The organism is Brevibacillus sp. AF8 (assembly GCF_021270385.1).
Taxonomy (GTDB): domain Bacteria; phylum Bacillota; class Bacilli; order Brevibacillales; family Brevibacillaceae; genus Brevibacillus.
This window is the reverse complement of the sequence record NZ_JAGQDN010000033.1, coordinates 1-45,956: the sequence shown is the minus strand read 5'-3', so window position 1 is coordinate 45,956 and position 45,956 is coordinate 1. Positions and strand designations below refer to the sequence as shown.

At 48.4% G+C, this 45,956-nt stretch carries 52 protein-coding genes; 43 read left to right on the top strand and 9 right to left on the bottom strand.

The window, feature by feature from the left end:
- Window positions 1-241: 241 nt before the first annotated feature.
- Window positions 242-445 (bottom strand): DUF378 domain-containing protein, encoded by a 204-nt coding sequence (locus KB186_RS27235; RefSeq protein ID WP_048036205.1) that lies wholly within the window; start codon window positions 443-445, stop codon window positions 242-244.
- A gap of 184 nt (window positions 446-629) precedes the next feature.
- On the opposite strand from KB186_RS27235, the gene KB186_RS27230 reads away from it, so the two are divergent.
- The 4 genes from KB186_RS27230 (at window position 630) to pstB (KB186_RS27215) (ending at window position 4,286) form a co-directional block, all read left to right on the top strand.
- Window positions 630-1,565 (top strand): phosphate ABC transporter substrate-binding protein, encoded by a 936-nt coding sequence (locus KB186_RS27230; RefSeq protein ID WP_232774754.1) that lies wholly within the window; start codon window positions 630-632, stop codon window positions 1,563-1,565.
- A gap of 89 nt (window positions 1,566-1,654) precedes the next feature.
- A complete protein-coding gene (gene pstC, locus KB186_RS27225) occupies window positions 1,655-2,602 on the top strand; it encodes a phosphate ABC transporter permease subunit PstC (protein ID WP_007721130.1) in 948 nt (315 codons plus the stop codon).
- Window positions 2,603-3,493 carry a phosphate ABC transporter permease PstA gene (gene pstA / locus KB186_RS27220; RefSeq protein WP_047073983.1) on the top strand — a complete coding sequence of 297 codons (891 nt, stop codon included), beginning with the start codon at window positions 2,603-2,605 and terminating at the stop codon, window positions 3,491-3,493.
- 19 nt (window positions 3,494-3,512) lie between these two features.
- Complete coding sequence (gene pstB / locus KB186_RS27215; protein ID WP_173611915.1) at window positions 3,513-4,286, top strand: phosphate ABC transporter ATP-binding protein PstB; 774 nt, start codon at window positions 3,513-3,515, stop codon at window positions 4,284-4,286.
- 72 nt (window positions 4,287-4,358) lie between these two features.
- Here the strand turns inward: pstB (KB186_RS27215) and KB186_RS27210 are convergent, their stop codons facing one another.
- On the bottom strand, window positions 4,359-4,742 hold the full coding sequence (locus KB186_RS27210; RefSeq protein ID WP_232774753.1) for a hypothetical protein: 384 nt from the start codon (window positions 4,740-4,742) through the stop codon (window positions 4,359-4,361).
- A gap of 60 nt (window positions 4,743-4,802) precedes the next feature.
- On the bottom strand, window positions 4,803-6,848 hold the full coding sequence (locus KB186_RS27205; RefSeq protein ID WP_173611917.1) for a methyl-accepting chemotaxis protein: 2,046 nt from the start codon (window positions 6,846-6,848) through the stop codon (window positions 4,803-4,805).
- 230 nt (window positions 6,849-7,078) lie between these two features.
- Here KB186_RS27205 and pstB (KB186_RS27200) point away from each other — a divergent pair, with 230 nt between their 5' ends.
- Window positions 7,079-7,831 (top strand): phosphate ABC transporter ATP-binding protein PstB, encoded by a 753-nt coding sequence (pstB, locus tag KB186_RS27200; RefSeq protein WP_012684227.1) that lies wholly within the window; start codon window positions 7,079-7,081, stop codon window positions 7,829-7,831.
- A gap of 64 nt (window positions 7,832-7,895) precedes the next feature.
- Here pstB (KB186_RS27200) and KB186_RS27195 read toward each other — a convergent pair whose 3' ends face one another.
- Window positions 7,896-8,234, bottom strand: coding sequence for a winged helix-turn-helix transcriptional regulator (locus KB186_RS27195; protein ID WP_007721121.1), 339 nt, complete (start codon window positions 8,232-8,234; stop codon window positions 7,896-7,898).
- 171 nt (window positions 8,235-8,405) lie between these two features.
- Between KB186_RS27195 and KB186_RS27190 the strand changes: the two genes are divergently transcribed.
- From KB186_RS27190 to KB186_RS27155, 8 genes are all read left to right on the top strand, one after another.
- Complete coding sequence (locus KB186_RS27190) at window positions 8,406-9,029, top strand: ester cyclase (RefSeq protein WP_173611918.1); 624 nt, start codon at window positions 8,406-8,408, stop codon at window positions 9,027-9,029.
- Window positions 9,030-9,057: 28 nt separating this feature from the next.
- The gene (locus KB186_RS27185; RefSeq protein WP_221869251.1) at window positions 9,058-9,609 is read left to right on the top strand and encodes an NAD(P)H-dependent oxidoreductase; all 552 of its coding nucleotides are present in this window, start codon (window positions 9,058-9,060) and stop codon (window positions 9,607-9,609) included.
- A gap of 34 nt (window positions 9,610-9,643) precedes the next feature.
- On the top strand, window positions 9,644-10,357 hold the full coding sequence (locus KB186_RS27180; RefSeq protein ID WP_232774752.1) for an SDR family oxidoreductase: 714 nt from the start codon (window positions 9,644-9,646) through the stop codon (window positions 10,355-10,357).
- A gap of 106 nt (window positions 10,358-10,463) precedes the next feature.
- Window positions 10,464-11,756 (top strand): arsenic transporter, encoded by a 1,293-nt coding sequence (locus KB186_RS27175; protein WP_173611921.1) that lies wholly within the window; start codon window positions 10,464-10,466, stop codon window positions 11,754-11,756.
- Window positions 11,757-11,888: 132 nt separating this feature from the next.
- The gene (locus KB186_RS27170; protein WP_007721110.1) at window positions 11,889-12,278 is read left to right on the top strand and encodes a hypothetical protein; all 390 of its coding nucleotides are present in this window, start codon (window positions 11,889-11,891) and stop codon (window positions 12,276-12,278) included.
- A gap of 27 nt (window positions 12,279-12,305) precedes the next feature.
- A complete protein-coding gene (locus KB186_RS27165) occupies window positions 12,306-12,908 on the top strand; it encodes a gluconate 2-dehydrogenase subunit 3 family protein (RefSeq protein WP_232774751.1) in 603 nt (200 codons plus the stop codon).
- Window positions 12,895-14,514, top strand: a complete 1,620-nt coding sequence (locus tag KB186_RS27160) for a GMC family oxidoreductase (RefSeq protein WP_232774750.1) — start codon at window positions 12,895-12,897, stop codon at window positions 14,512-14,514. The genes KB186_RS27165 and KB186_RS27160 overlap by 14 nt, the downstream gene beginning before the upstream one ends.
- A 96-nt stretch (window positions 14,515-14,610) precedes the next feature.
- A complete protein-coding gene (locus KB186_RS27155) occupies window positions 14,611-14,946 on the top strand; it encodes an ArsR/SmtB family transcription factor (RefSeq protein ID WP_047074001.1) in 336 nt (111 codons plus the stop codon).
- 21 nt (window positions 14,947-14,967) lie between these two features.
- On the opposite strand, the gene KB186_RS27150 is transcribed toward KB186_RS27155, so the two are convergent.
- Window positions 14,968-15,219 (bottom strand): glutaredoxin family protein, encoded by a 252-nt coding sequence (locus KB186_RS27150; RefSeq protein WP_173611924.1) that lies wholly within the window; start codon window positions 15,217-15,219, stop codon window positions 14,968-14,970.
- Between the two features lie 173 nt (window positions 15,220-15,392).
- Here KB186_RS27150 and KB186_RS27145 point away from each other — a divergent pair, with 173 nt between their 5' ends.
- The 14 genes from KB186_RS27145 to KB186_RS27080 all read left to right on the top strand — a co-directional run bounded on the left by KB186_RS27145 (window position 15,393) and on the right by KB186_RS27080 (window position 27,526).
- A complete protein-coding gene (locus KB186_RS27145; protein ID WP_173611925.1) occupies window positions 15,393-15,635 on the top strand; it encodes a gamma-type small acid-soluble spore protein in 243 nt (80 codons plus the stop codon).
- Window positions 15,636-15,787: 152 nt separating this feature from the next.
- Window positions 15,788-16,174 (top strand): holo-ACP synthase, encoded by a 387-nt coding sequence (gene acpS / locus KB186_RS27140; RefSeq protein ID WP_221869255.1) that lies wholly within the window; start codon window positions 15,788-15,790, stop codon window positions 16,172-16,174.
- A 264-nt stretch (window positions 16,175-16,438) separates the two neighbouring features.
- The gene (locus KB186_RS27135) at window positions 16,439-17,476 is read left to right on the top strand and encodes an outer membrane lipoprotein-sorting protein (RefSeq protein WP_173611927.1); all 1,038 of its coding nucleotides are present in this window, start codon (window positions 16,439-16,441) and stop codon (window positions 17,474-17,476) included.
- 747 nt (window positions 17,477-18,223) lie between these two features.
- Window positions 18,224-19,306: a hypothetical protein gene (locus KB186_RS27130; protein WP_232774749.1), complete on the top strand. Its 1,083-nt coding sequence runs from the start codon at window positions 18,224-18,226 to the stop codon at window positions 19,304-19,306.
- Window positions 19,307-19,490: 184 nt separating this feature from the next.
- Window positions 19,491-19,931 carry a hypothetical protein gene (locus KB186_RS27125; RefSeq protein ID WP_047074011.1) on the top strand — a complete coding sequence of 147 codons (441 nt, stop codon included), beginning with the start codon at window positions 19,491-19,493 and terminating at the stop codon, window positions 19,929-19,931.
- 2 nt (window positions 19,932-19,933) lie between these two features.
- Complete coding sequence (gene alr, locus KB186_RS27120) at window positions 19,934-21,121, top strand: alanine racemase (protein ID WP_173611929.1); 1,188 nt, start codon at window positions 19,934-19,936, stop codon at window positions 21,119-21,121.
- Between the two features lie 246 nt (window positions 21,122-21,367).
- A complete protein-coding gene (locus KB186_RS27115; RefSeq protein ID WP_007721089.1) occupies window positions 21,368-21,667 on the top strand; it encodes a CopG family ribbon-helix-helix protein in 300 nt (99 codons plus the stop codon).
- A gap of 3 nt (window positions 21,668-21,670) precedes the next feature.
- Window positions 21,671-22,021: a type II toxin-antitoxin system PemK/MazF family toxin gene (locus tag KB186_RS27110; RefSeq protein ID WP_005830205.1), complete on the top strand. Its 351-nt coding sequence runs from the start codon at window positions 21,671-21,673 to the stop codon at window positions 22,019-22,021.
- Window positions 22,022-22,229: 208 nt separating this feature from the next.
- Window positions 22,230-22,643 (top strand): anti-sigma regulatory factor, encoded by a 414-nt coding sequence (locus tag KB186_RS27105; RefSeq protein WP_173611930.1) that lies wholly within the window; start codon window positions 22,230-22,232, stop codon window positions 22,641-22,643.
- Between the two features lie 20 nt (window positions 22,644-22,663).
- Complete coding sequence (locus KB186_RS27100) at window positions 22,664-23,665, top strand: PP2C family protein-serine/threonine phosphatase (RefSeq protein WP_173611931.1); 1,002 nt, start codon at window positions 22,664-22,666, stop codon at window positions 23,663-23,665.
- Window positions 23,666-23,688: 23 nt separating this feature from the next.
- Window positions 23,689-24,015 carry an anti-sigma factor antagonist gene (locus KB186_RS27095; protein WP_173611932.1) on the top strand — a complete coding sequence of 109 codons (327 nt, stop codon included), beginning with the start codon at window positions 23,689-23,691 and terminating at the stop codon, window positions 24,013-24,015.
- A complete protein-coding gene (gene rsbW / locus KB186_RS27090) occupies window positions 24,015-24,509 on the top strand; it encodes an anti-sigma B factor RsbW (protein WP_232774748.1) in 495 nt (164 codons plus the stop codon). Before KB186_RS27095 ends, rsbW begins: the two co-directional genes overlap by 1 nt.
- The gene (sigB, locus tag KB186_RS27085) at window positions 24,478-25,266 is read left to right on the top strand and encodes an RNA polymerase sigma factor SigB (protein WP_088910503.1); all 789 of its coding nucleotides are present in this window, start codon (window positions 24,478-24,480) and stop codon (window positions 25,264-25,266) included. The genes rsbW and sigB overlap by 32 nt, the downstream gene beginning before the upstream one ends.
- Window positions 25,267-25,363: 97 nt before the next feature.
- The gene (locus tag KB186_RS27080) at window positions 25,364-27,526 is read left to right on the top strand and encodes a Tex family protein (RefSeq protein ID WP_221869307.1); all 2,163 of its coding nucleotides are present in this window, start codon (window positions 25,364-25,366) and stop codon (window positions 27,524-27,526) included.
- A 25-nt stretch (window positions 27,527-27,551) separates the two neighbouring features.
- Here KB186_RS27080 and cmpA read toward each other — a convergent pair whose 3' ends face one another.
- Window positions 27,552-27,674, bottom strand: a complete 123-nt coding sequence (gene cmpA, locus KB186_RS27075) for a cortex morphogenetic protein CmpA (protein WP_232774746.1) — start codon at window positions 27,672-27,674, stop codon at window positions 27,552-27,554.
- A gap of 76 nt (window positions 27,675-27,750) precedes the next feature.
- Window positions 27,751-28,089 carry a hydrolase/acyltransferase gene (locus KB186_RS27070; protein WP_232774744.1) on the bottom strand — a complete coding sequence of 113 codons (339 nt, stop codon included), beginning with the start codon at window positions 28,087-28,089 and terminating at the stop codon, window positions 27,751-27,753.
- Between the two features lie 116 nt (window positions 28,090-28,205).
- Between KB186_RS27070 and KB186_RS27065 the strand changes: the two genes are divergently transcribed.
- The 7 genes from KB186_RS27065 to KB186_RS27035 all read left to right on the top strand — a co-directional run bounded on the left by KB186_RS27065 (window position 28,206) and on the right by KB186_RS27035 (window position 35,057).
- Complete coding sequence (locus tag KB186_RS27065) at window positions 28,206-28,667, top strand: SprT family protein (protein WP_173611937.1); 462 nt, start codon at window positions 28,206-28,208, stop codon at window positions 28,665-28,667.
- 98 nt (window positions 28,668-28,765) lie between these two features.
- Window positions 28,766-29,782 carry a thiamine-phosphate kinase gene (gene thiL / locus KB186_RS27060; protein WP_173611938.1) on the top strand — a complete coding sequence of 339 codons (1,017 nt, stop codon included), beginning with the start codon at window positions 28,766-28,768 and terminating at the stop codon, window positions 29,780-29,782.
- A 5-nt stretch (window positions 29,783-29,787) separates the two neighbouring features.
- Complete coding sequence (tsaE, locus tag KB186_RS27055) at window positions 29,788-30,258, top strand: tRNA (adenosine(37)-N6)-threonylcarbamoyltransferase complex ATPase subunit type 1 TsaE (RefSeq protein ID WP_007721055.1); 471 nt, start codon at window positions 29,788-29,790, stop codon at window positions 30,256-30,258.
- Window positions 30,239-30,961: a tRNA (adenosine(37)-N6)-threonylcarbamoyltransferase complex dimerization subunit type 1 TsaB gene (tsaB, locus tag KB186_RS27050; RefSeq protein WP_173611939.1), complete on the top strand. Its 723-nt coding sequence runs from the start codon at window positions 30,239-30,241 to the stop codon at window positions 30,959-30,961. Before tsaE ends, tsaB begins: the two co-directional genes overlap by 20 nt.
- 4 nt (window positions 30,962-30,965) lie before the next feature.
- A complete protein-coding gene (gene rimI, locus KB186_RS27045; RefSeq protein ID WP_047074036.1) occupies window positions 30,966-31,421 on the top strand; it encodes a ribosomal protein S18-alanine N-acetyltransferase in 456 nt (151 codons plus the stop codon).
- On the top strand, window positions 31,421-32,503 hold the full coding sequence (tsaD, locus tag KB186_RS27040; RefSeq protein ID WP_173611940.1) for a tRNA (adenosine(37)-N6)-threonylcarbamoyltransferase complex transferase subunit TsaD: 1,083 nt from the start codon (window positions 31,421-31,423) through the stop codon (window positions 32,501-32,503). Before rimI ends, tsaD begins: the two co-directional genes overlap by 1 nt.
- 316 nt (window positions 32,504-32,819) lie before the next feature.
- Window positions 32,820-35,057, top strand: a complete 2,238-nt coding sequence (locus KB186_RS27035; RefSeq protein ID WP_173611941.1) for a hypothetical protein — start codon at window positions 32,820-32,822, stop codon at window positions 35,055-35,057.
- 8 nt (window positions 35,058-35,065) lie between these two features.
- On the opposite strand, the gene abc-f is transcribed toward KB186_RS27035, so the two are convergent.
- Entirely contained in the window at window positions 35,066-37,000 is a 1,935-nt protein-coding gene (abc-f, locus tag KB186_RS27030) for a ribosomal protection-like ABC-F family protein (protein ID WP_173611942.1), read from the bottom strand.
- Window positions 37,001-37,107: 107 nt separating this feature from the next.
- Between abc-f and KB186_RS27025 the strand changes: the two genes are divergently transcribed.
- The 6 genes from KB186_RS27025 to KB186_RS27000 all read left to right on the top strand — a co-directional run bounded on the left by KB186_RS27025 (window position 37,108) and on the right by KB186_RS27000 (window position 41,078).
- Complete coding sequence (locus KB186_RS27025) at window positions 37,108-37,686, top strand: 5-formyltetrahydrofolate cyclo-ligase (protein WP_173611943.1); 579 nt, start codon at window positions 37,108-37,110, stop codon at window positions 37,684-37,686.
- Between the two features lie 131 nt (window positions 37,687-37,817).
- A complete protein-coding gene (locus tag KB186_RS27020; protein WP_012684262.1) occupies window positions 37,818-38,333 on the top strand; it encodes a MogA/MoaB family molybdenum cofactor biosynthesis protein in 516 nt (171 codons plus the stop codon).
- Window positions 38,327-39,328 carry a molybdopterin-binding protein gene (locus KB186_RS27015; protein ID WP_173611944.1) on the top strand — a complete coding sequence of 334 codons (1,002 nt, stop codon included), beginning with the start codon at window positions 38,327-38,329 and terminating at the stop codon, window positions 39,326-39,328. The genes KB186_RS27020 and KB186_RS27015 overlap by 7 nt, the downstream gene beginning before the upstream one ends.
- Before the next feature lie 61 nt (window positions 39,329-39,389).
- On the top strand, window positions 39,390-39,755 hold the full coding sequence (gene tatA, locus KB186_RS27010; protein WP_173611945.1) for a twin-arginine translocase TatA/TatE family subunit: 366 nt from the start codon (window positions 39,390-39,392) through the stop codon (window positions 39,753-39,755).
- Window positions 39,756-39,776: 21 nt separating this feature from the next.
- On the top strand, window positions 39,777-40,553 hold the full coding sequence (gene tatC, locus KB186_RS27005; protein WP_173611946.1) for a twin-arginine translocase subunit TatC: 777 nt from the start codon (window positions 39,777-39,779) through the stop codon (window positions 40,551-40,553).
- A gap of 105 nt (window positions 40,554-40,658) precedes the next feature.
- Window positions 40,659-41,078, top strand: a complete 420-nt coding sequence (locus KB186_RS27000) for a hypothetical protein (protein ID WP_173611947.1) — start codon at window positions 40,659-40,661, stop codon at window positions 41,076-41,078.
- Between the two features lie 65 nt (window positions 41,079-41,143).
- On the opposite strand, the gene KB186_RS26995 is transcribed toward KB186_RS27000, so the two are convergent.
- A complete protein-coding gene (locus KB186_RS26995; protein ID WP_173611948.1) occupies window positions 41,144-42,463 on the bottom strand; it encodes a CAP-associated domain-containing protein in 1,320 nt (439 codons plus the stop codon).
- Between the two features lie 264 nt (window positions 42,464-42,727).
- On the opposite strand from KB186_RS26995, the gene groES reads away from it, so the two are divergent.
- The 3 genes from groES to KB186_RS26980 all read left to right on the top strand — a co-directional run bounded on the left by groES (window position 42,728) and on the right by KB186_RS26980 (window position 45,710).
- Window positions 42,728-43,012, top strand: coding sequence for a co-chaperone GroES (gene groES / locus KB186_RS26990; RefSeq protein WP_007721023.1), 285 nt, complete (start codon window positions 42,728-42,730; stop codon window positions 43,010-43,012).
- A 55-nt stretch (window positions 43,013-43,067) separates the two neighbouring features.
- On the top strand, window positions 43,068-44,699 hold the full coding sequence (groL, locus tag KB186_RS26985; protein ID WP_047074052.1) for a chaperonin GroEL: 1,632 nt from the start codon (window positions 43,068-43,070) through the stop codon (window positions 44,697-44,699).
- A 228-nt stretch (window positions 44,700-44,927) separates the two neighbouring features.
- A complete protein-coding gene (locus tag KB186_RS26980) occupies window positions 44,928-45,710 on the top strand; it encodes an HAD family hydrolase (RefSeq protein ID WP_173611949.1) in 783 nt (260 codons plus the stop codon).
- Window positions 45,711-45,956: the final 246 nt, after the last annotated feature.

Below are 45,956 nucleotides of genomic sequence, written 5' to 3'. Positions count from 1 at the left end.
AAGCTCGTAGAGGAAACAGGAGAAATAAGCGAAGATCTTTGGTACACCGACCGAGGCGTAATGAAAAAAAGAGAAACAAGCTTTTAGCGTCCACCTCTGAGACACCTCTTGAATGGACGACTTTGGACGCGGGTTTCGCTTTTTTTCATGGAGGCGGGCAGTGAATCCCACAGCTGGTGGGACAAGAAGCTGAGCGTTTTCTCCTGTTTCCTCCTCTCCCCAACAGCCGGACATAGTTTTCTTATGTTGTTGGCGTTTCTTCCCGATCCGTGAAGAGAAACTTGATGGCATATACCCCAAACAAGCCTACCAACGTATACACGATTCGACTTACGATAGACTCCGCTCCACCAAACAAGCTCGCGACCAAATCGAATTGAAACAACCCGATTAATCCCCAGTTCAGGGCACCGATGATAACAAAAAGCAAGGCCAAACGTTCCACATGGACACCCCCACCAAAAGAATAGGGACATTATTCCCATGTTTGCGCCGTTTTACAACAGGAATTCCGGGATCTTTAAGAAAGCTTTACATTCACAACATAATACGACAACATTCCCGCTGTATAGTTTGTACTTGTAAGAGAGAAAAAACAAACCGAACCTTTTAAGGAGGATTTTCATCCAATGAAAAAACTCAGCAAAATGTTTATTGCGCTGACATGTGTAGGGGCATTACTCGCGGGGTGCGGAAGCGGCAACACTGCGCAGACACAAACACCAGCACCAGCGCAACAACCAGCCCAGGAGCAAAGCAACTCTGGTTCGACAACAAAAACTTCCGGTGAACCTGTAACAGCAGTGGGTTCTACCGCTTTACAACCTCTGGTCGAGCAAGCGGCCAAGGACTTTATGGCAAAAAATGCAGGCGCACAAATCCAAGTACAAGGCGGAGGAAGCGGCACGGGCTTGAGCCAAGTAGCAAGCGGTGCAGCAACGATTGGTAACTCTGATATTTTTGCAGAAGAGAAAAAAGGCATTCCAGCAAACGAACTGGTAGACCATAAGGTAGCGGTTGTCGGTATGGCAGCAGCGGTAAGCCCGCAAGTAAAAGTGGACAACTTGTCCAAGCAACAATTGATCGACATCTTCACCGGAAAAATCACCAACTGGAAAGAAGTTGGCGGCGAAGATATGAAGATCACGCTGGTTAACCGTCCGAAATCTTCCGGAACTCGCGCGACATTCAGCAAATTCGCGTTGGATGGCAAAGAAGAAGCAGAAGGTATCACAGAGGATTCCTCCGGTACTGTTCGCAAAATCATTGCAGAAACACCAGGTGCAATTGGTTACTTGGCACTGTCCTACTTCAATGACACTGTAAAAGCTCTGAAATTGGATGGCGTGGAAGCAAACGCAGAAAACATTACAACGAACAAATATCCAGTATGGGCGTACGAGCATATGTACACCAAAGGTGAAGCAACTGGCGATGCAAAAGCATTCCTCGACTTCATCCTGACTGACGAAGTACAAAAGAAAACCGTTACAGAATTGGGCTTCCTGCCAATCACAGACATGAAAGTGGAACGTGATGCAGAAGGCAAAGTAACACAAAAATAAGCGTTATCGTCAACAGCAAAATAGAGGGGTAGGGGGGCCTTCCCCTCATTTTGCTTGCGTACAGTCGTTTTCTTTCCAGGAGGGAGAACATGAGCCATCGTACTGAAGGGGTAAATACAGAGCGTCAATCGATGATTGCGCAAAAAATGCTGACAACGAACAAGCGTCAAAAAACAGAGAATATTACTGGCAAAACCATCGCGATGATTTGTGCGGGTTTGCTCGTTATTGTCGTTCTATCGATCACCTATTTTATTGCTTCAAAAGGGCTGTCGACGTTCTTTGTCGATGGAGTAAGCTTCAAAGAATTTTTAACCCATGACAAATGGGACCCAGAAGGTGAACCCTCCGCGTATGGTGTGTTGCCCTTTATCCTCGGTTCGTTTTTCGTAACGGCATTGGCTGCTTTAATTGCCGCGCCACTCGGAATCGGCGCCGCTATTTTTATGACAGAAATCTTTCCTGGCTTCGGGAAAAAAGTATTGAAGCCGGTTATCGAGCTGTTGGTAGGTATTCCATCGGTGGTTTACGGTTATGTTGGACTAACTTTGCTTGTTCCATTTATTCGGGAACAATTTGATGTTCTTGGCTTCAGCTTATTGGCAGGGGGACTTGTTCTTGCCTTGATGATTTTGCCAACCATTACGAGTGTGGCAGCAGATGCTATCGAGGCTGTTCCGCAAGATTTGCGCAATGCTTCGCTCGCACTGGGTGCTACTCGCTGGCAAACCATTTGGAATGTCGTGTTGCATTCCGCGCTTCCTGGCTGTTTGACGGCCATTGTTTTGGGAATGTCCCGCGCTTTTGGAGAAGCTTTGGCTGTGCAGATGGTTATCGGTAACACAACGAAGCTGCCAGGCGGTTTGCTCGAACCGATCAGTACGCTCACTAGCGGTATCACATTGAACATGGGGAACACGATTCAAGGAACTCCGTATAACAATGCTCTCTGGTCAATGGCTTTGCTGCTCTTGGCGATGTCTTTCATCTTTATCGTGATTTTGCGCCTGTTGGGCAGAAAGAGGTTGGCAAAATAGATGAAAGCGAGACTGATGGACCGCGCTGCTACTGTTGTTTTGACACTGATTGCCGTACTGATTATCGGTACCTTGGTGGGACTATTGGGCTTCATTCTCTCGCAAGGTTGGCATAAGCTGAATCTCGACTTTTTGACCTCTCCGCCGGATATTGTCAATGCGGGTGGCGGGATTGGACCACAGCTTTTCAACTCGTTGTACTTGCTGGTCCTGACCATGCTGATCGCGTTGCCGCTCGGGATCGGAGCAGGCATTTATATGGCTGAATATGCGCCGGATAACAAGATTACACAGTTCATCCGCATGAGTATAGAAGTATTGTCTTCTCTTCCGTCTATCGTAGTTGGTTTGTTTGGATTGCTCGTGTTCGTAAATATGACTGGCTGGGGCTATACCCTGTTTGGTGGAGCACTTGCGCTGACGGTATTTAACCTGCCGCTCTTGGTTCGTGTAACAGAGGATGCACTGCGCAACGTACCACGCAGTCAAAAGGAAGCGAGTCTCGCGCTTGGTATTACCAAATGGCGTACCATCGTGTCAGTCATCCTTCCAGCAGCACTCCCAGGTATCATTACGGGTGCCATTTTGGCATCTGGTCGTGTATTTGGGGAAGCGGCTGCCTTGCTGTTTACGGCAGGGATGTCTTCACCGAATCTGGATTTCACCGACTTCTCGATGAACAGTACAACTTCACCTCTGAATCCGTTCCGTCCTGCCGAGACCTTGGCCGTGCATATTTGGAAGGTAAACAGCGAGGGGCTGACACCGGATGCACGTGATGTCGCAGATGGCGCGGCTGCTGTTCTGATTATTGCCGTCTTGCTCTTTAACCTTTCCGCTCGTTGGTTCGGGAATTGGGTTTACAAAAAGATGACGTCAGGATCAAACTAAGAAGAGGTAGGTGGCAGCCATGTCCGTACTGACCATGCAAGAAACGATCATTCAGACGAATAACGTGAATGTATACTACGGAGAGAAGCACGCCGTAAAAAATATATCAATGAATATTGAACGCAACTCCGTGACGGCCTTTATTGGCCCGTCCGGATGCGGGAAATCGACGCTTCTACGGAGCTTGAACCGGATGAATGATCTGGTTCCTTCTTGTCGAGTAGAGGGCTCCATTATTGTGGATGGTATCGACATTAACAACTCGCAAGTAAACATCGAGAGCCTGCGCCAAGTGGTAGGAATGGTTTTCCAACGAGCGAATCCATTTTTTAAATCGATTTATGAAAACATCGCATTTGCACCGCGTTTCCATGGGATGACCAATAAACGTGATTTGGACGAATTGGTTGAATCGAGCTTGCGAAAAGCAGCCCTTTGGGATGAGGTAAAAGATCGTCTTCGCGACTCAGCACTCTCCCTTTCTGGTGGACAGCAGCAAAGGCTTTGTATCGCGCGTGCAATTGCGATGCAGCCAACCATTTTGCTGTTGGACGAACCGGCTTCCGCTCTCGATCCGATCTCTACCATGAAAATCGAAGAGCTGGTCATGCAGCTAAAAGATGAGTATACGATCGTAATCGTTACCCATAACCTCCATCAGGCAGCGCGAATTTCTGAGAAAACCGCCTTCTTCCTGATGGGTGAGCTGATCGAGATGGATGAGACAGGGAAAATCTTCACATCACCTGAAAACGAAAAAACCGAGGATTATATTAGCGGACGTTTTGGCTAAGAGAGAATAGAAAAGCACAAGAAGCCCTCCCAAGCAAATCAGCTTGCAGGAGGGCTTCTTGTGCTTTTGGTTTCAGACTTTCCGCAAATATCGTGCATAAAAACCATAGTAGGAAATAAACAGACCCAAGAAAAAGAACGCGATGACAATGCCGTAGTCTTCGCTGGAAGCCTCATAACCTACAACAGCTTTTACACCATATTTGATAGCCATATAGATGAGGGCAAAAGCAAGTAAAAATCCATACCTGTACCATTTGCTTTGATGCTGCATGTTCTCGCTTTTGACCTTCATCCAGTATCGAACGTAACCGACTATCAAGCCAACAAAAAATATCGCCACAAACAAGTAACGCAGATAGTGGCTTTGATCAAAGACCTTGATAAAGGTTACGAGGGACATTGCTAGCAGTACAAATAGGGCAATGACATAAAAGTGAATGGAACGCTTATCCAAGGTCCAGACATCCCCTTTCGTAGGATAGGTTTGTGAAAAGTTCCCATTCACTTTATGATATCATGAATTTTTCAAAGAAGGGGTTGTTTCTCCCGCTCGGAAAAATTTGATAGTTTGCTCCAGATCCTCCACGATTTCTGTCAGGCGCAGGGAGTCATCGAGAAATTGTTCCGATAAGGATAGGCTTTCTTGATTGGCAGCTACGGCCTGCTGTGTGCCTGAAACTACTTGCTGTGCAGAGGCGGACAGATTGTCTACCCGCTGCGAAATGGCTTGGCTCTGTATCGAGATTGTTCCTGTGAGCATTCTGATCGATTCAAATTGAGCAGTCAACGCTTCACTGAGCTGGATCGTATTGTGGAAGATAGAAGCGGCCTGGTGCAAGGTTTGAATGCCATTTACAGTAGCATGATCGGTCGTTTGCAAGCAGGCAGCTACGTGCTCCATTCGTTCTTCCCCTGATTCAATTACCTTTTGAATACGGGCCGATGCCTCTTCCGTCTGGTCGGACAGCAAGCGAATTTCGTCTGCTACGACGCTGAAGCCGATCCCAGCTTGTCCAGCCCTGGAAGCTTCGATTCGAGCATTAAAGGACAAAAGCTTGGTTCGCTTGGAGATGGCAGAAATCAGACCGAGCATTTCGTTGATGTCACTCATGCTTTCTCTCATGGAGGACATGGCATGCATAGAAGCCTTCATATCCTCCGAGATATTGTGCATATTTTCTTTTAGCAAATCAATGGAGGTTGCTGCTCTGGCATTTTGCTGACGTGATTCCCGGCTCTGTACAATTGCTTTTTCCATGGAGTCAGTGATCCGAGACATTTCTTGCGTGATGTCGGCCATCGTGGCGTGAATATCATCGATCTGCTCCTGCTGGTTGTCCATTTCTTGGGCCAGCCGCTCTGTTACGGATACGACTTCTGACTGCATGGCGTGAGAATGGCGGGAGCCTTTTCCGACATGATCGGCTACTTGTTTGACGTCTGAGATGACGTACTGGATTTTACCGATGATCGTCCGGATTTGTTCACTCATTCGATTGAAGCTGTCAGCCAGCTGGCGAATTTCATCATTACTTTGAACGTGCATGGTTTGCAGCAGATCCCCCTCGCTAAAGGCGGACATTTTTTGTTGTGCTTCCTTAATCGGCTTGATGATTCGGCGAACATACACATACAACATGAGTGCGAGTGCAGCAAGTCCGACGAGTGAGACGGCCAAAATAGTTAACTGAAGGCGGCGAACCTCTTGCTTTACCTCGGATACCGACTGTGCGACGATCACTCCCCATTTTAGGGAGGGGTCAAATTGATAGGCGGCAAATGAGTCCACCTCATTGATCCTGCTCGGCTCGTACCCAGATTGACCAGCGATGACGTTTTGTACGATGGCCAGCTCGGAGAGAAGAGGGCGCTGCAACGCGTAGGATTGATCAGGATGAGCGACCAGCTTGCCTTGTTGATCAACGATCATGGCATACCCGGTTTCGCCCAGTTTAATCTGCCCGATTGATTCGCTCAGCTTCGGAACAGAGACGAATGCCACGACGACGCCTACTGGCTCCTCATCTTCATTGCGCAAAGGGAGTGAGACGGCAATTTTGGGAAACTCCGTCTTGGAAAACTGGAAGACATCTGAGACAAAAACCCCCTGCTGCGGTTGGTTCAATGCCCCCTCATACCAGTCCATTTTTCGCGGATCGTAGGAACTGTCGAGGGGTGATCCCGGAAAGGTCAAATACTTTCCGTCCGTGGTGACGATTTGTAATTCGGAAATCGTAGGATTGCTGGTAGACAAATCTGTAAAAATGCCAAAGATCTGACTGTTCGTGATCTTGCTGTTTTTATAAGTGGAAGCAAATGATTGCAAGGCGGTCACGATGTCATAGACCCTGCTATGTACCTTCTGTAGAGCTGCACCTGATGCTTCGTGTAATTGCTGCTTTGTTTTTTCATTGAGTGTGGCTTCGGATTGATAGCTGATGAAGAAAGCGGCAATTGCCATCATGCAGACAACCATGCCCATGATGCCTGCGAACAGCCTGGTGAAAATTGAACGATAATGAAACGACGAGTGACCCCATAGTTTTTTTATGTCTAGCATTAATTGTTCTCCCCTTATCAAAACGTTCAGCTTTATTGTAGGGGGTACCTAGAGGAGCGTATATGCTTTGCCAGCAAGATTTACCATAAATTAATGTAAGATGACCTATGTAAAAAGTCCTAAAACGAAATCTTTAACGAAACTTAATAAACTTCACACGGAAACCTAACATTGGTGCGCTATAGTGGGGAAGTAAAAAGACGTAACAACCACGAAGGAGCGAAGACCGTATGAGCGTTATTTCGGTGAGAGAGTTGAATCTCTTCTACGGTAATAAGCAAGCCCTCTATCATATAAATCTGGATGTAGAGTCTGATTCCATTACAGCCTTAATTGGTCCGTCTGGCTGTGGTAAATCTACATTTTTACGGACGTTGAACCGAATGAACGACTCTGTACCGAACACCAAAATTACGGGAACGGTAAAAGTCTTCGACGAGGATATTTATAGCTCCCGTGTAGAAGTTGAGCGACTTCGCAAAAATATCGGCATGGTGTTTCAGCATCCGAATCCATTTCCGAAAAGCATCTATGACAACATCACGTACGGGCCGAGACTACACGGCATGAATGATCGTAACAAGCTGGACGAGTTGGTAGAGACAAGCCTCAAGGCAGCAGCCCTTTGGGATGAAGTGAAGGATGTACTGAAAAAGCCCGCAACAGGGCTTTCCGGTGGACAGCAGCAACGCCTCTGTATCGCACGGGCACTCGCTGTTCAGCCACAGATCATTTTGATGGATGAGCCAACCTCTGCATTAGACCCGATTTCGACAGCCAAAATCGAAGAACTGTTGGAAGAGCTGAAGAACCGTTATACGATTGTAATCGTGACACACAACATGCAGCAGGCAGCACGTATTTCCGATAAGACTGCGTTTTTCTTGAATGGAGAGCTAGTCGAGTTTGACAGCACCCCGACGATCTTCCAAAATCCTCGTGACAAAAGAACAGAGGATTACATTACCGGACGTTTCGGATAATTCAATAGGCATGATGGTAAAAGAGCGGACTTTTCGAGGTCCGCTCTTTTTGATTTCCAAACGTTTATAAATGCAACCCAAACCTCTTTAACTCAATGAAAATACCTTCCAATCGTTTCCCTTTCTCCGTTAACGTATATTCCACACGCGGAGGGACTTCCGGAAACACCTTCCTTTCCAATATGCCGTGCTCTTCCAATTCCTTAAGTCTAAGCGACAGTGTTTTTGGACTAATCCCATCCATGGATTTCAGCAGGTCGCTGAAACGCAGCGTTCCTTCGATAAGCAGATCCCGAATGATTAAAAAGGTCCATTTGGTCCCGATTACGTCAAGCGTTTTGGCAATGGGGCAAGGTTGGCCTGGGGTTCCTTTGTTCAGTTCGATTGGTTCAAGAACGTTCATCGGAATATCCTCCAAAAAAATAGTAGGGTTTTTTGGCTATTATAGCGCAATAGTATCTTTTCGGAAACTATATGAATTTAATATCACTACTTCCATAAATGAAGTTACTGTCGTTACAATAGCAATGTGAACCGATACTTCCACTCTAAATAAGGAGTTGATTGGAACAATATGATTCCACGCACAAAAAGAATGAGTTCGATAGCTGGTATTGCTGTCATCTTCGGGACGATGCTGTTCACAACAGCATGCGCTACTGATTCGAAAACGTCTGCTTATGATAATCAAACGGCTGTGTTGTCCGCCAAGACAGACGTACAACTATTGAAGGATCTTCCACAACCCGTTTCGATGACGATTGATTCCTCGTTGGATTCAACGAAAGCTACTGAAATGGTACAGGCCGCTCAACGTTTCTACGGATTCTGGAACACGGGGAATGAGGAACTTATTTCACAAACCGTTTCTCCAAGTTTCATTGATAACACGTTGCCGAAAGGAAGACCTCAAGGTCCGGATGGCTTGTTATTTGCTTCTCGCAACTTCCGTAAAGCAGTTCCCGACTTGCAATGCAAAATTGAGGATTTACTGGTAGTGGGGGACAAGGTGACAGCTCGTCTTTCTTTTACGGGTACGAGCAAAGGCGAGTTTATGGGAAAATCTCTGACCGGGAAGCCCATTCAATTTATGGCAATCGATGTTTTGCGCATCAAGGATGGGAAGCTTGTTGAAGACTGGCACCTGGAAGACAATTTAACCTTTATGCAACAAATTGGTGTCGTAGCGGAAAATTGAACGAACTAACGTAAAGGAGATGTTAAAAATGAAAAAAATCCTTATCATCAATGGTCACCAAAAATATGGCTCATCGGAGGGGAAACTGAACCAAACCTTGATGGATCATATGGTGAGTTTGCTCGAAAAAGAGAACGATGTACGAACTACCATTATTCAAAACGGATACAAAGTCGAAGAAGAGCACCAGAAATTTCTCTGGGCAGATATGGTCATTTATCAAACACCCATCTACTGGTTCAGTGTCCCTGGGTTAATGAAAACATATATGGATGAAGTATATGCGTACGGTTTGTTTTTCAAGGGGGCTAATCAATACGGTAGAGGCGGTTTATTAACCGACAAAAAATATATGTTCTCCACGACTTGGAATGCCCCAGAAAAAGCATTTAACGATCCAACCCAATTTTTTAAAGGGGAAAGCCTTGAGGATGCAATTAGTCATTTGCACCGCGTACAGGAATTTTTAGGCATGCAACCTGTAAAGAGCTTTGCTTGCTATGATGTTATCAAAAATCCGCAGATCGACCGATTTGTATCCGAACTCGAGGCGCATCTCAAACAGGTATTGAGCTTCTAATGAAAATCTCACAGTAAAGGGGAAAGATCCTATCATGTTGCACAATCAAAAGATAGTCATCATCGGCGGAAGCTCCGGAATTGGTTTGGAGACAGCCAAACAGGCAGTAGCGCTAGGAGCAGAAGTGATCATTGCCAGCCGCTCCGAAGATAAATTGCAGAAGGCAAAAGAGAGTCTTGGCTCCAAAGCCTCGGCGTATACGTTAGATACCACCGATGAGGAGCAGGTTCAGGCCTTTTTTGAAAAAGTAGGTACGTTTGATCATCTGGTCGTCAGCGCAGCGGAAACATCAGGTGGTTCATTCCTTCAAACGGATACAGCCCAAGCGCGGAAGCTGTTCGACAACAAATTTTGGGGTCAATACTTCGCGGCGAAGTACGGAGCGCCGAAGATTTCAACAAACGGTTCCATCACCTTATTCTCCGGGGTTGTCGCCTACAAAGCGATGATTGGTTCTTCTGCCCTTGGCGCAGTCAATGCGGCGGTTTCGAATCTGGGGCAAACCCTCGCCTTGGAACTGGCACCAATCCGAGTGAATATCGTTTCACCTGGCATTATTGATACGCCATCACGGAGTAAAATGCCTGAAGATGTGCGCGAAAATTTCTATGCAACATTGGCAGACAAACTCCCTGTGAAGAGAGTTGGACAAGCGAAAGACGTCGCACAAAGCGTACTATACCTGCTCCAAAATAGTTTTGTTACCGGAACTGTACTTCATGTAGAAGGTGGCCACATTTTACTTTAAAGGATTCCATTACTTGACGTTTCAGATCATTTCAATTTGTAGTATGGTAGGAGAGCGGACTTTTTGAGGTCCGTTCTTTTTTGCTTTAGGAAAGGAGATACATGCGGTGGTTTGGATTTCATTCTTCCTTTTTCTGATTACGTTGACATTGGTTATCTGGCAACCGCGGGGGTTGTCGATTGGTTATCCGGCTGTCGGTGGAGCACTGTTGGCCTTGGCGATTGGGGTAGTCACGATCGGTGATGTTGCAGAGGTAACCTCCATTGTTTGGAATGCGACGCTCGCGCTAATTGGGATTATCATCATCTCGCTCGTATTGGACGAAGTCGGTTTTTTTGAATGGGCTGCGCTTCATATGGCCCGTTTTGCCAAAGGGAATGGGCGGTTGATGTTCGTTTATGTGATCCTGCTTGGTTCACTCGTATCCGCTTTGTTTACGAATGATGGGGCAGCCCTAATCCTGACGCCGATTGTGTTGGCACAGGTGAGGGCACTAAAGCTGGATGGGAAAACAGTTTTGGCATTTGTCATGGCGAGCGGGTTCATTGCAGATACGAGCTCTTTGCCCTTTGTGATTAGCAATCTGGTGAATATTGTTTCTGCTGACTATTTTGATATTGGCTTTGCTGCGTATGCGGCCAAAATGATCATTCCGACTTTGTTTTCGATTGGTGGAAGCCTGCTGGTTTTGTACCTATATTTTCGCAAAAGCATCCCAGCGCAGATTGACCTTTCCCATCTGAAAAATCCGGAGGAAGCGATTCGCGACCACAGAATGTTTCGCCTGGCGTGGCCGATTCTTGCGGTCTTGTTGATTGGTTTTTTTATTAGCGAGTCCATCCATACGCCCGTTTCTATCATCATTGCAGGGGCAGCCATCATTTTTTGTCTGGCTGCAAGAAAAAGTGAAGCGATCGCCATGCGGCGGATTATGAAAGAAGCACCGTGGGTAGTCGTTGTTTTTTCGATTGGCATGTACGTCGTGGTGTGGGGGCTGCACAACGCGAAATTGACTGACTTGGTCAAAGACGCCTTGGATTGGTTCATGGCGCATGGTTTATTGGCAACGACATTGGGAACAGGCTTTCTGGCTGCTGCTATTTCCTCTGTCATGAACAACCTACCGACAGTCATCTTCAACGCGTTGGCAATTGCAGGGACACAAGCAGATGGGGTGTTGCGGGAAGCAATGATCTACGCGAATGTGATCGGAAGCGATTTGGGGCCGAAAATGACGCCGATCGGATCGCTTGCGACCTTGCTCTGGTTGCACGTCTTGAGACGCAAAGACGTGACGATTACGTGGGGGCAGTATTTTCGGACGGGGGTTATTTTGACCGTACCGACATTGTTGTTCACCTTGCTCGGATTGTATTTGACATTGGTTTATTTTTCATAGGGATTGAAAAGCCTGCTGGCTAGTAGCAGGCTTTTTTCTATTCATCATGCTACTTGTAGTGAAATAGGCAGAATAGGACCTGACAAGGACGGAAAAAATAGGCGCAATGTACGTAAAAAGGAGGATGTTTCCATGTGGCATGGCTGGCCGATCGAACGCGTACTGATACTTTTTGCTGGGTTGGCGTTCGCCCTGATTGCGGTTCAGGTCACACTTTTTCACTCTAGACAAAACTTCCGCCATTGGGCAATGTGGATTCCCGTGCTTGAGCTCCCTGTATTTGCGGTTACTGCTATTGTTTTATCGTTTGTGAATGCGGGGTGGCTGCGTTGGGTGTTTGCCTTGATGATGGTAGTCGGCATGGTTGGTGGTTTGTACGGGGCCTATTTGCATACGGTCGGGGTTGGGCAGCGTGTGGGAGGTTATTCTCAAGGTCAAAATTTTCTCGTCGGTCCTCCTGTGATTCTTCCTTTACTGATCACGGCCATGTCTGCATTGGGGCTTCTTGCGCTGTTTTGGTAAAAATCGTTTTCAAAGGGGTGAGAGGACATGGAAAAGCCTAAACGTTACCCATCCTATGATGTTTGGGACCAGCATACAGAGTGGGATGCTCACACCAGGAAAGTGGTAGGCGCCAGACGAATGCCCGCGATTGCCAATCAATTTTTTACGAAGCCTGAATCCTTGCTCTTGCAGACAGTCGTAGGCGTATTGGTCAATGATCACCGTTTGGAAGTGCTGACCTATGTGGTGGAGCATCTGGATAATACGACGGCTAGTAATATCGGCGAATCACAGCGAAAGGTCGGAATTCCCCCCAAAAAAGAGTTCTATCGCTCGGGCTTGAAAGGGATTGATGCGGAGAGTCATGCCGCTTATGGAACTGATTTTGTTGCGTTGAAGCTAGACCAGCAAGAAGCCGTTCTTCAGCGCGTTGCGAATGGGGGCATTCAAAACCTGGAGGCGTGGAAAGGCTTTGCTCCAGCAGATTTTTTCAAGCGGTTGCTGCATGACACAGTCAGTGCTTACTATTCACATCCGTTAGTTTGGTCGGATATCGGCTATGGCGGACCCGCTTATCCGCGTGGCTATGTACGGGTGGAAAAAGGATTGACGGACCCATGGGAGGCGAAAACAAATGACGAGTCATGACCATCATACGATTACTCATCGCCCCACTCCTGTGGATCAAAGAAAATACGCCAATGACGCAGATGTATGCATCGTAGGTGCTGGAGCGGCAGGTGGCGTGCTGGCTTATGAGCTGGCAAAGGCCGGGTTGCGCGTTGTCGTACTGGAAGCAGGGCCGTTTTGGGACCCGCAACACGATTTTGCCAGTGATGAGCTGTCGATGCGGAGATTGGCCTGGCAGGAAACGAGGCTGGTAGCAGGCAAAGACCCACTGCGTTTGGGACATAACAACTCAGGACGGGGAATTGGGGGAGGCACCGTGCATTTTACGGGGGTGTTCCTGCGTTTCCACGAGAGTGATTTTAAGACAAAGACCGTAGACGGCGTAGGGGAGGACTGGCCGATTACGTATCAGGATCTTGCCCCGTATTACGACAAGATCGAACGGGAGATTGCGGTCTCAGGTCCCAATCATTTTCCATGGGGTTCCTTTCAAGGCCCGTATCCTTACCCCGTTCGGGAGCCAATCAGTGCCAATGCCCAACTGTTCCGGGAAGGGTGCGAGAAGCTGGGGATCGAGAGTGTGGTTGCGCCTCTGGCGATTTTATCGGGTCCTTTTGATGGACGTCCTCCCTGTATCAATCGTGGCTTTTGCAATCAAGGGTGCATGCCGAATGCCAAGTACAGCGGATTGATTCATCATATCCCCAAAGCGATAGCGGAAGGGGCAGAGGTACTGTCCGACTGCATGGTGACGGAAATTTTGATGGCAGGCGACCGGGTCAGCGGTGTGTTGTTTAACCATAATGGCTTGACGCACAAGCAGATGGCTCGTGTCGTCATTTTGGCCGGGTTTGTGGTGGAGACTCCCCGATTGTTGCTCAGTTCAGCGAATGCACAGTTTCCGCAAGGGCTGGCGAATTCGAGCGGATGGGTAGGAAAAGCAATTATGCCCCACTCCAGCCATGATGTATACGGACGGCTTCCGGAGGAGGTGCGGTTGTATAAGGGAACACCTGTCCTTGCCTTGACCCAGCATTTTTACGAGACAGACCGGGAACGAGGATTTGCCCGCGGATATACATTGAGTGCACACGGGTCACGTCCGGTCGCGATGGCGACTGCCATTGCTGCCGAGAGGGAAGATGGCTCGTATTTATGGGGAAAACAGCTTCGTGAGACCATGCTGGATTACAATATGTATGCGCGGATCACCTTGGTAGGGGAAGTGCTGCCTTATCCTGATAACAGAGTGACGCTTTCAGGTGAAAAAGATGAATACGGAATGCCGATTCCTACGGTGACGTTCAGTTATCAGGAGAACGACAAGCAGCTATACAAGCATGCCATTGGGCAAATGAACCGGATTATACAAGCGATGGGGGGGCAGCCAGAGCATGTGGTATCTGATACCGCTCATCTCATGGGGGGATGCCGGATGGGGAATGACAAGGAAACTTCTGTTGTGAATGAATACGGGCAGTCACATGACATACCCAATCTTTTCATAGCAGGCGCTTCTACTTTTGTTACCTCGAGTGGAAGCAACCCGACAAATACAGTCATGGCGCTGGCTGCGCGCACTGCAGACAAGATCATTGAGGCGATGAAAAAGCAGGATGTATAAGCAGGGTTCACATAACTTTTGCGTTCTATCTTCCCCATCATATAAGCCATATAGTATACTGATAAACAGATATGTAAGGCAAAGGTGGGTATCCTTATGGAAATGGATTTGATGCAGGTACTGTTTTTGTCAGAGACTTATAAGCTACTTGGTGACAAGACGCGCTTGACGATCATGGCTCTCCTGCAAGTACAGTCCTTATGTGTCCGTGATCTCGTGGAAATTTTGCAAACTTCCCAGCCTTCTGTTTCCCAGCACTTGGCTAAGTTGAAAACGCATGGTTTGGTCAAAGAGCGTAGGAAAGGACCATGGGTTTATTACTCCGTTAATACGGAATGCAGTCCTGAAGTGAAGCAAATTTTGTCTAACTTGCCGGACATGTCGCCAGTAGTCAAACAAAAATCAGTTGCAAGTGAACCTTCATTTGGCTGATCAGTCGTAAAAAGCGTTGGATCAATTGAGATCCAACGCTTTTTTTAGTTCTTCCTTGTCAAATCCATGGATGACAATTTGCTCGCCGTTTTCCTTTTCAATGTGGGTTACAGGTGTCATGCTGGCGCCTAACTGAATAGCTTCCTGGAAAAACGCCTCGTTTTGACGAATGTCTCTGTCTTCGAAAGCAATGTTGTTGGAAGTCAGCCACATTTTTTCTTCCTGACAAGGACCGCAAGTGACTTGGGTATAGATAATAACCTTGTGAGCCATACAGAATTGCCCCTTTCAAAAGCAGAGAGTAAAAGCCTTGCTCCTTCCAATATGAATGATCGGTCGAGACAAAGCAAGTAAACAACAGCATGATTTGGAAAAATGAGGATGGATACGCACATAGGGGGCTGTACAAATTATATTCAGTGACGTCGAGGAGGTGAATGTTAACGATGCCTAAACAAAACAGAGGTATGGGCCAAGCGAACCAAGCTAGCCAAGCAGCAAACACTGCGACTGAATTCGCAAGTGAAACAAACGCAGCAGAGGTTCGTCGTCAGAACCAACAATCTGCACAGCGCGCTGCTTCCCAAGGTACTGCGACTGAATTCGCAAGTGAGACAAATGTTGCAGAAGTTCGCCGTCAAAACCAACAATCGGCTGCACAACAATCTTCTGGCCAAGTTACTGAGTAGGAGCCAGCGGACAGAGCCCTCGCAATTTGCGGGGGTTTTATTTTTTACGTAAAGTCTATGCATGGAATGTGGTTTCTATCCTCGCACTTGCAAAAGCGTGGAAGTGGATGATACTGTGATTCGTAAATCAGCCCACTAGGAGGCAAGTGCTCATGATCATTGGAACAGGTGTAGACATTGTGGAAATAGAGCGCATCGCTACTTTGATAAAAAGACAAGAGAGTGCAATCAAACGCTTTTTAACCACAGATGAACAACAGCTCCTACAGGGAAAAGCAGAGACGAGACAGGCGGAAATGGTTGCAGGCAGATTTGCTGCCAAGGAAGCGGGAGCAAAGGCTCTGGGCACAGGCATTGGTGCTGTGCTCAGTTTTTTGGATATGGAAATCCTCCCGAATGATTCGGGAAAGCCCGTCATGACCATCAAGAACGAGGTGTACAGCAAGCTTGATCTTGACCCCGCTCGCGTTCATATTCATGTGAGCATTTCGCATAGCCAGACGCATGCGATTGCCCAAGTCATTGTAGAAGAACGATAGATGTTTGAAAAAACCGATTAACTTGTCTGCATATTGGGACGAGGATGGACATACATTTATATCGCGTAGATCAGGAGGGACTACCTGCTCTTACACAGGAAGGCTAAGTCTGTAGCCGATCCAAGCGATATATCGCCAACTTCGTAACCATTCGCAACTATTGACACGATGTGCGCTGCATGGGCGAGAGACTGACAGATTTCCCAGGAAATAGACAGGGATGCCCTTCTTTGTCGAAAATATTGACAAGGAGGAGTTCATTGAATGAAACGGGTAGCTTTACCACTGGTGTTATTGTTGGTTTTCACCCTGTTCCTCGGCGGTTGTTTCGGTCAGAAAACACCAGAAGATGTGGTGAGCGACCTGAACGGTGCACTGGGAAAAATGACTGGGTACAAGTCTCAGGCAGTTTTGACCATGCAGACAGGCTCTACCCCCATGGAGTACGATGTTCAGGTCTGGTATGAAAAGCCAACCAATTATCGGGTAGCTCTTACCTCAAAACAGCGTGGCATTACACAAATCATCTTGCGAAACAATGAAGGAGTCTTTGTACTGACCCCGCATCTGAACAAGAGCTTCCGCTTCCAAAGTGGCTGGCCTGAGAACAACGGACCGTTATATTTATACGAAACGCTGGCCAAGAGCATTATCGATGACACGGAGCGCCAAATGAAGATGGAAGAAAAACAGTATGTATTCGAAGTGAAAGCGAACTACAGCGGCAATCGTTCTTTGACCAAGCAAAAAATTTGGCTGACAGAAGATTTCAAACCGACGCACGCCGAAATTATGGATGCTAGCATGAATCCGCTCGTACGAATTGATTTCACTGATTTTTCGTTCAACCCTATGTTTGACAAAGACGCCTTTGACAAAGAGCGCAACATGACAACAAGCTCGTTGACAACAATCCCAACAATGGCACCAACAAATGGACAGGTCGTGAAACAACCGAACAGCCAATTCGGTGTCATCGTCCCTACGTATATGCCAGAAGGGGTTACGCAAGGAGATATCGAGCCCGTCACCCGTGATGGAGAGAGAAAGGTTATCCTGACCTACAAAGGAACCTACAACTACAAAGTAATCGAAGGGCGCCCGACGGCAGCATCTGTGTCGTATGAGCAAGGTATGCCTGTGAACCTCGGTTTTACGGTTGGTGTGCTTGCGCAGACAGGTGAAAATCAGCGACTTCTGACGTGGGAGCTCGACGGCATCGAATATACAATCGCTGGGGATCTCCCTGAGGAAGAAATGGTGAATGTCGCACAGTCGACATATGGTCTCAGCGCGAAATAAAAGCATGGGAGAGGGGACGGTGAATACCGTCCTCTTTTGTTTTTGCTTTAGAATGTAGCTGCTGTGGAGGGGAAGAAGCGCATTTCCAGTCTACGCTTCGGCCTACGCCCTGCAAGGGGTTAGACTGTCCGCTCCGGATTGAATGTCGGGAGCGCTTCAAACGTAGAAGTTTCGATGAAGTAGTTCATAAGTGAAGCTGAAATTCCCCGACATTCAATCCTACGCTCAGGTGGGCTCCAGAGGCGCTTGGACTGGAAATGCACTTCTTCCCAAGCAACTTTGTTCTACTATTTTAGAAACTCCCCCTGTTGATACATAAAGGAGAATCTTCCTAAGTTTTAAAGAAGCGATGAATCCAAAAAGCTGGCGAAAAGAAAAAGCACAGGGCTCGCAGACCTTGACAACGCCTACCCAGTCGGAACTTCAAAAAGAGGACCACGCTTGTCGAACACTTCTTCCTTGAGAAGCTTCCGCCCGTAGGGTGGCTTTGGCTCGACGGTCCTCTTTTTTGGAAGTGGAGACGGACAGTCAATCACCCTCGCTGGCGTGTCAGAGTCGAAGAGAACTGTGCTTTTTCTTTTCCTCCACCATGTTGACTCAAACCAAAATGCCCTTCATAGTTTTCTACGATTTTCCCTCAAGTTTTCCTTTTTTCTCAAACGGGAATCTAAAAATACCCATGTACACTTGGTCTTGTACCAAAGAACAAGCACACTACACGAGCAAAGACGAAAGGGTTGAGTGTACATGTTTAGCAAAACGAAAATGGGAATGCTGATGGGAACGATGGCAGTGGTTCTGAGTTTGGGTAGCATAGGCGGAGCAATGGCAGCCGATTCAGCAAAACCAACTTCATTGAATAAACCTGCAGAAGTAAAATTCAAAACGGGCAAGATGGGCCACCACGGTGGTGTGGGCCTCAAAGAAAATACAGAGCTTCTCTCTCTGTTGAAGCTGGATGCCGACAATCTGAAAGAAGAGCTTCAAGCAGGGAAAACACTCGCAGCAATTGCACAAGCCCAAGGAGTTGACTCCGCTGATGTCGTGGCACTTCTGGTTGACCAGCAAGAGGCCAAACTGAAGGAAGCAGTAGCAGCAGGCAAGCTGACTCAGGAGCAGGCAGATAAGCTGTCTGAAAATCTGAGCGATCGCGTAAAAGAGCAAGTAGAAAACGCGAAACCGGATAAAGGCTTTGGCAGAGGAGGCTTCATCGGTGGCTTCGAGAAAAACGAAGAACTGCTGACCCTCTTGAAGCTGGATGCCGATAAACTCCAAGAAGAGCTGAAAACGGACAAATCGCTGGCTGCCATCGCAGAGGCGCAAGGCGTATCCGTGGATGATCTGGTGGCTCTGTTGGTGAAACAACAGGAAACCAAGCTGAAAGAGGCGGTAACCGCCGGGAAGCTGACGCAGGAACAGGCCGACAAAATGAATGAGAATGCGAGCGAACGGGTAAAAGAAATGGTGCAAAACACGCATCACGGACGCGGACCGGGTAAAGGAATGGGCATTGAAAAAAATGAAGAACTGCTGTCCCTCCTCAAGCTGGATGCAGACAAGCTGAAGGAAGAGCAAAAAGCAGGAAAATCGTTGGCGACCATTGCCAAGGAGCAGGGCGTAGAAGTGGATGACGTCATCGAGCTCTTGGTAGGTCAGCACGAAGCCAAGCTAAAAGAAGCAGTAGAGGCAGGCAAGCTCACACAGGAGCAAGCAGATAAGCGCAGCGAGGAATTGACAGCGATCGTGCAAAAAATGGTGGATGGCAGCTTTGAAAAAGTCGTTTTCCCCAGACATGAAAAAGAGGAAAAAGACCAGGAGAAAACCATGTAGAAAAGTCAGCAGGTGGGAGCGAATCCCATCTGCTTTTCTATTTTCCTGGGATTGGTCGATGAGGGCCGATTTGTACACAAAAACCAACGTGTGAATGAGGTGAAAGGACAATCCGCGAATTGACACACAGCGGGAAAACACGATACATTCAGAGTAACTTATTGAATGAGGTGGCATGCTTTACATGAAGAAACCGTCTAACGAAGTTTTGTACCAGGAAGCATCGACCTACAAAGACATGCTCCTGCGAAAAAGCTGGAAAATGCGCATTAACGAGACTGTCATGTTTGTGCTGGGGATGATGATTCTCTCTCAATTTTTCCCGACCAATGACACGAGATTCAAAGTGCTTGTTTTTGCCATTGCCATTGCTGTTGTTGGATTATCTCCGTTTCTGTACAAATCGGTATTGCGTCCGGTGTACAAGCTGACCAAGACCCACCTGATTATCTCTATGTCAGGACAGGAAAAGAGCTACCCGCTGTCTGAAGTCGAGCAAATTTATGAAGGCCGTCATTTTTATCGTGTAGGCGGCAAAAAGGAATCACTGATGGTTTCCAGGCAATTTCTCAGTCATTTAAATGAACGCTTGTTTTACTATAAAAAAGGGAACAAGAGGAGATAGGAATGAAATCGTTTTGTCGTGACACTTGGGTAGAGGTTGATTTGGATGCCATCCGGGCGAACCTCGAGACATTCAAACGTCATTTGCCAGAAAAAACGGGTATTATGGCTGTTGTGAAAGCAGACGGGTATGGTCATGGTGCTGTCCATGTTGGAAAAGAAGCGTTGGCGAGCGGTGCAGATTCACTTGCAGTCGCATTGCTCGATGAAGCGCTTATTTTGCGGAGGGCAGGGATCACAGCGCCGATTTTAGTGTTGGGATACACACCTGTTGAATCCATTGTCACTGCAAGCGAGCTGGAAGTGGAGTTAACTGCTTACAGCGTCGAATGGATCACGGAAGCGAACGACATTCTTCAGAAAAATGATGACAAGCCGGTCGGGATTCATGTGAAGACCGATACAGGCATGGGACGTTTGGGCGTCCGGACAAAAGAAGATTTGCTTGCGGTTGTAGATGCCCTTGAAGAATGCTCAAAGCTTGAGTGGACAGGCATTTTTACGCATTTTGCCTGCGCGGATGAACCAGATACAACCCATGTGCGACGACAACACGACTTGTTTCAATCCTTTTTGCAAGTACTGCGTGAAGCAAATAAAACATTGCCGACCGTTCATTGCTGCAATACGGCTGCGGCTATCGCATTTCCCGATTGGGGGTATGATACGATTCGTTTAGGCATAGGTTTATACGGATTGTATCCTTCTTTGTACATGAAAGAACGTGCGGATGTCATTCTTGCCCCCGCCCTGGCACTCAAGACCAGAATTGCCCACGTCAAGAAGGCAGATGAGCCATTCACGGTCAGCTATGGTGCTACGTATGCAGCAAAGCCTGACGAGTGGATCGCAACGCTGCCGATCGGATACGCAGATGGCTATTCTCGCCTTTTGTCCAACCGCGGTGAGGTGTTGTACAATGGATCGCGCTACCCGATTGCAGGCAGAGTTTGCATGGACCAAATGATGGTCAGCCTGAATTCGACAGAAGCAGCGGTCAATGATGAGGTCGTCTTGTATGGTAAGCAGGGGGACGAGGAAATCTCCTTGGATGAAATTGCCGATTTGCTGGGAACAATCAATTACGAGGTGCCTTGTATGCTGAATTATCGAATTCCGCGCCTCTATTTACGCGACCAGAAAGTAACGGACGTCTTTCACCCATTGACGATGAAGCACTCGTCTTCGTGAAAATGTAAATAACTAGCAAGGAAATTCAGCAGGAATTTTCCCGTGGAACACGAATACTAGTTAAGCGAAAAAGCTGGCTTTTTTGGGTAAACGAAGTCTTCACCTGCACCTTTGGATTGTTTACACTCACGTTTTTTCACCGAAAAAGCGCACAGTAGGTATATTTTTGCAATGGATTCGACATAATGGTATTGTTCATATTGGCTGTTCTTTCAAGAACCAGCATAGCGGATGGAAGTTACGGTCATGGTTGGAGGTGGATTTGTCTTGTCGAAGTCAAACACGAAACGCATCATGATCAGCTTGCCACAACACTTGCTTCAGGAAGTGGATGGCGTTATTCAAAAGGAAAAATCCAATCGCAGCGAGTTTATTCGCCAAGCGATGCATTTGTATTTGAAAGAGCGAAAAAAACGCACAATCCGTGAGACCATGCAAAAAGGGTACATGGAGATGGCGAAGATCAATCTGAATATGGCATCGGAGGCTTTTGGCGCTGAAGAAGAGGCTGACCATACTCTTGTCCGCTTAGTTAGCGGGGTGTGACTGGTGATTGTCAAACGTGGCGATGTGTTTTTCGCGGACCTGTCCCCGGTCGTTGGCTCTGAGCAAGGAGGCGTACGGCCTGTTTTAGTCATTCAAAACGACATTGGAAATCGATTTAGTCCGACGGTCATCGTCGCTGCCATTACGGCGCAGATTCAAAAGGCGAAGCTGCCTACGCATGTGGAAATTGACGCAAAAACTTATGGATTTGATCGTGACTCCGTTATTCTGTTGGAACAAATACGAACCATTGACAAACAACGTCTCACTGATAAAATTACGCATCTCGATGACGAGATGATGGATCGGGTTAATGAATCCTTGCAAATCAGTTTAGGACTCATTGATTTTTAACGTGTGAAAAAAGATCAGACCATTTGATAGGAAAAGCCACTTGAGTGAAGCAAGTGGTTTTTTGCTGTCAAATTTGCAGGGATTTCGCAGGTACACATCGAACTGTTCGAAAAGAGAATATCAGACAAAATGTGACACAATATGATTTATTTTTCGAGGTAGAGAAAAAACTCATTTCTACCTACCAAGCGAGGCGGAAGGGGTTTTTTTGGTTGTGGCAGACTATTCTCCTGAGACAATCAATATAGAACAAGAATCAGACATCGTGACGGCGCGACAAGTGGGGCGAAATATGTCGAAGTCGTTTGGCTTTGGCACGATCACGCAGTCCCGCATCGCCACGTCAATCTCTGAATTAGCTCGCAACATTTATTTGTATGCGGGTACGGGGACGATCACCATTTCGCCGATTGAGCGCGAAGGAGTGATCGGCCTGCAAATAATAGCACATGACAGCGGTCCAGGGATTCCTGATATCCGCCAGGCATTAGATGATGGCTATTCGACTTCGGGTGCCCTCGGGGCCGGATTGCCGGGTGTCAGGCGCATGATGGATGAATTTGAGATCCACAGTACCCTGGGAGAAGGGACGCGTGTCGTTGTTGTGAAGTGGAGCGATTAAGCAAAGGAGGAATGAGATAGATGGTAACCCGGAGCTTCCAGGAAGAGTATGTCAAAATTCTTCGGGATTACCTGAGTGCTCAAGGGGAGGACCAGCTTTATGGAGCCCAGCAGTTGGGCAAATGGATGCTTTCTCAAGATATTTCACCAGAAGAAATAACTGATTTGCATGCGCAAGCGCTTGAGCAGCTTGGGGAAGTGCCAGAGTTTGTGCGCTCCTCCTTCTCCATTTTGACAGAGGTCATGATTGAATATGGGAACGAGCACCGATCCGTAAATAGCTGGCGGAATCGGCATCAACAGATGGAATCAGAAATAGCCGTGGCCAAAGCGATGCAGCAATCCCTTTTGCCAAGTGAAGTTCCGGTCTACCCAGAGCTGGAGATTGGCGTAGTGAGTATTGCCGCGAAACAAATCTCGGGCGACTATTACGACTTCATTGAGCAAAGTGACGGGCGTTTTGGCGTCGCTATTGCAGACATTACCGGAAAAGGAATGCCTGCTGCGATGTGTATGTCGATGGTGAAATATGCAATAGACAGCCTTGGACAAATGGAGCTGGGTCCCGATGAAATGCTGCACCATTTAAACCGGATCGTGGGAAGAAATATTGATCCGAGCATGTTTGTGACGATGCTTTTTGGCAGTTACGACTCAGTGGAACACTGTTTCCGTTATGCGATGGCAGGACACGAGCCAGGATTTTTGTACAAGTCGGCGGAAGGAAAATTTTACGATCTCGAAGGGCGAGGGAATGCACTCGGTTTATGCCCAAACAGTGAATACCAGGTTCAGGAGATTTATTTAGAAATAAATGATGTTCTGATTCTTCTGACGGATGGTGTAACAGAATGCAAAAATAACCGATATTATTTGCAAAGGGAAGAGCTTGTACACCATTTGCAAAAAGAGGTGGGCGAATCTGCCCAAAAGATGGCAAACGGCCTGTACAATAGACTGCTTCTGCTCTCCCAATTTAACCTGCTGGATGATTACACCATGATTGTACTTCGAAGAACCTAAGCAACATACGGGGGGAGAAGCAGATGGACCTGCTAATTAAGACAACGAGCCTTGGAACTGAGCACCGAGTGGTCCTTGGTGGAGATATTGATGCTTTTACAGCACCGAAAGTAAAGGAAACACTCATGTCACTCGTCACCAAGCCGGATATCAATCACATTACGGTTGATTTGGAAGCAGTAGAATACATGGACAGTACCGGAATCGGAATTTTCATCGGGATTATGAAAGAGTGCATCCAACGAAATCGTACATTTGAGGTGCACAAATTGTCTCCGCGTGTGGAAAGGCTATTTCGCATCACTGGCTTATACGATCATATTGCCATCCGCAAAGGAGAGAGCGAGTAATGGGTCCAAATCGACCTCAGGCAGACGTGATTCAATTGACTTTGCCAAGCAAGGCGGAGTATTTGGGAGTAGCACGTCTGACTGTATCCGGTATAGCCAACCGTATGGGCTTTTCTTTTGACGAGATTGAGGATATCAAGCTTGCCGTCGGAGAAGCATGCACGAATGTAGTAAGACATGCATACAAGGAAACAGAGAATCCTTGCTCCATTCATATCCAATGCCACGTTTATGAAGATCGATTGGTGATCGAGATAAGCGATCAGGGCGTTGGGTTTTCAAATGAGCTCATTGCTGAGCAACTGACGCCGATTTATGCAGGGAAAAACCTTGAGGATTTGGATGAGGGCGGGCTCGGGCTCTATCTCATCCACACGCTTATGGATGAGGTGGAGATTCGCTCTGAGTCAGGAGTAGTAGTCTCCATGACCAAGTATGTTCGGCAGGATGGGGTGGCTGGCAATGACTGGACAATCTCGGAAGCAGAAATATAGTCCAGAGGAGTTGAAGGAGCTCATCCACCTGTATGGTGAAACAAAAGATCCTGCGATACAGGAACAACTGGTGAGGGCCTATACTCCTCTTGTGGAATCGTTAGCGAAGAAGTTTGTTCGCGGACAAGTCATGTATGAAGACCTCGTGCAAGTCGGATTAATCGGCCTGCTTGCTTCCTTTCGTCGGTTCGACCCTAGCTTTGAGCGGACATTTGAGAGCTTTGCGATTCCGACTATCGTAGGGGAGATTAAGCGCTATATTCGGGACAAGACATGGAGTGTCTATGTTCCGCGCAGAGTAAAGGAGCTGAGCCCGAAGATCAAAAGGGTGGTCGACGAGCTCACGATCAAGCTGCAGCGTTCTCCCCAAATTGCGGACATTGCCAACAGCCTCGGCGTTACAGAAGAAGCGATTCTGGAGACATTGGAGATGGGGCGCAGCTATCATTCTCTCTCTATGGACAGCGAGCTGGAAGCGGATCTGGACGGCAACACCATTTCTTTACTCGACCTGGTGGGGACGACGGAAGAAGGGTACGGAGCAGTCGAGCAGAATCTGATGCTGGAGCGGGCCCTGCAAATTTTGGATCATCGTGAAAAAGAAATCATTCAATTAACTTTTTATCAAAATTTGAGTCAGAAGCAAGCTGGGGACATCATGGGGATGTCGCAGATGCATATATCCCGCCTTCAGCGCAGGGCGTTGGGCAAGTTGCGAGAAGCATTGAGAGTGGAACAGCTGGAAACCGCGACGTAGAGGGGCCAAGTGGCTCCTCTTTTTTCTTCCCTTTTTCCAGTCCTTGTTAGCAAATGTGGTACAATAAACGACGAAGAATGAGCGCAGGAGGACAGGTATGGAGCTTACGTTGATGATCCAGACAATCGCCCAAGATACGGGTGTCAAACCTCACCAGGTGGAGCGCACGGTTGCCCTTCTGGATGAAGGAAACACGGTTCCTTTTATTGCCCGCTACCGCAAAGAAATGACGGGGCAGCTAGATGAAACACAAATTCGAGCGATTGAGGAACGCGTTCGCTATTTACGCAACCTGTCAGTGCGGAAGGAAGAAGTTGTTCGGCTCATCGATGAGCAAGGCAAGCTGACGGACGAGCTGCGCACAGCTATTGAGCGTGCGACAAAGCTGCAAGAGGTAGAGGATCTGTACCGCCCTTACCGCCAAAAACGCCGCACGCGTGCAACCATGGCTAAGGAGAAGGGACTAGAGCCACTTGCCAACTACCTCATGAGCTTACCGAAAACCGGGAATCCAGAAGAAGAAGCAAAACCATATATCAACCCGGAAAAAGGCGTCGAGACGACTGAGCAAGCTCTGCAAGGAGCAATGGACATCGTGGCGGAACTTCTGTCTGATGACCCAGAAATTCGCCAGTGGATACGTCAACGCACCGTGCAAAAAGGATTGCTTCTGACGGAGCAGAAAGCCGAAGAAGCAGACGAGAAAAATGTATACCAGATGTATTACGCATATAGTGAGCCTCTGAAAAAGGTCGTTCCCCATCGGGTACTGGCCATCAATCGGGGAGAAAACGAAGGTATTTTGAAGGTTTCTATTGAGGCCCCAGTCGCAGAGATTTTGGCTTGGATGCAAAAACGCACCATTCCGCATGAGACAGTTGCCCGCGATCTGCTGACATTGACAGTCGAGGACGCGTATAAGCGCCTGATTGCCCCTTCTATTGAACGAGAGGTGCGCGCTGAATTGACAGAGGCAGCCGAGGAACGTGCTATTCACATCTTTGCGGAAAACCTGCGCAATTTGCTGCTTCAACCGCCTGTAAAAGGCAAAGTCGTCCTTGGGGTAGATCCGGCGTTTCGTACAGGCTGTAAGCTCGCCGTTGTAGACGAAACCGGCAAACTGCTGGAGGTTGCAGTCGTTTATCCAACCCCTCCGGCCAATAAAGTGGCAGAAGCTACAGTGAAAGTGAAGCAGTTGATCGAAACCTATGGAGTTACGGTTGTCGCGATTGGGAACGGTACTGCTTCGCGCGAGACAGAACAGTTCATTGCCACGCTGCTGAAAGAGCTGAAGCGTGAGGTGATGTACATCATCGTGAACGAGGCAGGAGCATCCGTGTATTCCGCATCCGCCTTGGCTAAGGAAGAATTCCCGGACCTGGATGTAGCAGAGCGAAGTGCGGCATCGATCGCCCGACGTTTGCAAGACCCGCTCGCGGAGTTGGTCAAAATCGATCCAAAGTCCGTTGGGGTCGGTCAGTACCAGCACGATGTTTCCCAATCAAGGCTGGCAGACAGTCTGCAGTTTGTGGTTGAGTCTGCCGTAAACCATGTCGGGGTAGATGTGAATACGGCTTCTCCTTCTCTCTTGCAGTATGTATCAGGGATCAGCCGTCAAGTGGCGGGGAATATCGTGAAAAAACGGGACGAGATCGGGAAGTTCACGGAGCGCTCCCAGCTAAAGGCGGTTCCACGCTTAGGTGCTAAAACGTACGAGCAGTGCATCGGATTTCTGCGCGTGATGGACGGAGCGAATCCACTGGATAAAACACCGATTCACCCGGAATCGTACGATGCGACCCACCAGCTACTGTCGATGCTGGGCATTAGCGCTCAGGAGATCGGTAGTGAGAACTGCAAGGAACGCGTGCAGTCTTTGGATGTAAAAGAGACCGCTGCGAAGCTCGGGATTGGCGAGCCAACACTGCAAGACATTGTAGACAGCCTCTTGCGTCCTGGTCGCGACCCGCGTGACGAACTGCCAAAACCACTCTTGCGAAGTGATGTCCTTCAGTTGTCTGATCTGAGTGTGGGCATGAAGCTGCAAGGTACTGTGCGCAACGTGGTCGACTTCGGAGCGTTTGTGGATATCGGTCTGAAAAACGACGGTCTCGTACACATTTCACGCTTGAAGAAGGGCTTTGTGAAACATCCACTTGAAGTGGTGACTGTTGGCGATATCGTAGATGTATGGGTAGTAGAAATTGACGAGAAACGTCAGCGTGTAGGGATGACCATGATCGCCCCAACGGAAGGGTAAGAATGAACTAAAAGGCGGCCTCCTGTCAGTCAGGGCGGCCGCTATTTTTTTCTAAATATAAGAACCAGCAACTGTTGAGCACACGGATTTGGCGAACGTCCTTCCCATTAAAGGCACGTTGCAACTGCCTGCGCATCCATTGTGGCATGAAAGTACCTCCTGGAGATATTCGTCTATAGGCAATGTATGCGCCGAGACGAGCAGGAGGTGCCTAGAATTTTTATTTACTCTTCTTCTTCGAGCAAATACTCCAATTGGGCTTGTAGGGCACGGATCTCTGTCAATAAAGAGATGAGGGGATACTCGGTCTCTTGTAGGGCAGCGAAGCGTCGCTCCAAACCACTGACGTACGCCAAACCATCCACGATCGAAAGCCCGCTCTCTAACCGTTCCACATCCGCACAGTCTGCCAGAACCGTAGGCAATTCAGGGCGCTCTGTGATCGTCAATTTGTCGATTTCCTTGTTAAGTCGTTTTAATAGAGCGATTAATTGGTACATATGCGTTTCGGGCAACGAGACAAACTGTAGTCCGTCACTGGACTGCAACAACAAATAGCGCATGAACTCCTCCACCATTCTGTCTAAATGACCGTTTATTTGCACTCAGTGTAGCCTATCTGTCTGGCACTTTTCAACTGGAACTGCTATGGTGAAAAGAAGGAAGCGGAGGAGATGAGATGACCGATACGGAACTGCAAATGCTGGTAGAGCAAATATCCAGCGAATTTTTTGCCAAGCCCTTTCGCCATCAGGCCCGCTTTAACAGCAGATTGCGCACGACTGGCGGGAGGTATTTGCTGCGCTCGCATGACATTGAATTGAACCCGAAGCATTTGCAGGAACATGGTGTGGAGGAATTGATTGCGATCATTAAGCATGAGCTTTGCCATTATCATTTGCACATAGAAAAGCGCGGGTATCGTCACGCGGATCAGGATTTTCAACTGCTTCTGCATCAGGTCGGGGGGAGCAGATACTGTCAACAGGTAGGAAACGGACGTACAACCCTGCCTTATCGCTACGAGTTGGTTTGCAAGGAATGTGGTATGAGCTACAAACGTAAACGAATGATGAACCCGAGCCGCTATCGTTGTGGGCGCTGCAAAGGAAAGCTGCTGTTGCGCGAGCTTACGACATAAAGAGTCAGAGGCGTTTAGCTTTCTTGCACGTCTTTTGACAGCAGGGGTATAATGAACAGACGAAAAATGTTTTCCGCGAAGGAAAAGGAGCGTTTGAAGTGGCACACGACGAATTTTCCCTGATCCGGCAATGGACAAGTCGTTCTGCGGGGCAGGAAGGGAACGGTTTGACCGTCGGGATAGGGGATGATGCCGCTGTCTTCTCCCCAACGCCAGAAATGGAAGTCGTAGCCTGCTGCGATGCGATGGTGGAGACGGTTCATTTTTTGAAGAAAACGATGAATCCTAGTGATATCGGATATAAAGCTGTTATCAGCAATGTGAGCGATGTTGCAGCGATGGGCGGGGTTGCCCGGTATGCACTTGTCAGTATCGCGGTAAGTCCGCAATGGACGCCTGCCGAATGCCAGCAAATCTATGAAGGTATTTACGAGGCTTGTCAGGCATATGGAGTTCGTGTCATTGGTGGCGACACCGTTTCTGCGCCTGATGCCCTGCACCTAAGTGTTACCGTACTGGGTGAGGTGGAAAAAGGGCGTGCCATTCGCCGCTCACAAGCAAAGCCTGGGCAGCTTGTTTTTGTTACAGGGCATGTCGGAACTTCTGCAGCAGGACTACATCTTCTCCTGCAAGGCGAGACTGCTGAAAGGGGTGTCTCTTTACCTTGGGAGACATTGATGGATGCCCATCAGCGTCCCGTTGCCCAAATAAAGGCGGGCAGACTGCTGATGGAATCAGGGGCATGTAGTGCACTGAATGATGTAAGTGATGGACTTGCCTCAGAGCTGTGGGAGATTGCTGAGGCGAGTGGTGTATCGATCTTGGTCGATGCTGCAACGGTACCGATCCATGACGAAGTTCGGAAGTATGCACGGTACGTGGAAAAAGATCCGCTGGAATGGGCTTTTTATGGCGGTGAAGATTATCAATTGGTCGGAACGCTTGCGAAAAGTCACTACGAAGCGGTAAGTAAGCAATTTGCCGCTAGTGGTGTACCATTTACTGTCATCGGTGAGGTGGTGGGGAAGAGGCATGAACCAGAATTGATGCTTCAGCGCGATGATCAACAGCTCCCGTTGCCCAAAGCAGGATTCAACCATTTTAGGAGTGGATGAAAGAGATGAGTTATACTTGGAGGCTCACGGGAGCGCAAGAGACGCAGCGCTTTGCCGAGCAACTGGCAAGTCTGCTTGAGCCAGGTGACTTCCTCGCGATGGAGGGGGATCTGGGAGCGGGCAAGACGACTTTTACCCAGGGGTTGGCCAAAGGACTAGGAGTTCGACAAGTAGTGAACAGTCCGACCTTTACCATCATAAAAGAATATCAGGGGCGCTTGCCGCTTTACCATATGGACGTCTACCGGGTAGGCGATGATCCAGACTCTCTTGGTCTGGACGATTACTTTTTTGGAGAAGGTGTCTGTGTCGTAGAGTGGGCCTCTTTAATCGAGGATGTCCTGCCGACAGATCGGATGACCGTCTTCCTGCGTAGAGAAGGAGAGGAACAGCGGATGATCGAGCTGGTTCCTCAAGGGAATCGTTATGTGAAATTGTGTGAGGAGTTTGATTTTGATGCGCGTACTGGCGATTGATACATCGAATCTGGTGCTAAGTGTAGCTGTGGTAGAGGAAGAGCGGGTCTTGGCCGAAATGACGACGAACCAGCAAAAAAACCATTCCGTGCGTCTGATGGACTGCGTCAGTGAACTGCTCGATGCAACAGGAACAGCGCCAGAGGATCTCAGTGGTTTCGGGGTGGCGAATGGACCAGGCTCCTACACGGGCGTGAGAATCGGTGTTGCCTCTGCAAAAAGCATGGCTTGGTCACTGAATGTGCCAGTCATCGGTGTATCCAGTCTGGAGGTAATCGCCATGAATGCCACCGGGTTCTCTGGATTGATTGTACCGCTGTTCGATGCGCGCAGAGGTCAAGTGTATACCGGCTGTTATCGTTCCGATGGCATGGAGGCGGTGCGAGCGCAGTCCACAGAACAAATCATCCTGTTGCGTGAATGGCTGCCACTGTTGCGAGATCAGGCGCAAGGAGAGCCGATTTTGTTCTTGGGTGAAGATGTAAGGCTTCACCGGGAGACGATTGTACAAGAGTTAGGGAATCAGGCGCAATTTGCTTCTCCAGCGTTCAATCACCCGCGTGCTGCCCATATCGGCTATGTGGCACTGCGCAAGCTTCAAGACGGCGGAAATGCGCATGAACTGGTTCCAGAGTATTTGCAACTGGCAGAAGCAGAAGCGAAGTGGCTTGCCCAAAAGCAGGCGGGGGCCGTAAAGGAGTAAAAGCATGAGTCAACCAATCGATTTGGAATATCGTTATATGACGATGCAGGACGTTGGGGCTGTGGCAGAGCTGGAGCGCTTGGCTTTTACAACTCCATGGCCGCATGATGCATTTGTCAACGAGCTGACGAGAAATCCAAATGCACGCTATGTAGTCGTCGTTCACCAAAATCGGGTTATCGCTTATTGCGGCATGTGGATCGTGATCGATGAGGCACACATTACCAATATCGCCGTCCATCCATTATATCGTGGAAAGAAGGTTGGATTGGCGCTGATGATCAAAATGATGGGTGTTGCCAAGATGCAGGGTGCCCATAGCATGACGCTCGAAGTTCGACCTTCGAACACAGTCGCGCGGAACATGTATATCAAGCTCGGCTTTAAAGAGCATGGGCGGCGCAAGGGATATTATTCGGATAACAATGAGGACGCAATCATTATGTGGGTGACATTGTAATGAACAAGACGTATACGTCGCGCTACGAGAAGCGCATACAGCAAAAATACGAAGCACATAGGGAATCAGGTGCTCCTACTTATATTTTAGGAATTGAAACAAGCTGCGACGAGACATCGGCTGCTGTCATTCGCGATGGTCAGGAGGTACTGTCGAACGTCATCGCTTCCCAAGCCGATATCCATAAAAGGTTTGGCGGAGTCGTGCCGGAGGTGGCTTCTCGCAGACATGTAGAGAATATTACGCTAACCATCGAAGAGGCCCTGACCGAAGCTGGAAAAACGTTGGATGACATTCAGGCAATTGCGGTGACGTACGGGCCTGGGCTTGTCGGAGCCCTGTTAGTTGGCGTGGCAGCAGCAAAAGCCATTTCCATAGCCAGAGGCATCCCGCTAATCGGAGTGCATCATATCGCGGGTCATATTTACGCGAATCGTCTGGTGCAAGAAATGGAGTTTCCGCTGATTGCGCTCGTCGTATCGGGCGGGCACACAGAGCTTGTCTGGATGAAGGAGCACGGTCAGTTTGAGATTTTGGGGGAAACGCGGGATGACGCTGCAGGGGAAGCGTACGACAAAGTAGCACGAGCGCTGAATATGCCGTATCCAGGCGGACCTCATATTGATCGCCTCGCACATGAAGGGGAGGCAAATGTACCGCTCCCTCGTTCATGGCTGGAGCCAGATTCCTACGATTTCAGCTTCAGTGGCTTGAAATCAGCTGTGCTCAATACCTTGCACAATGCAGCACAGCGAGGAGAGACGATCGAACCGGCGAATCTGGCGGCAAGCTTCCAAGACTCTGTAACAGAGGTGCTCGTAGAAAAGACGATTCGGGCTGCTCGCTCGCATGGAGCGAAGCAGGTATTGCTGGCTGGGGGCGTTGCGGCGAATCGTGGACTGCGTGAGAGACTGCAAGCGAGATGCGAGGCAGAAGGAATTCCTCTCGTGATTCCTCCGTTCTCGTTATGCACAGACAACGCTGCGATGATTGGGGCAGCAGGCTTTATCAAGTATGAAAAAGGACAGTTTGAAGGGCTTGATTTAAACGGAGTCCCAAGCCTGTCGCTTTCTGAGCAATAGAGTGAATGGAATAAAAGCATCTCTGAGGTTGGATCAGAGATGCTTTTTTTGTTTGTTTAAAATTACTGGGGGCCTCACCAGAAAATATTACACCCCTATATGCTAGCAGAAGCAAGCAGAAGCAAAAGGTGTAGCTGTTCCGTCCATCTCCTATGATTTATCCACATCATAGGATAACTTTCTGGATTGTTCACATGTACTCCTGTGAATACTGGTGATAACACGAGAAAATGACCGGGAAAACCGCATGTACTCTGTGGATTATTTTGTGGAAAATGTGGATAAAAAAGTCGAGTTATCAACAGGGGGGAGACTCGTGAGAAAGAAACTTGCGCTGATTTGCTTGTCATTCCTGATATTGTTTCTAGCTACAAATATAGGAAAACCGTTGATGGCAAAGGAAAAACAACAAGTCATCATGCTGTTTGTGGAGGGGATGTCGTTTCATGATCTGGAGCAGCTCAAAAAGTTATCTACTGTGGATAAATGGCTGGATGGTGCAGGAGCTGGGGCTCTTTCCATAAGAACACCCGGATCGCGCACAGCCGCAAACGGCTACCTACTTATGGGGAGCGGCGGTCAAGCGCTTTACTCTGATAAGAGCGGGACAGGCTATCATCCATACGAGGCGCTCTCGTCCAGGGAAACAGCAGTTGAACGGGCGCAAGAGCTAGGCAGTGATCAGGCGCAGGAGGTGGCGCGCTCCTCGATCATTTTTCCGGGTATTTTCCGGCTCTTGGCAGATAATCGGGAGAAACCGTATTCTGCGCAAATCGGGCTTCTTGGGACCGTGCTTGCAGCCAACAACATTCAGGTCGCTTTATACGGAAATGGTGACTATGAGGATTTCCGCCAGAGACATGCTGTTCTGTTTGCGATGGATCAGCAAGGAAGGATTCCGAAAGGGGACATTTCTTCAAAAAGCATGGAGCTCCTTCGTGGCTATCCGTACGGGATCAAGACCAATTACACGTACCTGCTTGAGAAAATCCGCAGTGAGCGTCAAGCGGGCTTGATCATTGCTCAACTCTCAGATTTATCCCGGTTATACCAGTTGAGTGCGGATATGGACCCGGATCAGTTTACCCGGCAGCATCACCGCGTTTTGCGTGATTTGTCTCTTTTCCTTGACCAGCTCCTTGTGGAACGTAAACCACACCAACGAATTGTATTGGCATCGCCAGCCGTCAATCGTGTGGCGACAAAAGAAAAGGCTCTCTTGTCTCCAGTGTTAATGTGGGGAGACAAAGCGAGTGGACTTTTGACATCAGCTACCACGAGAAAGTCGGGATTAATCAGTGGACTCGATATGGTACCAACTATATTGTCTTGGCTGGACGTACCCGTACCAAAAGGATTGGCTGGTCATGTCATACGTATTGAAAAAGGGGATGGCCTTCTTGCCCTTCAGAATCAGGTAGACGCAATTCATCATACATATGCGACACGGCCAGCCGTGCTATATACCTATGTCATGCTGCAGATTGTCATTGTAGGATGTGCGGTTGTTCTCTGGTGGTTTGGTCGGAAGCGGGAAGGAGTGGGACATTTTCGGCTTCGTAGAGGAATACGTCTCGCGCTGCTGGCTTTATTATGGTTTCCCGCATTGCTCTTGGCAGAGAGCCTGCTCGACTGGCAGGTATCTGGCGCGGTTGTCTTGGGAGGGCTCATCATGACTGCCTTGATCGCGGCTTTTTGGCAGGAAGCTCATGCTCTCCCGCGAATCGTGATGACGGTTAGCGGAGTCACAACAACCATCCTGCTGGCAGACGGATGGACTGACGCTCATTTGATGCGACAATCGTACCTCGGGTATGATCCAGTAATCGGAGCGAGGTTTTACGGGTTAGGAAATGAATACGAAGGGGTTCTGATCGGCAGCACGATCATGCTAGTAGCTTCGTTGTATGAGAGAATACGTGGGGGACAAAAGGAGCTAAGTAGGGAAAATAAATGGTTACCTGCTGTCTCCGTGGCTATATACGGTGTCGTGCTTTACTATATGGTGGCACCGAACCTGGGAACGGACGCGGGCGGTTTTCTTGCCGGGTTGATCGGATTTACCGTGGCATTGTCACGTCTTGAGGGCTGGCGAATCGGCAAAAAAGGCCTCCTGTTGTTGGCAGGCGGCCTGGTTATGGGTGTATGCAGTTTGATGGCGATCAGTCTCATGTCAGATCAGCCCTTAACTCATGTTGGACGGCTTTCTCAGCAGATTGTACATGGGGAATGGTCCGAAGTAGGGCAGATGATTGAACGCAAGCTGGCGATGAATCTCCGCTTGATTCGCGTTTCGATTTGGAGCAAAGCATTTGTCGTCTCCCTGATTGCTCTAGGCGTTCTCACCTTGAAAAACGACCGCTTTTTGCACCATCTGGCGAAGGACACGCCATACTTGGTTAAAGGCTTTGTTGGTGTCATTGTGGGTGCACTGGCTGGGTTGATCCTCAATGACTCAGGCATCGTCACAGCAGCCACCTGCATTACCTTTCTGGTGGTGCCTGCTCTCTATGCCGCCTTGGAGGAGCCTGCACAGGAGCGCTGTTCTACGTAAAGAGGGGATTACTCCTCTGATAGCGCGCTCCACTCGTCATACAACTGCTCCAGTTCTTCTTTGGCAGCATGGATTTGATCGTTGCGTTCTTTTGCCTGCACATGATCGCTATAAATTTCCGGGAGACAGAGCTCTTCTTCCCATTTGACAATGTCAGCCTCTCGTTTTTGGATCGTGACCTCAATCTCTTCCAAACGGCGCTGACGTTGACGTTCGCGACGTTTCGCTTCCTTATCTAGCTCATAAGAGGATTTCTCAGGCTGTGCCGCTACGGTACCGCCTTGTTTCTTTGCGGGCTGCGCTGCTTGTTCGGCTGCGAGCTCTTCCAGTTCCTGCTTTTTCTCCACAAAGTAATCGTAGTTACCCAAATAGCTGGTCACGCCATCGCCTGTCAGCTCCAGTACGCGGGTGGCAATCTTGTTTAAGAAGTAACGGTCATGGGAGACGAACAGGATCGTACCCGGATAATCGTAGAGGGCGTTCTCGAGCACTTCCTTGCTGAAAATATCCAAATGGTTCGTCGGCTCGTCGAAGATTAGGAAGTTTGCTTGCTTCAGCATGAGCTTTGCCAGAGAGACGCGTGCACGCTCTCCTCCAGACAGGTCGCTGATCTTCTTTTGTACATCATCACCGCTAAACAAGAAGTTGCCGAGCAAGGTGCGGACATCCTTTTCCAGCATGTTCGGGTATTCATCCCAAATTTCGCCGAGCACTGTATTCCGTTCGTTCAGGTTACGATGCTCCTGATCGTAGTACCCGATCGTTACATTGCTTCCGAAATGAATATCGCCGCGCAGCTTGGGCAACTGTTCCACAATCGTTTTTAACAGTGTCGATTTCCCGATACCATTGGGACCGACCAAGGCCACACGCTCCTCGCGCTCGATTTCAAACGTAAGGCCCTGAGAAAGGACAGCATCCGGGTAGCCAATCGCGACGTTGTTTGCTTTCATCACAATGGTGCCGCTCATTTTCGCCACATCAAAGGAGAAGTGGACGGATTTGTTGTTCATAATCGGCTTGTCCAAGCGGTCCATCTTTTCCAACGTCTTGCGTCGGCTCTGTGCACGTTTGGTCGTCGTAGCCCGAGCGATATTTCGCGCGATGAAATCCTCCAGCTTGGCGATTTCTTCCTGTTGTTTTTCAAATCGCTTCAAATCCTGTTCGAGCCGAGCCGCCTTTTCATCGAGGAAGCGGCTGTAGTTACCGACATAGCGGGTAGCGCGTGTCCGTTCGATTTCATAGACAACGGTCACGAGCTTGTCCAAAAAGTAACGGTCATGGGAAACGACGAGAATGGCGCCCTGATAGTTTTGCAAATACGTCTCCAGCCAAGTCAGTGTCTCGATGTCCAAGTAGTTCGTCGGCTCATCGAGCAGAAGAATAGTCGGAGATTGGAGCAGCAGCTTGGCGAGTGCCAGACGAGTCTTTTGTCCACCGCTCAATGTGCGGATCGGCGTCGTGTAATCGAAGTCTGCAAAGCGCAGACCGTGCAAAACCCCGCGAATCGCACCTTCGTAGCTGTATCCGCCTTTTTCTTTAAAGGCCTCCGAGCGGTGAGAGTAATTTTCCAACAGTTGCTGGTAACGCTTCTCATCAGCGAGAATAGCCGGATCACCCATTTTGGCCTCTAGCTCACGAAGCTCCAGCTCTTCTTTTTGTAGATGGGAAAAAACGCTCAACAACTCATCCCAAATCGATCGTTCCGATTCAAGGCCGCTGTTTTGTGCCAAATACCCGAGTGTAACATCCTTTGGAATGCGGATAATTCCTTTGTCGTAGCTTAGCTCGCCGGCGAGGATCTTCATCAGAGTCGATTTGCCTGCACCGTTTACGCCAACCAGACCAACCCGTTCCCCGGTTTGAATTTGCAGGGAGATGTCTTGTAGAATGGTTTCGATACCATACGTTTTTTCTATATGTTCAGCTTGTAGCAAAATCATCGGATTCACCTCTTTATATACTAATGCCAGTGTAGCCTAGAGAGAGCGGATGGGACAAGCCTCGTGGGAATGTCCCAAGCACGTTACGAAAGAGGGAAGAGGTTGTCATGGACCAAAAAACGAATAAAAAACAGCTGCGAAGCCATATTTTGGAGAGGCGCAAGTCCATGTCTGCAAAGGAACGAGAGCAGCTTTCCAGAGAAGTATGCGATCATTTGCTGTCTCATGAAAGGCTGGCTGATGCCAAAGCAATCATGGCTTTCCATCCTTTTGGCGATGAACTGGATATTCTGCCCTTTCTACATGAGGCAAAAAAGCGAGGCCAAGACATATGGTTGCCGCTCACAAACGTTGCCGAGAGACGTCTCATTCCGTATCGGTATACAGGAACGCACATGCTAAAGCAAGGAGTCTACGGGATTTGGGAGCCAGATCCTGCCCTGGCAGAGGAAGCGGACGTTTCACACTTGGATGCGATCGTTGTTCCCGGCGTTGCTTTTGACAGCAAGGGCGGACGTATGGGGTATGGCGGTGGTTATTATGACCGCTTTCTGGCAACGCTGAAAAAGCTCCCGTTCTTGGTTGGAGTCGGTTTCTCTATTCAGGTTGTGGAGCATGTGCCCCTAGAGTCTCATGATGTTTTGCTAGATGCAGTTGTCACCGAAAAAGGTCTGCTGCATTTTTGAATGTTTTGTGTCAGTAGCTTTTTCATGCCTTCTCCTGCTGCGAATGGTGCTATCCACCAAGGAAAAACGACGAGACGTTTTTGACAGAAAAGTGTACAATACTATCGAATGAGAAACCGGAGGAATGTATCGTGAGCAAATGGAAGGTAGGCGTTATTTCTGCAAGTGATTCGATTGCCAGAGGAGATCGTGTGGACGATCGTATGCCAATCGTTCGTCATCTGACAAGGGAATGGCTTCAAGTAGATGTCGCTGTATACCGTGCCGTTAGTGATGATATGGAAGATTTGCAAGAACATATGATTGAGCTCGTAGACCGCGAAAAATGCGATCTGTTGATTGTTACAGGGGGCACAGGACTTAGCCCGCGTGACGTTACGCCAGAAGTGACAGCGTGGGTCATTGACAGACCAGTCCCAGGCTTGGCCGAAGAAATGCGCCGTGCTGGTTTGAAGCAATCCCGACGGGCAATGCTGACCCGTGCCGTTGCCGGAACCAGGGGTAATTCATTGATCATCAACCTCCCTGGGAATCCGAAAGGCGTAGAAATCTGTTTCAATGCGATTGGCGATATGCTTTCCGACGCTTTGCACATTTTGCAAGGAACGGGAGAAGCAAACGAAGATTGGGGAGGATTGCATTGGTAGAAAAACCTCAGATGCGGGAAGTGCCAGTGCGTGAAGCGATCGGAATGATGCTTCCTCACGATATGACGCAAATTTTGCCTGGAGAATTCAAAGGACGCTTGTTCAAAAAAGGACATGTTGTCACCGAGGCGGATATTGAGCCGCTGTTGTCCATTGGCAAAGAGCATATTTACGTCCTGGAGATGCCAGAAGGCTACATCCATGAGGAAGAAGCGGGCATTCGTATCGCCAAGGCTGTTTCTGGACCAGGCTTGACCTTAACGCCTCCTTATGAGGGCAAAGTATCAATGAAGGCCGCCAGAACAGGTTTAGCCAAAATCAACGAGGAAGCTGTCCATGCGTTGAACAAGCTTGAAGGAATTGCGTTCTCCACGATTTACGGCGATCAGGTCGTACATCCCGGACATACATTGGCGGCTACGAGAATCATCCCGTTAATTATGGAGGAGTCTCGAATCATCGAGCTGGAGCAACTGGCCAAACAGTTTGAAGAACCGATTGTACAAGTAAAAACGTTTCAGGATAAAAAAGTGGGACTTGTTACGACAGGGGGAGAAGTCTTCTCTGGCAGGATTGCAGATAAGTTCGGTCCTGTCATTCGAAGCAAGGTGGAAGCTCTCGGATCTACTGTCGTGGACCAGCGTTTTGCCCCAGATGACAAGGAAGCGATCGAACAACAGATTCACTCATTCCTCGATGAAGGGGTCGATCTGATCCTGGTCACGGGGGGCATGTCTGTCGATCCAGATGATCGCACGCCGGGAGCGATTGCAGGAGTAGGAGCAGAAGTGGTGCGCTACGGTACGCCGATGCTGCCGGGCTCCATGCTGATGGTTGCTTACAAAGGTGATGTGCCGATTCTCGGGTTGCCGGGAGCAGTCATGCATGAAACGTTTACTTCCTTTGATGTGTTTTTGCCGCGCATCTTAGCTGGGGAGCGAATTGTGGCTTCCGATATGACAAGACTCGGATATGGTGGTTTACGAAAGTGCTAGCTGGTTAGACTGGCAAATAACGAAAAGCAAATGACTTCACAAGAAAAAGGAGTGAACACGTATGAGCTCAATCGGGATTCCTGGATTAATCTTAATTTTAGTTTTAGCCTTGGTGCTTTTTGGTCCGAAAAAGCTTCCAGAATTGGGGCGTGCGGTAGGTCATACTTTGAAAGAATTCAAAAATGCTACGCGTAGTCTGACAAGCGATGATGAAGACGACGATGAAGAGAAAAAGCGCAAGGAGCTAGCCGCAAAAGAAGCGTCTGCCAAAACAACGCCGGTTATCGCTGAGAAGGAAGCAGCCGAGCGGGAGCGAATTGAACGCGAAGTTCGTGAAAAAATGGAACGCGAGCGCTTGGAAAAAGAAATCCGCGAAAAGCTGGAGCAAGAGCGCCTGCAAATGGAAAAAGAGCAGAAGAACGCGTAACAGGTAAGGTTGGTGGTTACCATGAAGGATCAGGAAATGACAGTGGTAGAACACCTGACGGAACTGCGCAAGCGCATCATATGGGTGCTGGCCGTGTTTATTGTCGCATTGATCGTCGGTTTTTTCCTCGCCGGTCCACTCGTGGATTATTTAAAGCAAGAACCGATTGCGGATGGCGTGCCCATTGTCTCGTTGCATCCGTCAGACGCACTTCGTGTTTACATGCAGGTTGCCTTCCTTGTGGGCGCTGTCATCACACTGCCTGTAGCACTTTATCACGTTTGGCGTTTTGTCTCACCAGGGATGGAAGTACATGAAAAGCGCGGGACGCTTTATTTCATCCCGGCGGCTTGTTTTCTGTTTATCGTTGGTATCGTGTTTGGCTACTACGTCGTTTTCCCGATGGTTATGCAGTTTATGACCAGTATTACAGCATCGATGGGCGCTGACCCGAACTACGGAATCGCGCAATACTTTGGTTTCATGTTTAATATGGTCATTCCGTTCGGGATACTGTTCCAGTTGCCAATTATCGTCATGTTCCTGACGAGACTGCGCATCCTCAATCCAATGAGGCTGGCAAAAGCACGACGTTACGCTTACTTTGCATTGGCTGTCGTCGGGATTACCTTGACGCCTCCCGAGATTGTCAGCGATATTCTCGTGATCATCCCTTTGCTGCTTTTGTACGAGCTGAGCATTTGGCTATCCCGTGTTGTTTATCGCAAGCAATTGAAAGAACAAGAAGCGTGGGAACAAGAATACGGCAGTTTGGAAACAAACGAACCCGTTCAATAACTTGTATGAGAAAAGTCTTCTGTCCTGAGTGGCAGAGGACTTTTTTTGGTATTCCAGCAGCAATTGGGAAATACTACGGTCGTTATGATCCGGGAGGTGCGGAACATGTGGCTGATCGTATGTTTGGCGTTGTTTTTTTCAGGGAGTACTGTTAATGCCGCCGGGCTGGGGGAGCCTATTGAGCTGTTTGATACGGACAAGCAACGCGTTGTGGCTAGCTTTGAAAATACAGCTGGATTTCAGGAGGAAGCCCAACAGATTTTGCAGAGTGTGAGCGGGCGGGTCTTGGAGTTTAATCCATCGTTGGATTCCGCTATGATCGTAAAAATTCCGCTAGTCCCCCCAAAGCCGATCAAGCTAAAATCCGCAAAGCTCGATGCGATGATTGCAGAGATGTTTGTCATCATGCCCAAAAAAGGGGAGCGTCGTCCGTGGCTGATCCTGCACACGAAAGAATATGAGACGGTTGTTGTGGAGTTTACTGAAAAAGTTGACCACCTGAGGGAACAGGTTAAATTGCCGTAAAGTGCACCTGTTTTGCAAAAACAAGCCCGGTCGTCCATAAAAAGCGACGAGACCGGGCTTTTCGATTATTTTGTGGGAGTGAGGAAGGTTTGGGTGAAGTAGTCTGTATATACACCCACTCCTAGCTGGGTGAAGCCTTTTTCGAGTACGTTTTTACGATGGCCTGGACTATTCATCCAACCTTCATGGGCTTCGATGGCATCCGTGTAACCTGCTGCAATATTCTCTCCAGCCATGCTGTAAGCGAGAGAGGCACTTTTCATGCGGTCAAATGGATTACTCCCCGTAGTCGCAGAGATATGATCGAAGAAATTGTTACCCTCCATGTCCATGCTGTGTTTTCGTGCCACATCGGCAGCCTTTTCATTCCATTGAAGGGGCGGAAGCTTATATCGGTAGCGGGAGACGTTGACCAGATCGAGGATTTGGCGCTCAGATGCAGCATTGACTTGTTCTCGTTCACCAACACGAAGCGGAGGGGGATCAAAATTGGGCGCCTGACCTTGATAGGTCCATTTCGTTTCGTAAAAACTGCCGCGCAACAGCATTTGCGTATCCATCATACGTACTGCGGTGACCTTGTTGCCATTCTGCTTGTCCAAATAATAAATGTAGGGTGTGCCGTCTTTCATGACGAGAGGGCGTTGCTGCTTTTGATTGGTGATCTGAATGTGTGCCCCCTGAAAAGAGAAAGAAACAATGTTTTGTACATCCAACTGACGTTCCAGTGATTGCTGGCTGGTGCCGACTCCGATGTTTCCGAGCTTTGCTGTAGGAGCGAGCGAATACACATCGACGACTTTGTCATTTGCGATGCCGACTTGAATGTATCGCGCAGGGTCACGATTATACACCCACCATTGATAGCCGAGACTGCTTGGCTCTTTGCGAGCAGGCTCACCTAACCGTTTGTGGACTTCCTCAGAAGAAATACCGAGAGCGATGCCAAAAATCGTGTTAGGCTTCTCCTCTCGAATGAGTGCTGCAGGTGGTTTGGCTGTTGCAGGCTTTTGGGGAAGCGACAGAGAGGCAGGGACGGCATCGGGTGTAGTCTGTTTTTCAGGCTGTCCGATGGAGAATACGGGAGGTTGACCCACCCAGGCGGTTTGGGAAGTTTCATCCCACCCGACAGGCTTATTCAAGTGACGACTGATCATGGAGAGAGGTACATATAGCGTCCCTTCGTATTTTAGGGAAGCTGGTATTTCCTTGCCTTCCTGCATGTAGTACCCGGGCTTTTCGCTTGTGACGATTTCACGGCCATCCCAATAGATGGAGGCGGGGTTAAGGTTGACCCGTATAAAGGAAGTAGTATCCGAAGTGAAGAGACGGCTGATTCCCAAGACTCCCAGGGCAATTAAGCCAATCCAGAGCCATTTGTGCATGGAACAATTCCCTCCTTGGCGAGCTTGCCTGATTCTATGTTTCATTTATATGAGCGTGTCCGAATACTAGAACCTTTTTGCTAGAGAATGCTATTTAATAGGAGGAAGAGTAGTCAAGCAGTTGCAAATGGAAAAAAGTGAGGGAAACTACTTGCAAAGTACATAGTGATTCATTATTATAGGAATTGGGTGTTAGCACTCATAACAGTCGAGTGCTAACAACGTAAATTTGTTTACCTACATTTTTTGAGGAGGGTGTTTTTAGTGCTTAAGCCATTGGGTGACCGTGTGGTAATCGAAGCTATCTCCAAAGACGAAACGACTGCAAGCGGTATCGTTTTGCCTGATTCTGCAAAGGAAAAACCGCAAGAAGGCCGCGTAATCGCAGTAGGTTCTGGCCGTGTTGCTGACAACGGCGAGCGCATCGCTTTGGAAGTAAAAGAAGGCGATAAAGTAATCTTCTCCAAATACGCTGGTACTGAAGTAAAGGTAGACAACAAGGAATACCTCGTGCTGCGCGAATCCGATATCCTCGCGATCATCGGTTAAGGCTCTTGACATAGGAAGTCGAACGAATAAACACATAACAGGAGGTTGAGTTTAGATGGCTAAACAAGTCAAATTCTCTGAAGACGCTCGCCGCTCCATGCTGCGCGGTGTTGAAACTTTGGCAAATGCGGTTAAAGTAACCCTCGGTCCAAAAGGCCGTAACGTGGTTCTTGAGAAAAAATTCGGTTCTCCGTTGATCACTAACGACGGTGTTACCATCGCGAAAGAAATCGAGCTGGAAGACGCTTACGAAAACATGGGTGCGCAACTGGTTAAAGAAGTTGCTACCAAAACCAACGACATCGCTGGTGACGGTACAACAACTGCAACTGTACTTGCTGCAGCTATGATCCGTGAAGGTCTGAAAAACGTAACTGCTGGCGCTAACCCAATGGTTATCCGTCGTGGTATGGAAAAAGCAGTTCGTGCAGCTGTAGAAGAAATCAAATCCATCGCGAAGCCGGTTGAGAACAAATCCTCTATCGCGCAAGTAGCTGCTATTTCCGCTGACGATCAAGAAGTAGGTAACCTGATCGCTGAAGCAATGGAAAAAGTGGGCAAAGATGGCGTAATCACTGTTGAAGAATCCAAAGGATTCGTAACAGAGCTGGAAGTAGTAGAAGGTATGCAATTCGACCGTGGCTACGCTTCCCCTTACATGATCACTGACACTGACAAGATGGAAGCGGTTCTGAACAACCCTTACATCCTGATCACTGACAAAAAAATCTCCAACATCCAGGAAGTTCTGCCTGTACTGGAGCAAGTCGTACAAAGCGGCAAACCACTCCTGATCATCGCTGAAGATGTTGAAGGCGAAGCGCTCGCTACTCTCGTAGTGAACAAACTGCGTGGTACCTTCACAGCTGTAGCGGTTAAAGCACCTGGCTTCGGCGACCGCCGCAAAGCTATGCTGCAAGACATCGCTGCTCTGACTGGCGGCGAAGTAATCACAGAAGAGCTGGGTCTGGACCTGAAATCCACTAAGCTGGAGCAACTGGGTCGCGCTGGCAAAATCGTGGTTACAAAAGAAAACACAACTGTTGTTGAAGGTGCTGGCGACAAGGCTTCCATCGAGAGCCGCGTAACCCAAATCCGTCAACAAATCGAAGATACTACTTCCGATTTCGATCGCGAAAAACTGCAAGAGCGTCTGGCTAAATTGGCTGGCGGTGTAGCAGTAATCAAAGTCGGTGCAGCTACTGAAACCGAATTGAAAGAGAAAAAACTCCGCATCGAGGACGCTCTGAACTCTACTCGCGCAGCAGTAGAAGAAGGTATCGTACCTGGCGGTGGTACTACTTTGATCAACGCAATCAAAGCAGTTGAAGCGATCAATGTAGGTGGCGAAGAGGCTGTAGGTGTACAAATCGTACTCCGTTCCTTGGAAGAGCCAGTTCGTCAAATCGCTGCGAACGCAGGACTCGAAGGTTCTGTAATCGTAGAGCGTCTGAAAAAAGAAGCAGTGGGCATTGGCTTCAACGCTGCAACTGAAGAGTATGTAAACATGCTCGAAGCTGGTATCGTTGACGCGGCGAAAGTTACTCGCTCCGCACTGTCCAACGCTGCATCTGTAGCGGCTATGTTCCTGACTACAGAAGCAGTAATTGCTGACAAACCAGAAGAAAACAAAGCTCCTATGGGCATGCCAGATATGGGTGGCATGGGCGGTATGGGCATGATGTAAGAAAGCGGCTCGCCGTTTTCTTCAAGGAGAGGCAGACAGATCGTCTGTCTCTTTTTTTATGTGCATATTCGTCCATCTGAGCGGAGCGTGGAATTCTTCCTTTACCCGCTGATCTTTTTGAAGAACGAAAAATTTAGCACCATTCCGTTAGGCGTGCTTACACTATTTGGGGAATACAACACGGTGTGTTTGACTATCTATGGAAGGACTTGTATCAGGGGTGATAAAATGAGCAAGCGCTGGATTAGCTTTGATCTGGATGGAACTTTGATGCAAAACCCGTTTGGGGCGTGGGTATTTCCGGAGATTGCGCGTGTTATCTCCGGTCAATTGGGGAGAGAGCATGACATTGTTTCTGAAATGGTAGCCGAGCATGAGCAGCGTATGTCCCAAGAACGCTATGTAGAAGCGTATGACTGGGATGATATCCTCGTCAGTAGATGCGATGCGTGGTGTATAGAAAAAAGGATTGATATTGAATTGTTGGTTCGGAAACACTCTGTAGTGCCCAAGGTTCATTTGCTCGAGGATGGAATTCTTCAGGTACTCGAGGAGATAAAGAAGCGGGGCTTTTCTTTAGCCGTGGTCACAAATGGCTTTTACAAGTTTCAGGCACCAGTAATGGAGGCACTAGGCTTGCTGGATTACTTTGATGAGATCATTACGCCAGAACGAGCTGGTATTGGCAAGCCTGACCCAGCTATTTTGCAAAAACTGCAGGGAAAAGTAATTGCTCATGTAGGAGATCGTTTGGATCATGACATTCAACTTGCTAACCGCAGTCATGTAACCTCAATTTTAATAGAACGAAATTTGCCAGAGGACTTGTTAAAGCTCCAACCGCAGATGCGTGCAAATGTTCATGGAATGCGTCTGTTTTGCTTGGAGAAGTGGAGGAGGGAGTGCAAGAATCCGTTATTGTCAGAGCTTCCGGAGCTTTTCATGCCGCGAATTGTTATTAGCTCTATGGGAGAATTCCTGTCTGTTCTAGCTAAACCGGGAGTGGGATAAAATTCTAGGTAATAATGCTTGCGTTTTTGCTACCGACTTGGTATGATAACTCTTGTCGCTTTTGAAGGGAATTTTAGAGAGAATGAAAAAAACTTCAAACTTCTAAAAATAACCCTTGATTTTCAAAAGAAGATCTGATATAGTTTAAAAGGTCGGCGCCACAAGCGCTAACGACGAAAGAAAAGAACGATATGCTCTTTGAAAACTGAACAGCGAAAGCGTTAATGAGTCTATCATTAAATGATT

What these genes read in the sequence shown, in the direction of transcription:
- KB186_RS27230 (WP_232774754.1), top strand. Translation starts at nt 630, where the DNA reads ATGAAAAAACTCAGCAAAATGTTTATTGCGCTGACATGTGTAGGGGCA.
- pstC (WP_007721130.1), top strand. Translation starts at nt 1,655, where the DNA reads ATGAGCCATCGTACTGAAGGGGTAAATACAGAGCGTCAATCGATGATT.
- pstA (WP_047073983.1), top strand. Translation starts at nt 2,603, where the DNA reads ATGAAAGCGAGACTGATGGACCGCGCTGCTACTGTTGTTTTGACACTG.
- pstB (WP_173611915.1), top strand. Translation starts at nt 3,513, where the DNA reads ATGTCCGTACTGACCATGCAAGAAACGATCATTCAGACGAATAACGTG.
- KB186_RS27205 (WP_173611917.1), bottom strand. Translation starts at nt 6,848, where the DNA reads ATGCTAGACATAAAAAAACTATGGGGTCACTCGTCGTTTCATTATCGT.
- pstB (WP_012684227.1), top strand. Translation starts at nt 7,079, where the DNA reads ATGAGCGTTATTTCGGTGAGAGAGTTGAATCTCTTCTACGGTAATAAG.
- KB186_RS27195 (WP_007721121.1), bottom strand. Translation starts at nt 8,234, where the DNA reads ATGAACGTTCTTGAACCAATCGAACTGAACAAAGGAACCCCAGGCCAA.
- KB186_RS27190 (WP_173611918.1), top strand. Translation starts at nt 8,406, where the DNA reads ATGATTCCACGCACAAAAAGAATGAGTTCGATAGCTGGTATTGCTGTC.
- KB186_RS27185 (WP_221869251.1), top strand. Translation starts at nt 9,058, where the DNA reads ATGAAAAAAATCCTTATCATCAATGGTCACCAAAAATATGGCTCATCG.
- KB186_RS27180 (WP_232774752.1), top strand. Translation starts at nt 9,644, where the DNA reads ATGTTGCACAATCAAAAGATAGTCATCATCGGCGGAAGCTCCGGAATT.
- KB186_RS27170 (WP_007721110.1), top strand. Translation starts at nt 11,889, where the DNA reads ATGTGGCATGGCTGGCCGATCGAACGCGTACTGATACTTTTTGCTGGG.
- KB186_RS27165 (WP_232774751.1), top strand. Translation starts at nt 12,306, where the DNA reads ATGGAAAAGCCTAAACGTTACCCATCCTATGATGTTTGGGACCAGCAT.
- KB186_RS27160 (WP_232774750.1), top strand. Translation starts at nt 12,895, where the DNA reads ATGACGAGTCATGACCATCATACGATTACTCATCGCCCCACTCCTGTG.
- KB186_RS27155 (WP_047074001.1), top strand. Translation starts at nt 14,611, where the DNA reads ATGGAAATGGATTTGATGCAGGTACTGTTTTTGTCAGAGACTTATAAG.
- KB186_RS27150 (WP_173611924.1), bottom strand. Translation starts at nt 15,219, where the DNA reads ATGGCTCACAAGGTTATTATCTATACCCAAGTCACTTGCGGTCCTTGT.
- KB186_RS27145 (WP_173611925.1), top strand. Translation starts at nt 15,393, where the DNA reads ATGCCTAAACAAAACAGAGGTATGGGCCAAGCGAACCAAGCTAGCCAA.
- acpS (WP_221869255.1), top strand. Translation starts at nt 15,788, where the DNA reads ATGATCATTGGAACAGGTGTAGACATTGTGGAAATAGAGCGCATCGCT.
- KB186_RS27135 (WP_173611927.1), top strand. Translation starts at nt 16,439, where the DNA reads ATGAAACGGGTAGCTTTACCACTGGTGTTATTGTTGGTTTTCACCCTG.
- KB186_RS27130 (WP_232774749.1), top strand. Translation starts at nt 18,224, where the DNA reads ATGTTTAGCAAAACGAAAATGGGAATGCTGATGGGAACGATGGCAGTG.
- KB186_RS27125 (WP_047074011.1), top strand. Translation starts at nt 19,491, where the DNA reads ATGAAGAAACCGTCTAACGAAGTTTTGTACCAGGAAGCATCGACCTAC.
- alr (WP_173611929.1), top strand. Translation starts at nt 19,934, where the DNA reads ATGAAATCGTTTTGTCGTGACACTTGGGTAGAGGTTGATTTGGATGCC.
- KB186_RS27115 (WP_007721089.1), top strand. Translation starts at nt 21,368, where the DNA reads ATGGTTGGAGGTGGATTTGTCTTGTCGAAGTCAAACACGAAACGCATC.
- KB186_RS27100 (WP_173611931.1), top strand. Translation starts at nt 22,664, where the DNA reads ATGGTAACCCGGAGCTTCCAGGAAGAGTATGTCAAAATTCTTCGGGAT.
- KB186_RS27095 (WP_173611932.1), top strand. Translation starts at nt 23,689, where the DNA reads ATGGACCTGCTAATTAAGACAACGAGCCTTGGAACTGAGCACCGAGTG.
- rsbW (WP_232774748.1), top strand. Translation starts at nt 24,015, where the DNA reads ATGGGTCCAAATCGACCTCAGGCAGACGTGATTCAATTGACTTTGCCA.
- sigB (WP_088910503.1), top strand. Translation starts at nt 24,478, where the DNA reads ATGACTGGACAATCTCGGAAGCAGAAATATAGTCCAGAGGAGTTGAAG.
- KB186_RS27080 (WP_221869307.1), top strand. Translation starts at nt 25,364, where the DNA reads ATGGAGCTTACGTTGATGATCCAGACAATCGCCCAAGATACGGGTGTC.
- cmpA (WP_232774746.1), bottom strand. Translation starts at nt 27,674, where the DNA reads ATGCCACAATGGATGCGCAGGCAGTTGCAACGTGCCTTTAATGGGAAG.
- KB186_RS27070 (WP_232774744.1), bottom strand. Translation starts at nt 28,089, where the DNA reads ATGCGCTATTTGTTGTTGCAGTCCAGTGACGGACTACAGTTTGTCTCG.
- KB186_RS27065 (WP_173611937.1), top strand. Translation starts at nt 28,206, where the DNA reads ATGACCGATACGGAACTGCAAATGCTGGTAGAGCAAATATCCAGCGAA.
- tsaE (WP_007721055.1), top strand. Translation starts at nt 29,788, where the DNA reads ATGAGTTATACTTGGAGGCTCACGGGAGCGCAAGAGACGCAGCGCTTT.
- tsaB (WP_173611939.1), top strand. Translation starts at nt 30,239, where the DNA reads ATGCGCGTACTGGCGATTGATACATCGAATCTGGTGCTAAGTGTAGCT.
- rimI (WP_047074036.1), top strand. Translation starts at nt 30,966, where the DNA reads ATGAGTCAACCAATCGATTTGGAATATCGTTATATGACGATGCAGGAC.
- tsaD (WP_173611940.1), top strand. Translation starts at nt 31,421, where the DNA reads ATGAACAAGACGTATACGTCGCGCTACGAGAAGCGCATACAGCAAAAA.
- abc-f (WP_173611942.1), bottom strand. Translation starts at nt 37,000, where the DNA reads ATGATTTTGCTACAAGCTGAACATATAGAAAAAACGTATGGTATCGAA.
- KB186_RS27025 (WP_173611943.1), top strand. Translation starts at nt 37,108, where the DNA reads ATGGACCAAAAAACGAATAAAAAACAGCTGCGAAGCCATATTTTGGAG.
- tatA (WP_173611945.1), top strand. Translation starts at nt 39,390, where the DNA reads ATGAGCTCAATCGGGATTCCTGGATTAATCTTAATTTTAGTTTTAGCC.
- tatC (WP_173611946.1), top strand. Translation starts at nt 39,777, where the DNA reads ATGAAGGATCAGGAAATGACAGTGGTAGAACACCTGACGGAACTGCGC.
- KB186_RS27000 (WP_173611947.1), top strand. Translation starts at nt 40,659, where the DNA reads ATGTGGCTGATCGTATGTTTGGCGTTGTTTTTTTCAGGGAGTACTGTT.
- KB186_RS26995 (WP_173611948.1), bottom strand. Translation starts at nt 42,463, where the DNA reads ATGCACAAATGGCTCTGGATTGGCTTAATTGCCCTGGGAGTCTTGGGA.
- groL (WP_047074052.1), top strand. Translation starts at nt 43,068, where the DNA reads ATGGCTAAACAAGTCAAATTCTCTGAAGACGCTCGCCGCTCCATGCTG.
- KB186_RS26980 (WP_173611949.1), top strand. Translation starts at nt 44,928, where the DNA reads ATGAGCAAGCGCTGGATTAGCTTTGATCTGGATGGAACTTTGATGCAA.